Origin of the sequence: Mesorhizobium newzealandense (assembly GCF_042682145.1) — a bacterium.
In the GTDB taxonomy this organism is placed as follows: domain Bacteria; phylum Pseudomonadota; class Alphaproteobacteria; order Rhizobiales; family Rhizobiaceae; genus Mesorhizobium; species Mesorhizobium newzealandense.
Genome location: NZ_JBHUGZ010000013.1, coordinates 162,338 through 212,374 on the forward strand (window position 1 = coordinate 162,338; position 50,037 = coordinate 212,374).

The following is a 50,037-nucleotide window of genomic DNA, read 5'->3' on the forward strand; positions in this document are numbered from 1 at the left end:
CACCCGCTTTCCCGAATATCTCAGCGCGCGCCTGCCGGTGCCGGAAAGCTGGGCCTATCGCTGGCTGCGCGATTTCCACAATTCGGGCCAGGGCACGCTGGTCGCCACGCAGTCGCTCGCCGACGATCTTGCGGCGCGTGGCTTCAACAAGCTGCGGCCGTGGACGCGTGGCGTCGACACCGACCATTTCCGGCCGGACAAGAAGAAGGATCTCGGCTTCCCCGGCCCGATCTTCCTCTGCGTCGGCCGCGTCGCCATCGAAAAGAACCTCTCGGCCTTCCTCGACCTCGACCTGCCCGGCAGCAAGGTGATCGTCGGCGAAGGTCCCGAGCTTGCCAGGCTCAAGGCGAAATACCCGCAAGCGCATTTCCTCGGCCACCGCCCCAATGACGAGTTGGCCGAGATCTATGCCTCGGCCGATGTCTTCGTCTTCCCCAGCCGCACCGACACGTTCGGCAATGTCATCATCGAGGCACTGGCCAGCGGCACGCCGGTCGCCGCCTATCCCGTGACCGGTCCGATCGACATCGTCGGCGATGGTTTTGGCGGCGCGGTGTCGACCGATCTGCGCGAGGCGGCGCTCGCCGCCCTCAACGTCGACCGCGCCGAGGCGCGCGAACGCGCCATGCGCTACAGTTGGAAAGCCTGCGCCGAAATGTTTCTGGATACGGTTGAAGAAGCACTGGGCAAAACGAGGAAGCTGGCTGCCTGAGAAACCTCGCGGCTTCGGATGTGTTGGGATTCAGGTCAGGCCGAGCTGAGAATGGTGGGCTCCGAGAACCGGAGCGGAGCGTACGTTTGGGTCCGTGAGCACCGGAAGCGCAGGTATCAGCCGTTAGCAAGCCGGCCTCACCTGACAATCAACGCATCCTAGAACAGCCGTCCGCCATCCGGCACCTTGCGCTCGATGGCGCCGAGCACCACGGCGCCCTCCTCGTCGGGAAAGCCGAGCGTCAGCACTTCCGACATGAACGGGCCGATCTGGCGCGGCGGGAAATTGACCACCGCGAACACCTGCCGGCCTATCAGCGTTTCCAACGCATAGTATTTGGTGATCTGCGCCGACGATTTTTTGATGCCGATGTCGGCGCCGAAATCGATCTTCAGCTTGAACGCTGGCTTGCGCGCCTCGGGAAACGGCTCTGCCTCGACGATCGTGCCGGCGCGGATGTCGACACGATCGAAGTCGGCGAAACTGATCTCGGGCTTGCGCTCGCTGCTCGAACTCATCTCGGTCTTGTCTGCCTTGGCTCAGGCGTTGCCGTAGGTCTCGAACAGCACGCCGGCCAGCGCGTCCTTGGCCGAGGTCCCCGACCAGACGACGAACTGGAAGGCCTGGAAATAGCATTCGCAAGCTTCCAGCGCCGACGACAGCAACACCTCGACCTGCTGGCTCGACGGCTCGACCCCGCCGGCCAGGAGCAGCGACTGGCGGAACATGATCGCGCCTTCCTGCTCCCAGAGGTCGAAATGACCGAACAGCATCTGCTCGTTGATCAGAGACAGCAGCCGCATCACTTCGAGCGCGCGAGCCTCCGGCACCTTGATGTCGAAGGCGCAAGCCAGGTGCAGCGCCTCGAAATCCTCCATCCACGAGAAGGAGACGTGATAGTCGGTCCAGCTGCCGGCAACCGAGATCGAAATCTCGTCGTCACCGGCCCGCTCAAAGGACCAGTCGTTGTTGTGGGCCACCTGCTCGATAACATCCACCGGATGGATTTCGCGGGAGAATTCGAGTTCGAGAAGTTCCATGGAATGCTTCCTGTCGTTCTGAGGAGCGCCGCCACACGCTCCGCGGGAGGGCACACACAACGAACAATCTTGTCTAGAACTCGGACGGCCAGGACTTCTCGACGCAAAGACCCCAGACCGGACCCCACCGCCCGGCCACATGACCCGGCTCCGAATCATGCAACAAATTCAGTCTATTGATCGGGAGTCGCGTGAACAGCCCAATTTTTCGCACTGCGTCATTCGCATGTGGAAAGCCGCTGTCACAAAGATTCACCCAATGCCGTTAAGCGATTCACGGCAAAGCGCTTTTCAGGATCGGGCTATGTGGAAAAGTTTAATGATTATTTTTTTGCGCGGGGCTTTGCAGCCGCCGCCGGTGTGGCCTGTCCGGTCAATTCGGCAAGCTTCGCCTCGAGCACCTCGATACGCTCGGCAAGGCGGGTGTTTTCTTCCCGGGCCTTGGCAGCCATCTCGCGCGCGGCCTCGAACTCTTCGCGCTGCACCACGTCCATCGTGTTGAGGATGCGTTCCGCCTGGCCCTTGAAGGCGGTCTCGACCTCGCGGCGCACGCCTTGAGCGGCGCCGGCGGCATCGGTCATCAGCTTGGCGAATTCATCGAGAATGCGGTTCGGTCCGGTCGACATGGCAAATCCTCGCTTACCGCAATTGAGTTAGTAGCGCGGCACTTGGAATGCAAGCATGTTGCGCCCTGGTGCGGCATCAAGTCGAGAGCGTCCGGCTTGCCTTGACCCTGCCAAAAGCCTGCCGCATGGTCCGCGCCCAAACGCGATCGCAACCGAGAGTTCCCCGTTGAACGACTATTTCCTGCTGCCGCTGGCCTCCCTGTCCTTTCCCAACATCAACCCGATACTCATCCAGATCGGGCCGCTGGCGGTGCACTGGTACGGCATTGGCTACATCGTCGGCATCCTGTTTGCCTGGTGGTACGCCAAGCGGCTCGCCGCCAATGCGAAGCTGTGGCCGAACGGCGTCCTGCCGATGAAGCCGGAGGATCTTGATGATTTCATCGTCTGGGCCGCCATCGGCGTGGTGCTGGGTGGCCGCACCGGCTATGTGCTGTTCTACGATCTGCCACGCTACATCGCCCACCCGCTCGATATCTTCGCGGTCTGGCAAGGCGGCATGTCGTTCCATGGCGGCCTGCTCGGCGTCATCCTCGCCATGACGCTGTTTTCCATCAAGCGCGGCATCCGCACCTGGTCGCTGTTCGATGTCGTGGCCGCCGGCGTGCCGGTCGGCCTCGGCCTGGTGCGCGTCGCCAACTTCATCAATTCCGAACTCTGGGGCCGGCCCACCGACGTGCCGTGGGCGATCGAATTCCCCAATGGCGGGCCGTTTGCCCGCCATCCGAGCCAGCTCTACGAGGCCCTGCTCGAAGGTCTGGTGCTGTTCCTCGTCCTGCGCATCCTCACCCATTCGCGCCTCAAGCTGAAGACGCCGCGCTTCGTCAGCGGCGCCTTCATCTGCGGCTATGGCCTGTCGCGCATCTTCGTCGAGTTCTTCCGCGAACCCGACCAGCAGCTGGGCTATCTCCTTGGCACCAACTGGCTGACCATGGGCATGATCCTGTCGTCGCCGATGGTGCTGGTCGGCATCTGGGCGATGGTGACCGCCAAACCGGTGACGCAGACGCAGCCGGCATGACACGGCTGAAAACCCGCATCGTCGACCTGATCGAGGCGTTGGGGCCGCTTCCCGTCAACGAATACATGGTGCTGTGCCTGTTCGATCCCGAGGATGGCTACTACACGACGCGCGAGCCCTTCGGCGCGGCCGGCGACTTCATCACCGCGCCCGAGATCAGCCAGATGTTCGGCGAACTCGTCGCCGTCTGGCTCTACCAGGCCTGGCAGGCCAGCGGCCGGCCGCTCCCTGTGACCATCGCCGAGATCGGTCCTGGCCGCGGCACACTGATGAAGGACATGCTGCGCACCCTGTCGCGGCTCGATCCGGCCCTCACCAACGGCGGCGCCTTTGCCATGATCGAGACCAGCCCGCGCCTGACAGAGGTGCAGAAACAGACGCTTGGCGCGACACCCTTCGCGATCGGCTGGCACGAGACCATCGACACGTTGCCACGGCAGCCGCTTTTCATTGTCGGCAACGAATTGTTCGACGCCGTGCCGATCCGCCAGTTCGTCCGCGCCGGCACCGGCTGGCGCGAGCGCATGGTTGGCCTCGACGGAACCAACGAGCTGCGCTTCTTCGCCGGCGCCGGCTCGGTCGACCCGACGCTGCTGCCTGACGACGCCGCTGACGCACCACAAGGCGCGATCGCCGAGGTGGCGCCGGCCCGCGCAGCCCTGATGGCGGCGATTGCCGAGCGCATATCCAGGCACGGCGGCGCCGGCCTGTTCCTCGACTATGGCCACCTCCAGCCAGGTCTCGGCGACACACTGCAGGCCCTGCACAGGCATAATCACGAAGATGTGCTGGCCAATCCTGGCGAGGCCGACCTGACGACCCATGTCGATTTCGCCGCCCTTGCCGCAATCGTCCGCGCGCATGGCCTCGACGCCCATCTGTCGACGCAGGGCGGCTTCCTGCTCGGCATGGGCATTCTCGAGCGTGCCGGCCGGCTCGGCGCCGATGCCGACCAGGCGGCGCGCGACAAGATCGCCGACGATGTCGAGCGGCTCGCCGGCCCGCAGGCCATGGGCGAGCTGTTCAAGGTGCTTGCCGTCCTGCCGCGCGACGTGGCCGTCCGGCCCTTTGCCACGGCGGATTGACTTTTCACTGCTGCCCCTCCCAATCTCCCGTCCGGCAAAGAACGATCGAACCGCCGGCCAAGCTCTGCCCCCGCCTTCTTTCGACGAAGCACTTTTTCTTGACGAAACCGCCCACACGGACAACAACGCCCGCATGCTGAATCAGACCAAACCGGATCCCGTTCGGTCGCCCCTGCTGGACAAGGCACAGGCGCAAGGCATCCGCCACGGCTATTTCACCCGCGTCGGCGGTGTTTCCAGCGGCATCTACCAGGGCCTCAACATCGGCACCGGATCGAATGACGACCAGGCGCTGGTCGCCGAGAACCGCAGCCGCGTTGCCGCCTGGATGGGCGTGCCGGCAAGCCATCTGCTGACCGCCTGGCAGATCCATTCGCCCGACGTCATCATCGTCAGCGAGCCCTTTGCCGGCGAACGGCCCAAGGCCGACGCCATCGTCACCGACCGGCCGGGCATCGCCATCGGCGCCTCGACCGCCGATTGCGGCCCGGTGCTGTTCGCGGATGCCGAGGCGCGCATCATCGGCGCGGCACATGCCGGCTGGAAAGGCGCCTTCACCGGCGTTCTCGAAAACACCATCCTGGCCATGGAAAGCCTCGGCGCCCGCCGCGAAAACATCGTTGCCGTGCTCGGCCCCTCGATCGGCCCCGAGAACTATGAGGTCGGGCCGGAATTCGTCGCCCGCTTCGTCGAGGCCGACGCTGGAAATGACAACTATTTCGCGCCTTCGGCAAATCCCGGCCATGCGATGTTCGACCTCAACCGCTACACGGTCGACCGGCTGGCCAGGGCCGGCGTGACCGCTGAAGGCCTCGGCCGCTGCACCTATGCCGAGGAGGAGCTGTTTTACTCCTACCGGCGCACCACGCACCGCAAGGAGCCTGATTATGGCCGGCAGGTTTCGGCAATCGTTTTGGAGGGGGAATAATGGCGCTGCATTTTGAACGATCGGAATTTGACGCGCGGCGCGACCGGCTGATGATCGAGATGGCCGAGAAGAAGCTCGACGCCATCCTGCTGTTCGCGCAGGAAAGCATGTACTGGCTGACCGGCTACGACACTTTTGGCTTCTGCTTCTTCCAGTGCCTGGTGGTGAAGGCCGACGGTTCGATGGTGCTTTTGACCCGCTCGGCCGACCTGCGCCAGGCGCGCCAGACCTCGATCATCGACAACATCGTTCTGTGGACCGACCGCAATGGCGCCAATCCGGCGGTCGACCTGCGCAATCTGCTCAACGAGCTCGACCTGCTCGGCGCCCGCATCGGCGTCGAATACGACACCCATGGGCTGACCGCCTACAATGGCCGCCGGTTGGACGAGCAGTTGCAGACCTTCGGCCAGATCGCCGACGCGTCCGGCATTGTCAGCCGGCTGCGCCTGTTCAAGAGCCCGGCCGAGATCGCCAAGGCCGAGAAGGCCGCCAACCTCTCCGACGACGCGCTGGACGCCGCGCTGCCGCTGATCAAGCAGGGCGGCGACGAAGCGCTGATCCTGGCCGCCATGCAGGGCGCGATCTTTGCCGGCGGCGGCGACTATCCGGCCAACGAGTTCATCATCGGCTCCGGCATCGACGCGCTGCTCTGCCGCTACAAGTCCGGCCGCCGCAAGCTCACCAAGAACGACCAGCTGACGCTCGAATGGGCCGGCGTCTTCAACCACTACCATGCACCGATGATGCGCACGGTGCTGACCGGCAAGGTCTCGAAGCGCCATCAGGAGCTGTTCGACGCCGCCCGCGCAGCCCTTCTGGCCGTCGAGAAGGCGATGACGCCGGGCAACAGCTTCGGCGACGTGTTCGACGCCCATGCCCGCACCATGGAGGCGCACGGCCTGACCAAGCACAGGCTGAACGCCTGCGGCTATTCGGTCGGCGCCCGCTTCACGCCGTCCTGGATGGACATGCCGATGTTCTATCAGGGCAACCCCGAGCCGATCGCGCCGCACATGACGCTGTTCGCCCATATGATCATCATGGATTCCGACACCGAGACGGCAATGACGCTAGGCCGCACCTACCTGACCACCGAATCCCAGCCGAAGCCGCTCTCCCGCCATGATCTCGACTTGATCGTACAGTGAATCCATAATGGGAGGCGTTCTTCGCCAAGGAGTTAGAAGGCAAATGAGACGATCGCATGTGACGACCGTGTCATTGCTTGTGGCATTGGCTCTTGGCGCCTGCACCAACGCAAAGGACGTTCTCGAACCCTCCGCCATCACCCCGCCGGCGACCTCGACGCCAGCCCCCCAGGGCAGCGCCGCCGCCGTCCCTGCCCCGTCGCCCGCCGACCCTGCCACGACCACCTCGGGCGCTCCTGCAACCGCCCCCACACCGGTCACGCCAGCCCAAAGCGCTGCCGTCCTGTCGAAGACCCGCCTGCAGATCGCGCCGATCGTCGGCGCGTCGGTGGAAGCCGCGACGCCGCTGACGGCGGAGCTGCAGACACGTGCCAGGCAGCGCGGCATTACGCTGGCCGGCAGCACCGACCAGACCGCGACCCATGTGCTCAAAGGTTATTTCTCGGCGATTTCGGAAGGCAAGGACACCACCGTCATTTATGTCTGGGACGTCTACGACCCGGCCGGCAACCGCCTGCACCGCATCAACGGCCAGATGAAGGCGCCTTCGGTCAATGGCGCTGACAGCTGGAAGGCGGTCTCGCCGGCCACCATGCAGGCGATCGCCGACCAGACCATCGACCAGTTCGCGGCGTTTCTTGGCGGCAAGGCGGGCTGAGGTGTTGCCGGCCCGCGATGGCGCGAAGCTTTCTTAGGATTAGCCGGCGGATTCCCGATCTCGGCGCTTGCAATACCGGCGCGGGCCGCTAAAAGCCCGGTTAAAGGGCGCAGGCGAGTCCGTCAGGTCTCGCCATCCTCCACCAGGAACCGTGCATGAAACTCTTCGCGGGCAATTCCAACAGGGTGCTGGCCGAAGCGGTCGCCCGCTATCTCAACATCCCGTTGGGCAAGGCCAGTGTCAGGCGCTTCGCCGACCAGGAAATCTTCGTCGAAATCCAGGAAAACGTGCGTGGCGAGGATGTCTTCATCCTGCAGTCGACCTCGTTCCCCACCAACGATCACCTGATGGAACTGCTCATCATGATCGATGCCTTCATGCGCTCGTCGGCCAAGCGCATCACGGCGGTGATTCCCTATTTCGGCTACGCCAGGCAGGACCGCCGAGCCTCCGGCCGTACGCCGATCTCGGCCAAGCTGGTCGCCAACATGATCACCCGCGCCGGCGTCGACCGCGTTTTGACGCTCGACCTGCATGCCGGCCAGATCCAGGGCTTTTTCGACATCCCTACCGACAATCTGTTCTCGGTGCCGGTGATGGCCCGCGACGTTAAGGCGAAATACAAGCAGCTCGGCAATGTCGTGGTGGTATCGCCCGACATCGGCGGCGTGGTGCGCGCCCGTGCGCTGGCCAAGCGCTTCGACGCCCAGCTGGCCATCGTCGACAAGCGCCGCGAGCGTCCGGGCGAATCTGAAGTCATGAACATCATCGGCGCCGTCGCCGGCAAGGATTGCCTGCTGATCGACGACATCGTCGATTCCGGCGGCACGCTGTGCAATGCCGCCGATGCGCTGCTGGCCAACGGCGCCACCAGCGTCACCGCCTATATCACCCACGGTGTGTTGTCGGGTGGCGCCGTCGCCCGCATCAGCGGCTCGAAGCTGCAGGAACTGGTGATCACCGATTCCATCCAGCCGACGCAAGGCGTGCTCGACGCGCCGAACATCCGCGTCATCTCGATCGCCGACCTGATGGGCGAAGCCATCTCGCGCACGGCGACCGAGGAATCGGTGTCGAGCCTGTTCGACTAACCGCCGCTCCGAGCCGAAAGTTCAACCTTCGAAATAGCTGGGACGATCAAGGTCGGCAATCAGCCCAGGCTGCTTCGGCTGCCATCCCAGCACGTTGCGGGTCTGCTCGCTGGACGCAGGCCAATCCATGCCGAAGAAGTGGCCGAGGAAGCCGAAATGGCCGGCTGCTTCCTCGCGGGTTTTGGACACCACCGGCAGGTTCAGGCGGCGGCCGATGATCTCGGCGATCTCCCGTGTCGGCACGCCCTGGTCGGCGACGCCGTGATACCGGGCTCCGCCGGCCCCCTTCTCGAGCGCCAGCCTGAAGAGCGTGGCGGCGTCGAGTCGGTGCACCGCCGGCCAGCGGTTCATTCCGTCGCCGATATAGGCCGAAACACCCTTTTGACGCGCGATGCCGATCAGCATCGGAACGAAGCCGTGATCGCCGTCACCGTGGACCGAGGGTGACAAGCGCACCGCCGAGGCGCGCACACCGCGCGCCGCCAGTGCTTCGGCCGTCACTTCCGAAGCGCGGGGATAGGAGGCGGACGGAGGAACAGGCGCGTCGTTCTCGCTCGCCATGCGGCCGGCCGGCGTCAGCAGCGCCAGCCCGGAGGTGACGAGCAAGGGCCGCTCGGAGCCTTCGAACTCCGCCCCGAGCGTCTCGATGGCGCGCCGGTCCGCCTCGCAGTTTGCCGCGAATTTCGAGAAGTCATGATTGAAGGCGGTATGGATGACACCATCCGATTGGGCTGCCCCGCTGCGCAGGCTTTCCAGATCCTCGATGTCGCCGCGATGCGCCTCGGCGCCAGCGGCAACGATCGACCTGGCACCGGCATCCGAACGGGCAAGACCGAGCACCTGATGGCCCGCTCCAACGAGCTCCCGCACAACCGCGGAACCGACAAAACCGGTGGCACCAGTCACAAATACACGCATCGCGATTTCTCCTTTGTTTTGGTCAAGGGGGCCGTATGGGCAGCCCGTTGCCGAAGGAGATACGGGATTGAGGAAATACGATCTATGCTATAAAGTCCGTATTATCTTCGCAATCGTCCGGAACGCCCATGGATCCGCTCTCAGACGTGCTGTCGCTGCTGAAGCCGCGCAATTATTTGTCCGCCGGCCTGGAGGCCGGTGGCGACTGGTCGATTCAGTTCCCAGACCAGCAGGCGGCCATCAAATGCGGTGCCGTGGTGTCGGGCCAATGCTGGCTGTCCGTGGAGGGCGTCTCCGATGCAGTCCGGCTGGAGACGGGTGACTGCTTCCTGCTGCCGCGCGGCCGGCCCTTCCGCCTTGCCAGCGATATGCACCTGCCGGCGGTCGACGCCCGCACCATCTTTTCCCCGGCCCGCACCGGTGGCGTCACCTCGCACAATGGCGGTGGCGATTTCCTTCTGGTCAGCAGCCGCTTCGCCCTGTCCGGCGACCATGCGGGCGTCCTGTTGCGGATGCTGCCGCCCATCGTCCACATCCGCAGCGACTCCGACCACTCGGCGCTGCGCTGGCCGGTGGAGCGGATGATGCAGGAATTGCGCGAGCGGCGGCCCGGTGGCTTTCTCATCGTCGAGCATCTCGCCCACATGATCCTGATCGAGGCCTTGCGCCTGCACATGGCGGAGGGCTTGCGAGGCGGCGTTGGCTGGCTGTTTGCTTTGGCCGACAGGCAGATCGGCGCGGCGATCGGCGCCATGCACGACGATCCCGCACATGGCTGGACCTTGCAGGCGCTGGCCGAGCGGTCCGGCATGTCGCGATCGACCTTTGCGCTGAAATTCAAGGCCATGGTCGGCGCCTCGCCGATGGACTACCTGACGCGTTGGCGCATGCTGCTGGCCGGCGACAGGCTGGCGAGTTCCAGCGATCCCGTTTCCGTCATTGCAGTGTCGCTCGGCTATGAATCCGAAAGCGCCTTCAGCACCGCCTTCAAGCGGGTCATGGGCTGTTCGCCGCGCCAACATGGCCGTCGCCGGGCACCGGCTTCCGCCTCACATGGCGGGGAGGCCGTCCGCACCAGCCTGCCTGAGCCGGTCGCGGGTTGAACCGCCGGGCACTACGCCGAAATCATGGGCTTTCCAGTCGAAGCGAACCGCTTGGCCGACGCATACCTTCGCCGCTGTCGCGTGCGCCGCGCATATAGCCACGCGGCGCGGCGCCGAGCATGCGCTTGAACATGGTGATGAAGGCCGGCACGCTGTCATAGCCGAGATCGAGCGCCACCCTGGTGATCGGCTCGCCATCGGCCAGCCGCGGCAGCGCCGCGAACAGGCAGGCCTGCTGGCGCCATGTCGACAGCGACAGGCCGGTCTGGCGTTGGAAGGCGCGGGTGAAGGAGCGGCGGCTCATGCCGGCGGCATCGGCCCACTCGTCGATCGTCGCATGCGGCGAAGGTGCCGCCACGAAGCGCCGGCAGAGCGCCGCCAGCCTGGGATCGGACGGGAACGGCAGGCCGAGCGGCCGTTCCGGCAGGGTCGGGATTTCGTGCAGCAGGAGGTTCATGATCAGCCCGCCACGTCCTTCCAGCACGCCGCCTTGCGGCAGCTTCTCGGATTCCACGATCAGGCTGTGCATCAGGTCGGTGACGCCGACGACTCGCAAGCCCTCCGGCAGCCCGGGGATAGCCCGCGGCATGACATAGACCGAACGCATCGAGACATCGCCCAGCATCTCGACGGAATGTTCGGTGCCGGCCGGAATCCACATCGCGTGGTCGGGCGGCACCATCCAGCGACCATGCCGCGTCGTCACCAGCACGACGCCGACCAGCGCATGCAGCAGCTGGCTGCGGCTGTGGCGGTGTTGCGGCACATGGTAGCCGTCGGGATATTCGGTCGGCAGCGCCACCGCCGGTCCGACCACTTGCTCCAGCCACTGCCAGCGACTTTCGTGCAATTGACCGAGATCGGCATTGCCGGCGTGAAAGATTTCCCTGCCATGAGGCATTGGGTATGGCCCACTTGCGAAACTATTGGACCAAACCACGAAAGAAGTCGTCCCGCAAGCAGCTTATAAGGCAACCGTCCTCCAAGGCGGCCGCAAGAGCGTCCGCCAAGTTGCCCTGCGGGCGTGCCCGCCAAAAAGACCACGGAGCCTGCCTTGACCGATACGACAGCCGCCAGCGTCGCGCCACCCGCGAGCGCCAGTCACGCTTCAGCCCAGGCGACGGCCTTCACCGTCATCCTGGCGGTGAGCTTCTGCCATTGCATCAACGACATCATGCAGTCGCTGCTATCGGCCATCTATCCCTTGCTGAAAGAGAATTACGGCCTCGACTTCTGGCAGATCGGCCTCCTGACCTTCACCTTCCAGGTGACAGCGTCGCTGCTGCAGCCGGTGATCGGCATGATCACCGACAAGCGGCCGATGCCCTATTCGCTGCCCTATGGCATGGCGTCGTCGCTGATCGGCCTGGTCGTGCTGGCCTATGCCGGGCATTATTCGCTGCTTCTGATCGGCGCCTCGCTGATCGGCATCGGCTCGGCAATCTTCCATCCGGAATCCTCGCGCATCGCTCGCTTCGCCTCTGGCGGCCGGTTTGGCCTGGCGCAATCGCTGTTCCAGGTCGGCGGCAATTTCGGCCAGTCCATGGGGCCGCTGCTGGCGGCATTCATCGTCGTGCCCTTCGGCCAGGAAAGCATCGCCTGGTTTGCCGTCGGCTCGCTGATCGGCATCGTCGTGCTGTGGCAGGTCGGCGGCTGGTACAGCCGTCTGCGCGCCGCGCAAGGCAACCGCAAGGCTGCAAGCTTCGTCTCGCCCTTCCCGCGCAGCAAGGTGATGTGGGCATTGGCCGTGCTGACGCTATTGGTGCTGAGCAAGAACGCCTACATCGCCAGCCTTGCCAGCTACTACACCTTTTATTCCATCCATAAGTTCGGCGTTTCGGTGCAGATGTCGCAGGTCATGCTGTTCCTGTTCCTCGGCGCCTCGGCGCTGGGCATCCTGCTCGGTGGTCCGTTTGGCGACCGCTATGGGCAGAAGGCGATGATCTGGTTCTCGATCGTCGGTGTGCTGCCCTTCACGCTGGCCCTGCCCTACGCCAACCTCGAATGGACGATGGTGCTGACGGTGCTGATCGGCCTGATCCTGTCGTCGGCCTTCTCCAACATCGTCGTCTTTGCGCAGGAGCTGGTGCCGGGACGTGTCGGCATGATCGCCGGCATCTTCTTCGGCTTCGCCTTCGGCATGGGCGGCATCGCCGCCGCCGTGCTCGGCGTCGTCGCCGACATGAAGGGCATCGAGTTCGTCTTCCAGATCTGCTCGTATTTGCCGTTTCTTGGACTTCTGACCGTTTTCCTGCCGAACATGAAGGAAGCCAGGAAGCTGGAGACGGCGAACAGCTAAAATCAGCGGGTGTTCAGGACTTTGACATGAGGGCGTGGCAGCTGCCATGTCCTCAATTGTTCTTTCGTCATGCGCCGGGTGAAAAGCCTGCTAGTGTTCGAAACGTACAAATGGCGCTGACGGCAAGGCCAGCGAACGCCTTCGAGTTGAACATAAGGTACCGGGCTCAGCGCGACTGATGCGCAGCGCTCCGAGTCAGGAAAGGCATCTGTTATGTCCAGACTCAAAGGCAAGGCCGCGCTGATTACCGGCGGCACCAGCGGCATCGGCCTGGTGACGGCGCGACGTTTCATCGAGGAAGGCGCGCGCGTCGCCATCACCGGCACCAATGCGGGCCGTCTCGAGGAGGCGCGCAACATCTTGGGCGGCGATGTGCTTGTCATCGCCGCCGACGCCGGAGATGCCGCCGCCCAAAGCGACATTGCAGGGCGGATCGGGGAAACCTTCGGCAAGCTCGACGCTCTCTTCCTCAACGCCGGCATCGCCGATCTGCGCCCGCTTGGCGACTGGACCGAGGCAGCGTTCGACAGGAGCATCGATGTCGACCTCAAGGGGCCGTACTTCCTGGTCAAGGCGCTCCTTCCGCTGTTTTCGAACCCGTCGTCGATCATCCTCAGCGGCTCGGTCAACGCGCATATGGGAATGGCAGGAACGCATGTCTATTCGCTGGCCAAAGCCGGCATGATTTCGCTGGCGCGAACGCTGTCAGGCGAACTGATAGGGCGCGGTATCCGCGCCAATGTGATCAGCCCGGGCCCGATCGACACACCGCTCAACGACAAACTTGGGCTGGATCCGGCAGCGGCGAAGGCCCGCGCGAAAGCGGTGGTCGGCCTGGTGCCCGCGGGCCGTTTTGGAACCGCCGAGGAAATTGCCAATGCGGTGGTGTTTCTGGCCTCGGACGAATGCCCGTTCATGGTCGGCGCGGAAATGCTGATCGACGGCGGCCTGAGCATTGCCTGAAATCGGCAGGGCCTTACACGGATGCACCCGCCAGATGGCGGGTGCATCTTTCTGTCTAGCGAAATCCTAGGCCTTGAAGAAGGCCAGCAGGTCGGCGTTGATGATGTCGGCATGGGTCGTGGCCATGCCATGCGGGAAACCCTTGTAGACCTTGAGTTCGCCCTTCTTGAGCAGCTTGATCGCCAGCAGCGCGGAATCGGCGATGGGGACGATCTGGTCGTCGTCACCGTGCATGACCAGCACCGGCACGTCGATTGCCTTCAGGTCCTCGGTGAAGTCGGTCTCCGAGAAGGCCTTGATGCAATCATAGTGTGCCTTGGTGCCGCCCATCATGCCCTGGCGCCACCAATTGTCGATGATCCCCTGCGAAACTTGCGCGCCGGGGCGGTTGAAACCGTAGAACGGACCGGCCGGAACATCGCGAAAGAACTGCGCGCGGTTGGCGGCCTGGGCGGCACGGAATCCGTCGAAAACCTCGATCGGCAGGCCGCCGGGATTGGCCGGGGTCTTGAGCATGATCGGCGGCACCGCGCCGATCAGCACCGCCTTGGCGACACGACCACCGGCGCCATACTGGGCGACATAGCGCGCCACCTCACCACCGCCGGTCGAATGGCCGACATGGATGGCGTCCTTCAGGTCCAGATGCGCCGCCAGTGCCGCGACATCGGCGGCATAGGTGTCCATCTCGTTGCCGATATCCGTCTGGGTTGAGCGGCCGTGGCCGCGGCGATCGTGGGCAATGACGCGGTAGCCCTTGGACAGGAAGAACAGCATCTGGGCATCCCAGTCGTCGCTGCTCAATGGCCAGCCATGATGGAAGACGATCGGCTGACCGGTCCCCCAGTCCTTGTAGTAGATCTGCGTTCCGTCCTTGGTGGTGATCGTGCCGCTGCCGGAGCCGGGCTTGGATTGCGAGGTCATCTCAATCTCCCTTCGATTGCTGTCGCGATAAACAGTATCGCGATATCTATATGACTAGCGCAACTCACCCCCCTTGTCCATGGGAAATATGTATCGCGATATCATTTTTCGTGGTATACACTTGACGCCTGTATCGGCAAGAAGGAATGCGCCGTGCCTCTCCCGTTGGACAATCAGCTCTGTTTCACGCTCTACGCCACCAGCATGGCGATCAATCGCACCTACAAGCCGATGCTGGACGAGATGGGGATCACCTACCCGCAATATCTCGTGCTCAACGCGTTGGGCGAGGCCGACGGCATGTCGGTCGGCTCGATCGCCCACCGGCTCGCGTTGGAATCGAGCACGGTCACGCCGCTGGTGAAGCGGATGGAACAGGCCGGGCTGGTGACCCGCCAACGCAGCCAGGTCGACGAGCGCCAGGTGCAGGTCGACCTGACCGCAACCGGACGCGCGCTGCTGGTCCAGTGCAACTGCCTGAATGAGACCCTGATCGAGCGCTCGGGCATGACGCTGGCACAGCTCGATGCCCTGAACCGGCAGATCCAGGCGCTGCGCGACGCATTGACCGGCGGCCGATAAGCCCGGATGCTGGAAGCAGGCGCGGCCGCAATACCGCCGCCGGCGCCGCTGTCATGCGGACTTGAGGACGGTAAATGGGCGCTTGCGAATGGTCCGCTTTGCCTGGAAACTGACGGCGGGAGCGGGACGGCCGACATGAAAGCCCTGGACCTTGTCTATGCCGAATTCGCGCATAAGGGCCATCTGCTCGTCAGTTTCCACCCCTTCGACCAGGATTTTGTGGCCGCGATTTCGGACCAGGGTAATGATGTCCTGGAGCATTGCCCTGCCGTTCGGGGTGCCGCAGTCGTGAAGGAACGAGCGGTCGATCTTCACCGTATCGAAATCGATCAGACGAAGCCACGAAAGGCCCGCGAAGCCAGTTCCAAAGTCATCAAGCCATATCTTGATCCCGAGTAGCTTCAGGTCGCTGATGCAGCGAAGAATGTCCGAGTGCATCTCCATCTCCAGCCCTTCGGTGATTTCGAAGGCCAGCCTGCTGCCGGCGACGCCGGTCTCGCCCAAAATGGTCGCGACAGACGTTGCGAAGCCAGGTGTCTTGAGCTGAATTGGAGAGACATTGACACTGACGACACGGACATGGTCGTCCGCCAAAAGCTCGGCGCACACTGTCCTTATTGCCCAGCGCCCGAGTGCCAGGATCGCGCCGGTTCGTTCCGCGACGGGAATGAACAGGCTCGGCGGAACCGATGTGCCGTCCAGCATCTTGAGGCGCATCAGAGCCTCTACGGCTTCAACCCGGTCCGATTTGACATCCTGGATCGGTTGATAAACGAGCGAAACGAGATTCTGGCCAATCGCGATCTTCAGCAAAGCTGCGATATTCTCACTCTCGTCGCTGCTCTGGGGATCGGTCGGATCGAACAGCCGAGCACAATTCCGACCACCGGCTTTTGCCAGATAGAGCGCGCGATCGGCCTCGTGGATGATCTTCTCCAGCTTGGCGCCTGTCTGCGTCCTGGTGAATGCAGCGCCAACGCTCACTGTCACAATCGAGACCCCGTCTCGCCGCAACTCGTGGGTAAGCGCCAGGTTCTCCACCGTGCTGCAAATGGCTTCCGCAAGATCCATGATCTGCTCTTTTCTCTCGACGCGAGCCAGGACAATGAATTCTTCACCGCCGTAGCGGCCGATCGAGCCATGATACTGCTTGATCATCTCGCTAAGGGCATTGGCGACATGGATCAGGCAACGGTCGCCTTCCTGATGGCCGTAGCAGTCATTGAACTTCTTGAAGAAGTCCACGTCGATGAGGATCGCCCCAAAACTGGTGCCAACCCGTTGCCAGTCGCTCCAGTAATCCCGCAGCTTTTCGTCGATCGCCCGCCGATTCTCCAGACCAGTGAGTGGATCGGTCCGCGACAGTCTCAGCAGGGCCTTGCCGCGTTCGGTCGCCTCGTTGTGCTGAATTTTGGCTTCCAGGGCATTCAGGAAGACGTTGAAGCGCTCCTCATTCAGTTTCCAGTTCACGTATGAGGTAAATGTGAAGCAGGAAATGTAGAATGTCCCAAATACCATTTTGTAGGTTAGCGTAGAAGGCACAAAGTAGTTTACGATGTAAAGTATACACAATATTATAGTTGAGGTTATAATAGAAACCTTAAATCTAAATGTGAAGAATAAATTAGCACTCATCATGAAGATGGTGCCGAAGACCATATAGTAGGAGACACTTTCCTTTTCCGCCCCCATAACCGCAGGGGACAACCAGCCGACATAGCCAAAGATAATGGCCCCGGCGCAAGTCATGTCGAGCCATTCCGTCCCGACGCCCCGGCGAAGCTGCTCTTCCAGGATCAAAAGCGCAGTCAGTCCGACCGCGAAGCGCGCCGTGATCGTGTAGGCGGCCACATCTGGAATGAGCAGCAGGTCCGTTGCCGAAAACAGCACATAGATGGCAACGGCCATCCAAAGCCCAGGCCTGGCTTCCCCTCTTCGCGTCGTTTGGGCTTCCGTGCGGTAAAGGGCGCGAAGCTCGTCGGACGCCAGTTCGTAGCGCGGTTCGTACGGTTCCGCATCAACAGCGTCGGCCAATACGGATGCCACGCGTTCGTCCATCACACCAAACCCCGGTTGAAGAGGATCTTGTATTCCGAACTCATCTCTAGCTTCTGCCCCCACGCAGGCCGGCTCCTCGGGACGTGACAGCGATTGCGACGCCGGACAAACAAATGCAATCGCGCAAGACAAGTTTCCGTTAACTCGAACGCGGAATCCGACCCGGAATCTGACTAACGATCGAACATGGTTTGCGGGAAATTAATCATACCGATAAAATGCGCTCGACCCGGCATTGGCAAATGGAGCATTCTACGTAATAAGTTAACTGACTGTTAACTATGGAGTGATGGGTTGCAAACCGTGTTTGATGGCAAAAGCTTGATTACCGCCAAGATGATCGCCAACAGTCTCCGTCGAGGAACGCTCGAGCATCACGGCGAAGCATTCGAAAACGCTCGCGTCGAACTCGCGCTCATTCTCCACGCGACACACCAGCAAATCGAACAGCGAAAGGACCCCGCCGAGATCATTCGCCGTCTGATGTCGTACCTCAACGCGACGCGTTCCAAGGTTCATCCCGACGTTTGGCAAGCATTGATACCGGTGGTGCAGAACCACCCGATCCTGGAGTACTTTCTCGAGGATCCACTGACGCGCTGGTCCTTCAGCAAGCCCAGAGGTTATTCTGGCGACGCGGAGTTGCTCGACTACATCTATTGCGATCCGCACGTGGCCGAGAGCGTGGCAAACGCCTCGGAGACCGGCAAGGCGCTCTATACCCATACCCAGGACGTGCCGTCATGCGTCGCAGCCCGGGAACGACGCGATCTCTTGACCCGATACGTCGATGAGAGTGCGGCCAAGAACGGACCGCAAACCGAGGTCCTGGCGATCGCGGCCGGTCATTTGCGGGAGGCCAATCGTTCGACCGCCTTGGCGGAGGGCCGCCTCAAGCGTTGGGTTGCGCTCGATCAGGATCCTCAGAGCGTCGGATTGATCGCGCGCGACTTCCAGGGCACCGCGGTCGAGGCCATCGATGGCTCGGTGCGAACCGTGCTCACGAGGGGCCACAAGCTCGGCAAGTTCGACTTGATCTACGCCTCCGGCCTTTACGACTACCTTGCGCACAACGTCGCCGTGAAGCTCACGAAAACCTGCCTGCAGATGTTGAAGCCGAACGGGACATTCCTGTTCGCGAACTACGCGGAGGGCAATCCTGACGCCGGATACCGGGAAACGTTCATGGACTGGGTGTTGCTGCTGCGATCGGAGGTCGACATGTGGAACATCGTCAATGCCAGCGTCGACCGCAACGCCGTCAACGCGCAGGTGTTCTTTGGCGAGAACCGCAACGTGCTGTACGCCGTCATCGAAAAGCGCGGATAGCCTTTGGCTTGCACCTCCGCGCGCCTTCCGCTATAGAGCCGCCACCCGCGTAGACACCCTTGGAGGCAACGCGGCGGAAAGCCGCCTCACCCGGCGGCTTTCGACGTTTACGGCCAAGCACGTTGCCGGCCGCGAACGCTCCAGAACAAACCGAAAGGAAATGCCATGAGCCACGATACTTACGAGCTCAAGGCCGAAGCACGCGAACAGGTCGGTAAGGGGTCCGCCCGTGCAGTTCGCCGCAACGGTAAAGTGCCTGCAGTAATTTATGGTGACAAGCAGCCTCCCCTGGCTATCGCGCTCACCTACAAGGACATCTACTACAAGATCCATGGCGGCGGGTTTCTGACCACGATCGCCACGATCGATGTCGACGGCAAGAAGATCCAGGTCCTGCCGAAGGACTTTCAGCTCGACCCGGTCAAGGATTTCCCTGTCCATGTCGACTTCCTGCGCATCGGCAAGGACACCGAGGTCAATGTCGACGTGCCTGTCCACTTCATCAACGAGGACAAGTCGCCCGGCATCAAGCGCGGCGGCGTGCTCAACATCGTGCGTCACGAAGTCGAGTTCCACTGCCCGGCCAATGCGATCCCGGAATTCATCACCGTCGATCTCACCGGCGCCGACATCGGCGATTCGATCCACATCTCGGCGGTCAAGCTGCCGGCCGGTGTGAAGCCTGTCATCTCCGACCGCGACTTCACCATCGCGACCATTGCCGGTTCTTCGGCGATGAAGCCGGAGACGGAAGTCACGGCTGAAGTGGCGACCCCTGAAGCGGCTCCTGCCGCCGAAGAGAAGTAACTCTTTCACGCCCGGAGCAGGCGATGCTGCTGTTTGCAGGTCTCGGCAATCCGGGCGCGAAATACGCCAATAACAGGCACAATGTCGGTTTCATGGCGGCGGACGCAATCGCCCGCCGCCATTCCTTTTCGCCCTGGTCGAAGAAGTTCCAGGGCCTCATTTCTGAAGGCGCGCTTGGCGGCGAAAAGATCGTCCTGATCAAGCCGCAGACCTTCATGAACCTGTCCGGCCAGTCGGTCGGCGAAGCGCTGCGCTTCTACAAGCTCGAGCTTTCCGCGCTCACCGTCTTCTACGACGAGATCGACCTTGCCGACGGCAAGCTGCGCATCAAGACCGGCGGCGGCGCCGGCGGCCATAACGGCATCCGCTCGATCGACGGCCATGTCGGCAACGCCTACCGCCGCGTGCGCATCGGCGTCGGCCATCCCGGCGTCAAGGAAATGGTCCAGCATCATGTGCTCGGCGATTTCGACAAGGCCGACCGTGAATGGCTCGAGCCGCTGCTCGACGCGATTGCCGACAACGCCGCCATGATCGTCAAGGGCGACGAATCCGGCTTCATGAACAAGGCCAGCCTCGCCGTCCAGGGCAAGGCCGGCGCGGAACCGGAAAAGCCGGCGCCGAAGCAGCCGGCCCCAAAGCAACAAAGCCATGTCCGCCAGGCGCGCCCGCAGCAGCCGGCGGTCAAGCTGCCGGAAAGTGGCCCGATGGCCGCGATGCTGAAGAAACTCTTCGGCAAGGAGTGAAACGGCCGGCGGCAAAAGTCGATTGGCCATAGCCTATCGACAAGGCGTATCTTCAGACATGCTGATCTTGCCTTTGACCATCGTTGTTGCTTTTCATGCGCTCGCGCAGTCGCCACTCGCGGCAGCGCCCGAAGAGAGTGTCTGGAAAATGCAACAAGCGCGCGGCTGCACTGGGATCAAGCTCGACGTCGAGGGCACAAAGGCTGTCAGCAATCCTTACGAAGGTCAGGTAACAGCTGCTCTGGATCAGCTGACACCGGATGGCGGACCCGGATTCCTCATTTTGACAAACCGGGACGGAGACTACGCCCAGGTTGCCGGCGGCAACGGCGCATTTACGGCGGAATGGCGGCAATACGCGGATAACGCATTCAGGCATTGGGTAGCTGGACGCGCCGCTGACAAGCCAGGCGGCCAGGTTGCCATCGCAACCAACGGCTTCCAGATAACGGTGAACTCCAACGAGAAACTGATATCCGCGGAGGCCAAGTCGATCTTGCTCGCCTTCTGCCGGGCACAGGAACGCCCACCTCAATTTTCGTGGCGAGACATCACCGAGCGGTTTCAATAAGTGCCGCACCGACGCCGCAGGGCTTGACGATCATCCGCCCTATCGCCCATAGCCCTGATCAAATTTCGATTTCCCGATAGGACCGGACAAAAATGGGTTTCAAATGCGGCATTGTTGGCTTGCCCAACGTCGGCAAGTCGACGCTTTTCAACGCGTTGACCAGGACGGCGGCGGCGCAGGCCGCCAACTATCCGTTCTGCACCATCGAACCGAACACCGGCGAAGTGGCGGTGCCCGATCCGCGCCTGCAGAAGATCGCGGCCATCGCCAAGTCGAAGGAGATCATTCCGACCCGCATCTCCTTCGTCGACATTGCCGGCCTGGTGCGCGGCGCCTCGAAGGGCGAAGGGCTGGGCAACCAGTTCCTCGCCAACATCCGCGAGGTCGACGCCATCGTGCATGTGCTGCGCTGCTTCGAGGATGACGACATCACCCATGTCGAGGGCCGCATCGATCCCGTCGCCGACGCCGAGACGGTCGAGACCGAGCTGATGCTCGCCGACCTCGACAGCCTCGAACGCCGCATCGTGCAGATCCGCAAGCGCGCCGGCAGCAAGGACAAGGAAGCCACCACCGTGCTGCCGATGATGGAGGCAGCGCTCGAGTTGCTGCAGGCCGGCAAGCCGACCCGCATCCTGCTCAAGGGCATTGCCGCCGAAGACCTGCGCATCCTGCAGGGGTTGAACCTGTTGACCTCGCACCCGGTGCTCTATGTCTGCAACGTCGCCGAGGCCGACGCCGCCACCGGCAACGAGCACACCAAGGCCGTGGAAGAGATGGCCACCGCGCAAGGCGCCGGCACCGTGGTGATCTCGGCCGCGATCGAGGCCGAAGTCGCCCAGCTCTCGGACGAGGAAGAGATGGAGTTCCTCTCCTCGCTCGGCCTCGACGAGCCTGGCCTCAACAAGGTCATCCGCGCCGGCTACGATCTGTTGCATCTCATCACCTATTTCACCGCCGGGCCGAAGGAAACGCGCGCCTGGACCATCCATAAGGGCGACAAGGCGCCGCAGGCGGCCGGAGTCATCCACACCGATTTCGAGCGCGGCTTCATCCGCGCCCAGACCATCGCCTACAACGACTTCATCACGCTCGGCGGCGAAGTGGCGGCCAAGGAAGCCGGCAAGGCGCGCGACGAAGGCAAGGAATATGTCGTCCAGGACGGCGACGTCCTGCTGTTCAAGTTCAACACCTGAAGAGCCAACAGCCCGGGATCGGCCTCGTGGTCGATCGCGGTCTCGCACACGGAGCATGCGGCAAGGCTGGCATGCTGACGAAGGTTGCCGTCCCTAATTCCTTCCCACAAGAGGAAGGAAACCTTCGCCCCCGCTGCTTTTGGGCCTGCCTTGACCTTGTCACATCGCAGGTCTAATCGGCTGGGGCACGCGGTCGGCGCTTTCGGCGAAAGTGCCCGTCCGTGCAATCCGACATGACGCGTCCGTTCAGAACGCACCCTTTGGCCCCAGCAAGGGAGACCCGGCGATGATCAAGGCCTTCGTCGTGGACAATGACCGCCTGCGCGCCGTCGACGATCTCCTGGCTAACAGCGACACTGTCGTCTGGGCCGACCTGCTCACCCCGACAAAGGAAGAGGAAGCGACCATCGAGAGCTGGCTCGGCGTCGCCATTCCGACGCGCGAGGAGATGGAGGAGATCGAGATTTCCAGCCGCCTCTATGTCGAGGACGGCGCCTACTTCATGACCGCCACCCTGCCTGCCCAGACCGAGATCGACGACCCCCTGATGTCGCCGGTCACCTTCGTGCTGGCCGGCACCAGGCTGATCACCGTGCGCTACCACGAACCGAAGGCGTTCAAGACCTTTCCGCAACGCGCCGAAAAGGTGGCGACCGGCTGCACCAGCGGCGACACCATCCTGATCGGCTTGCTGGAGGCAATCGTCGATCGCCTGGCTGATATTCTGGAGCGCGCCGGCCGCGACATCGAGGCAATCTCGCGCGATATCTTCGAGGCGAGATCGACCAAGGTTTCCAAGCGCAATCGCGACTTCCAGGAGCTGCTGAAAGCCATCGGCCGCAAGGAGGACATCGCCTCCTCGATCCGCGACAGCCTGATCTCGCTGCAACGCCTCGCCGGCTTTTTCGCCCATGCCTCGACCCGGACCAAGATGAGTAAGGACACCAAGGCGCGCATCAAGACGCTGTCGCGAGACGTGCTGTCGCTCGCCGACCACGCCACCTTCCTGTCGCAGAAGATCAGCTTCCTGCTCGATGCCACGCTCGGCATGATCTCGATCGAGCAGAACGCCATCATCAAGATCTTCTCGGTCGCCGCCGTCATCTTCCTGCCGCCGACGCTGGTCGCCTCGATCTACGGCATGAATTTCGACGTCATCCCCGAGCTGAAATGGGAACTGGGCTACCCCTTCGCCATTGCCATGATGGTGCTGTCGGCGATCCTGCCCTTCTGGTATTTCCGCCGCCGCGGCTGGCTCTGATTGGCCCGCCAAAGGCCGTGCAGCCACGACGTGGCGCTATAGAAATCTCTTGACCAAACGGCGCCCTGCCTGCATCCGGAAACCCCGATCCGAAATCGTGGGTCTATGAACCGGATTCCAGACATGACCGCAAAAACCTGGGCCTATGAGGATTTCGTCGAGGGTGCCTCGTTCGACCTCGGCACGAAAGAGGTAAGCGCGGCCGAGATCATCGAATTCGCCAGCGAATTCGACGCGCAGCCGATGCATCTCGACGAGGAAGCCGGCAAGGCCAGCATCCTGGGCGGGCTGTCTGCTTCGGGCTGGCACACCTGCGCCATGTTCATGCGCATGCTGTGCGATGCCTTCCTGCTGGACTCCACCTGCCAGGGCGCGCCCGGCGTCGATCAGGTCAAATGGAAGAAGCCGGTCCTGGCCGGCGACATGCTCACCGGCAGCCTGGTGGTCGTTGCCAAGCGCCTGTCAAAATCGAAGCCGCAACTCGGTTTCGTGACCATGCGCAGCGAGTTCCTCAACCAGCGTGGCGAAAGCGTCTTCGAGCTTGAGAACTCGGTCATGTTCCTGCTGCGCGATGCCGCCGGGAGCCGTCCATGAGCCTCGACGAATTCTTCCGCATCGGCACCACCGTTACTTTGGGCTCGCACACATTCGAGCCCGAGGCGATCAAGGCGTTCGCCAGGAAATACGACCCGCAGATCTTCCATATCGACGAGGAAGCGGCGAAGAAGAGCGTGCTCGGCGGGCTCTGCGCGTCCGGCTGGCACACCGCCGCGACCTGGATGAAACTCAATCTGGAAAACCGCATAGACGCCGAGGTCGCTGCGTGGAGCGGCCCCGGCCCGGTGCCGGAATTCGGCCCCTCGCCCGGCTTCAAGGACCTGAAATGGCTGAAGCCGGTCTATGCCGGTCAGACCATCACCTTCACGCGCACGGCACTTTCCCACCGCCCGATCGCCTCGCGCCCCGGCTGGCGGCTGCTGGCGCTGCGTTCCGAGGCCTTCGATTCGGCCGGCGACAAGGTGCTGGAGTTCGAAAGCGCCGTGTTGGTGAAGGTGGGTGAGTAGCCGGTTCGCGTAGGCGAATTCATCGTGCCAGTGGCACGATGAAAGGCCGACGAACGCCGGGACGCTGCGAAGCAGCGGGGACCCGGCCGGGCGGTTGATCAATCGGCCATCTGCCCTTCGCATAGCTCAGGGCGTTCTAAGCCCAGGGGGGGGAGAAGCTAAGAAGCGCCCCTCAATGCCCTTCAAACCCGATCAGCGTCCTCACCGGCACACCGAGCGCTTCGAGCTTGGCGCGGCCGCCGAGGTCCGGCAGGTCGATGACGAAGCAGGCGGCAAGGATGTCGGCGCCGATCTGGCGCAGCAGCTTGACCGCCGCTTCCGCGGTGCCGCCGGTGGCGATCAGATCGTCGACCAGGATCACCTTCTCGCCGGGTGAGACGCCGTCCTTGTGCATCTCCATTTCGTCCAGCCCGTATTCGAGGCTGTAGGCGACGCGCACCGTCTCGAAAGGCAGCTTGCCTTTCTTGCGGATCGGCACGAAGCCGGCCGAAAGCTGATGAGCGACGGCGCCGCCAAGGATGAAGCCACGCGCTTCGATGCCGGCGATCTTGTCGATCTTCTGGCCGGCATAGGGATGCACCAGCTCGTCGATGGCGCGACGGAAGGCGCGCGCATTGCCGAGCAGCGTGGTGATGTCGCGAAACAGAATGCCGGGCTTGGGATAGTCCGGAATGGTGCGGATCGCGGCAACCAGTGTGTCTTCGAGGGAGGATTTCATGGTTCGAGATTACCTGAAACGGAGGTTCTTGCGCGACAATTGTTCGATCGAACTGCAGCCCATCAGCTTCATGCCGCGTTCGATCTCGACCCGCATCTGTTCGAGCGCCCGTTCGACGCCTGGCTGGCCGGCCGCCGCCAACGGGAACAAATAGTAGCGGCCGACGCCAACCGCCTTGGCGCCGAGCGACAGCGCCTTCAGCACATGCGTGCCGCGCTGCACGCCGCCGTCCATGATGACGTCGATCCGGTCGCCGACCGCATCGACGATCTCGGCAAGCTGGTCGAAAGCCGCCCGCGAGCCATCCAGTTGGCGGCCGCCATGGTTCGACAGCACGATGCCGCTGCAGCCGATCTCGACGGCGCGCCTGGCGTCCTCCACCGACATGATGCCCTTGAGACAGAACGGGCCCGACCACAGCCTGACCATCTCGGCGACGTCGTCCCACGTCATCGACGGATCGAGCATCTCGGTGAAATAGCGGCTGATCGACATGGTGCCGCCGCCCATATCGACATGCTCGTCGAGCTGCGGCAGCTTGAAGCCCTCATGCGTGAAATAGTTCAGCGCCCAGGCCGGCTTGAGCGCGAACTGCGTCATCCCGGCCAGGTTGAGCTTGAAGGGAATGGCAAAGCCGGTGCGTTTGTCGCGCTCACGGTTGCCGCCGGTGATGCTGTCGACGGTCAGCATCATCACTTCGACGCCAACCTCCTTTGCCCGCTGCATCATCGCCCGGTTGAGGCCGCGATCCCGGTGGAAGTAGAACTGATAGACCTGCGGGCCGCTGCTGATCCTGCGCACCTCCTCGAGGCTGATGGTGCCAAGCGAGGAGACGCCGAACATCGTCCCGTATTTGGCGGCGGCCTTGGCGACCGCCCGCTCACCCTGATGATGGAACAGCCGCTGCAAGGCGGTCGGCGAGCAATAGACCGGCATCGCCAGCTTCTGGCCCATCACCGTCACCGACATGTCGATCTCGCTGACGCCGCGCAGGACGTTGGGAACCAGGTCGCAAGTCTCGAAGCTTTCGGTGTTGCGGCGATAGGTGACCTCGTCGTCCGCCGCGCCGTCGATGTAGTTGAAGATCGGTCCCGGCAGCCGTTGCTGCGCCATGCGGCGGAAGTCGGAAAAATTGTGACAGTCGCTGAGCCGCATCATCGATTCCAAATGCCATGGTGAGGCGAGCCGTCGCCATCGTTTCCTGCGTCGAATATCAACCGGAAGTCATCGTGCCAACGGCCTAATTGCCAAGCTGCCGCCCGAGCCCTGGCCGCGAGCACAAAAAGGGGCGCCCGAAGCGCCCCTTTCGTCGAAAATCGACTGCCGGCGAAGATCACATGCCGAGATCGGAACGAAGCTCGGCCTTGGCCACGTCGTATTCGGCCTTGAAGTCGTTCCGGTTGAGCAGGACCGCGACAATGACGCTGCCCGAAATCTTGCCCATCTCGACATCGGAGGCGTAATGGATGCCGCCGACCTCACGATTGTGGGCGTATTCAGCCGCACGCGCCATGATCTCGGCGCGCTTTTCCGGAACCATGTCGGACAGGATGATGCCCATCATGGTGCCGACGGTCGCGTGGCCCGAAGGCCACGAACCGGAGCTGGACAGCTTGACTGCGGGCTTGACGAGGTCGCTGAGCTGGTGCGGACGCGGGCGCTTCCAGACATCCTTGGCCGGATCGACGACGGCGCCTTCGGTGGCCACCACGCGATCGAAGAAGGCGCTGAATTTCGGCAGCGTCTCCTTGTTGAATTTCGGCCCCATGACGTTGGCGAAGCGCCAGACATTCTCCTCGGCGTCGGCAACGGCGCTGGCCACCATCTCGGGCGTGCGCGTCACCTGCAGCGTCAGCACCTCACCGAGTTCGGCCTTGGTCTGCGCCGAATCGTTTGCCGGCGGCGGCGGCAGGATCATCGTCAGGTCGACGTCCTTGTCTGTGACGAAGGGCCGGGCGTCTTCCGCTTGCGCGGCCGAGCCGACGATGAATAGCAAGAGGCCTGCCGCGAGCGATGCGTATCTTTTCATGGGTGCGATCCTTTGATGAGAACGGCACAGGATCGCCAGATGCGGTGACGGCCATGTGACATCACCGGTCTCCGCAAATGCAAAAGGGCGCCTTTCGGCGCCCCTTTGTGATCGCATGGCTGTGTGCGGCTAGTGCGCCACGCCTTCCCATACCTTGCGCTTGGTCAGATAGACCAGCGCGCCGAACAGCAGCAGGAACACCAGCACGCGGAAACCGGTCTTCTTGCGGTCTTCCATATGCGGCTCGGCCGCCCACATCAGGAAGGCCGACACGTCACGGGAATACTGGTCGACGGTTTGCGGCGCGCCGTCGTCATAGGTCACCTGGCCGTCGGAGAGCGGCTTGGGCATTTTCAGCGACACGCCGGACATGAAGTACGGGTTGTAGTGGGTGCCTTCCGGAATGACCATGCCGGCAGGCGGCGTCTCGTCGTAGCCGGTCAGCAGCGAGTGGATGTAGTCGGGCCCGCCCGCGGCATACTGGGTGAAGATGTCGAAGACGAATTGCGGAAAGCCGCGCTCGACGCCGCGTGCCTTGGCCAGCAGCGACATGTCGGGCGGAGCGGCGCCGCCATTGGAGGCAGCGGCGGCTTCCTCGTTGGCGAAGGGCGCCGGGAAATGGTCGGACGGCTTGCCGGGACGGTCGAACATGTCGCCGGCATCGTTGGGGCCGTCATGGATCGTGTACTCGGCCGACAGCGTCTTGATCTGGGCGTCGGAGTAGCCGAGGTCCGACAGCGTGCGGAATGCCACCAAATTCATCGAATGGCAGGCCGAGCAGACTTCCTTGTAGACCTTCAGGCCGCGCTGCAGCTGCGCCTTGTCATAGGTGCCGAACGGGCCGGTAAAGCTCCAGCTCATCTCCTTCGGCTCGTCGATCGGGAAATGCGTCGGCGCGGCCGCGTTGTGTGCCTCTTCGGCGGCGATCGCCCAGGTGGCTGCGGCCCCAGTGCCGGCGGCCACAAGGCCGATCAGCGCCAGCGAGGTGAGAATCTTCTTCATGCCAAATCCCCTTAGATTCTCTACCGCTCAGCCCTTGGTCTCTGGTGCGGCCGTGGCGCCCGTCGGATGCCCGCTGCCGCCCTTGTTCTTCTCGAGCACAGCCTCGGTGATCGAGTTCGGCAGCCTTCGCGGCGTCTCGATCAGGCCGAGCACCGGCAGCGCAACCAGGAAGAAGGCGAAGTAGAACAGCGTCGCCATCTGAGCCATGAACACATAGCTGCCTTCGGCAGGCTGCGAGCCCAGCCAGCCAAGCAGGATGGCATCGGCCACGAACAGCCAGAAGAACAGCTTGTACCAGGGCCTGTAGACCGCCGAACGCACCTTGGAGGTGTCGAGCCATGGCACCAGGAACAGCATGACGATGGCCCCGAACATGCACAGCACGCCGCCGAGCTTGGAGTTGATCGGCCCGACATTGAAGGTGATGGCGCGCAGGATCGCATAGAACGGCAGGAAGTACCATTCCGGCACGATGTGGGCCGGGGTCTTCAGCGGGTTGGCGACCGTATAGTTGTCCGGGTGGCCGAGATAGTTCGGCAGGTAAAAGACGAAATAGGCGAAGAAGAACAGGAACACGATCATGCCGAACGCGTCCTTGATGGTCGCGTATGGGGTGAAGGCGACGGTGTCGGTCTTCGACTTGACCTCGATGCCGGTCGGGTTCGACTGGCCGACGACATGCAGCGCCCAGACGTGCAGCACGACGACACCGGCGATCATGAACGGCAGCAGGTAATGCAGCGCGAAGAAGCGGTTCAGCGTCGGATTGTCGACGGCAAAGCCACCGAGCAGCAGCTGCTGGATCCATTCGCCGACCAGCGGTATGGCGCTGAAGAAGCCGGTGATGACGGTGGCGCCCCAGAACGACATCTGCCCCCAAGGCAGCACGTAGCCCATGAAGCCGGTCGCCATCATCAGCAGGTAGATGATGCAGCCGAGGATCCACAGCAGCTCGCGCGGCGCCTTGTAGGAGCCGTAATAGAGGCCACGGAAGATGTGGATGTAGACGGCGATGAAGAAGAACGAGGCGCCGTTCGAATGCATGTAGCGCAGCAGCCAGCCCGAATTCACGTCGCGCATGATCTTTTCGACCGAGCCGAAGGCGAGATTGGTGTCGGCCGTGTAGTGCATGGCCAGAACGATGCCGGTCAGGATCTGCGCCACCAGCATGATCGCCAGGATGCCGCCGAAGGTCCACGCATAGTTCAGGTTGCGTGGCACCGGATAGGCGATGAAGCTGTCATAGACCATCCGCGGCAGCGGCATGCGGGCGTCGAACCAGCGTTCGATACCGGTCTTGGGCGTATAGGTCGAGTGTCCCTCGCTCATCGAAATATCCCCTGCCTCAACCGATAAGGATCTTGGTATCGGAAATGAATTTGAATACCGGCACTGCCATGTTCTCAGGCGCCGGGCCTTTGCGGATGCGGCCGGCGGTGTCGTATACCGAGCCGTGGCACGGGCAGAACCAGCCGCCGAAATCGCCTTCCTGGCCGAGCGGAATGCAGCCCAGATGGGTGCAGACCTGAACCATCACCATCCAGGCTTCCTTGCCGGGCGTGGTGCGGTTGGCGTCGGTCGCCGGCGCATCGGCTGGAAGGTTCGCGTTGCGCGCGATCGGATCCTTGAGGTCTGCCAGCTTGACCGCCTCGCCGTCCTTCATCTCCTGCTCGGTGCGGTTGCGCACCACGACAGGCTTGCCGCGCCATTTGACGATCAGCGACATGCCAGGCGTCAGCGAGGCGACGTCGACCTCGACGGAGGCCAACGCCAGCGTCGAGGCGTCGGGGCGCATCTGGTCGATGAACGGCCAAGCGAAGGCACCCGCGCCGACCACTGCGGCCATGCCGGTGGCGACGTAGAGAAAATCACGACGGTTGGGATCCTGGATGTCGGTTGCGCTCACGGGTGCCTGATCCTTTCGCCTCTTCCGCGCCGGTGGCTGAGCCTTGTTCCCCGCTCAATTGCGCCAACCCGACAGCGCATGGCGAACAGGCTTGCGAATTCCTCCGGCATTTGGACTTCGGTTTATGCGTGAAGCCCGTTTTTGTCCAGACGGGTGAAGGCACAAGGGCAGATTGTCGCGGGGACAAAATCCGCCGCCTGGCAGCGCGACGCCGAATGGCCACCGAAGATCGCTAAACAACAGGGAAACAACCGCAATTCCGGGGTTCGCCGCCACCTCGACACCAGACACGGGCCCGGTCTATCCTCGCCGCCATGGCACACGTCATAGACCGCGACACCTGGGCTGTTCGCTCCGACCGCTGGAAGGGCGAGTTGCAATGCGGCGCCTACGGTTCGAACTCCTGCCTGATCTTCAACTATCTGCCTGATGTCGGCGGCGGTCCGCGGCTGCACACGCATCCCTACGCAGAGATCTTCATCATCCGCCAGGGCACCGGCCTGTTCACGGTCGGCGACAAGGAGATCGAGGCATCCGCAGGCCAGATCGTGATCGTTCCGCCCAACACGCCGCACAAATTCACCAATCTCGGTCCGGGTCCGCTGGAAACGACCGACATTCACGAAAACGGCAGTTTCATCACCGAATGGCTGGAGTGACGATGATCCCAAAAAGTGGGAACCGGTTTTCGCTGGGGATCATGGTCAAACAGACAGACAGATAGAGCTATTTCGCGCCAAGCCTGGCCAGTACCGCCTTCGGGATGTTGTATTCGCGGATGACGGCGTCGTGCTTTCGCAAGCCGCACAGCTCGCGCTGGATGAAGTAGCCGTGCACCGCTTCGGCGGCCTCCTTGAGAAGCCGGGGACGCAACTGCTCGTCGCCATTGTCGCGCAGCCTGGCCAGCGTTTCCTCGACCCGCTGGCCAGCGCGGCCGAGTGCGGCCGCCTTCTCGGCGAGGATTTCATGGCCGAGCGCATCAAAGGCGGCTTCGGCAGCCGAGGCGCCGGCGAGATGAGATGGCGGACGCAGCGACATTTCAGCTCCCTTGCCCAAAAATCATGCGGTGTGTGACGAATTCTTCGCCCACCACCGGCAGAAAGCCAAGCCGCTCATAGAAAACGAAGGCTTCTTGCGGTGCGCGGGTGTTCAGCACAGCGAAATAGGAACGGGCCCTGTCGATGACGGTCTCGACCAGCATACGGCCAAGACCGGCGCGGCGGTGACGCGCACTGACGAACAGGTGCCGGACCCGGCCCTGGTCCCTGCCCTCGAAATAAGGATCGATGTTCAGCCCGCACACACCGGCGAGTTCCCGGCCATGCCATGCCCCGTACAGCGCCTCGCCCCGCTTCAGGAACTTGTTGCGGCCGGCTGCCCAGCCATCCGCCAGGCGCACCAGCATCCAGAAGCCTTCCAGCCGGCTTTCTTCCTTCAGCGCGTCGAAGGCCGGCGTGGTTGGCCGGAGCCGCTTGAGCACGTAGCTGACCTCCGCCGATCCAGCCATATCCTCACTCCGCCGGCCGCGTCTCTTCGAGCACGCTGTCCTCATGATAGAGGAAGCCGCCGGACTGCCGCTTCCACAGCCGCGCATAGAGCCCGTCGAGCGCAACCAGTTCGTCATGCGTGCCTTGCTCGACGATACGTCCGCCGTCGAGCACCACAAGCCGGTCGAGCGCCGCGATGGTCGACAGCCGGTGGGCGATGGCGATGACCGTCTTGTTCTCCATCAGCCGCGTCAAATTCTCCTGGATCGCCGCCTCGATGTCGGAATCCAGCGCCGACGTCGCCTCGTCGAGGATCAGGATCGGCGCGTCCTTGAGAAAGACGCGGGCGATCGCCACGCGCTGCCGCTGACCGCCCGACAGTTTCACGCCGCGCTCGCCGACAAAGGCCTCGTAGCCGGCACGGTCCCTGTTGTCGCGCAAGGTCTGGATGAACTCGTGCGCTTCGGCCTTCCTGGCCGCCGCGATGACTTCGGCGTCGGTCGCGTCAGGCATGCCGAGCTTGATGTTGTCGCGCAGCGAACGGTGGAACAGTGCCGTGTCCTGGCTGACGACGCCGATATTGGCGCGCAGCGAATTCTGCGTCACATCGGAAACGTCCTGACCATCGATGGTGATCGACCCGCTTTCCAGATCGTAGAGCCGCAGGATCAGATTGGCGAGCGTGGTCTTGCCGGCGCCGGACGGTCCGACCAGCCCGACCTTCTCGCCCGGTCGCACGACGAGGTCGATGCCGTTGAGCACGCCGAACCCCTTGCCGTAATGGAATTCGACATTTTTCACCTCGATGCGGCCACCGGCTACCACGAGTTCTTTGGCGTCTGGCGCATCGACCAGTCCAAGCGGCTGCGAGATCAGCGCCTTGGAGTTTTCCAGCACGCCGAGATTCCGCAATATGCCGTTGAGCTGCATCATCAGCCGGCCGAGCAGCATGTTGAGCCGCAGCACCAGCGACAGCGTGAAGGCGACCGCGCCCACGGTGATCGAGCTTTCGAGCCAGAGATAGACGGCAAAGCAGCCGATCGCCGTGATCATGATGCCCGACAGCGTCGTGAGCGCCATGCGCACGCCGGTCAGCCGGCGGGTGAACGGGCGCAGCGCGTCGAGATAGATATCAAAGCCGTTCTTGATGTAGCGGTCGTCGCCGTCGGCCGAGAACAGTTTCAGCGTCTGCACGTTGGAATAGGAATCGACGATGCGGCCGTTGATCATCGAGCCGGCCTCGGCGGTTTCCTCGGCATGCTTGCGGATTGCCGGCACATAGAGCTTGGCCAGCCAGCCGAAGGCGGAGATCCAGATCACCACCAGCCCCGCCAGCCTGAGATCCAGGCCGGCGACCAGCGCCAGCGTCGTCACCGTATAGACGATCATGAACCAGACGACCTCGATGAAGCTTTCCATCAGGTCGCCGGTGGCCTGGCCCGCCTGCCAGACCTTGGTGGCGATGCGGCCGGCGAAATCATTCTGGAAGAAGGCGTAGGACTGGCGCGAGACATGCCGGTGCGCCTGCCAGCGCACCAGGTTGTAGAAGCCCGGCGTGATCGTCTGTTCGTCGACCAGCGCCGACAGGCCGACGACGATGGTGCGGATGACCAGCACCACGGCGATCATGAACACCAGTTCAGGACCGGCGGCGGTCCACAGCGCGTGCCAGCTGCGCTCGCCGGGAAGCTGGTCGAGAATATCGACCAGCCGCCCGACGAAGTAGAATAGGCCGGCCTCGACCAGCGGCGCGATGCCGCCGATGACCAGCATGGCGAAAAAGGCGAACTTCGCCTGGCCGACATAGTGCCAGAGAAAACCGCCGACGCTGGTCGGTGGCCGAAGATTCGCCGGCTCCCTGAACGGATAGACCCAGTTCTCGAACCAGCGATAGACGGCAATCATCATTCGGCAGCTTGGCCCTTTGCAAGTGCGTCATTGGCGGCGTCGGCCGGGCTGTCCTCGAGCAGGAAACCGCCCGACTGGCGTTGCCAGAGCTGCGCGTAGAGCCCGCCGCTGGCGACGAGCTCGTCATGAGAGCCTTCCTCGATGACCCTGCCCTTGTCCATCACCACCAGCCTGTCCATCGCCGCGATGGTCGACAGCCGGTGCGCGATGGCGATGACGGTCTTGCCTTGCATGAGCTTGTAGAGATTCTCCTGGATGGCGGCCTCAGCCTCGGAATCGAGCGCGGACGTCGCCTCGTCAAGGATAAGTATCGGTGCGTCCTTCAACATAACGCGAGCAATGGCGATGCGTTGCCGTTGGCCGCCGGACAGTTTGACGCCGCGATCGCCGACATGGGCATCGAATCCCTTGCGGTCATTGGCATCCGAAAGCCCGGCGATGAAGTCCAGCGCCTCGGCGCGCCGTGCTGCCTCGACAAGCAGTTCGTCGCTGGCATCTGGCCGGCCATAGAGGATGTTCTCGCGCACCGAACGATGCAGCAGCGAGGTGTCCTGCGTCACCATGCCGATCTGGGCGCGCAGCGAATCCTGCGTCACCGCGGCGATCTCCTGACCGTCGATCAGGATCCTGCCGCTCTCCAGGTCGTAGAAACGCAGCAGGAGGTTGACCAGCGTCGACTTGCCGGCGCCCGAGCGGCCGACGATACCGACCTTCTCGCCGGGCTTCACCGTCAGCGACAGGCTCTCGATGACACCCTTCTGCTTGCCATAGTGGAAGCGGATGTCGTCGAAGCGGATCTCACCCCTGGAGACGGTAATGTCCTTCGCCCCCGGCCGGTCCTCGACCAAGCGTGGCAGCGAGATCGAGGCGATGCCGTCCTGCACCGTGCCGATGTTCTCGAACAGGCCCGACATCTCCCACATGATCCACTGCGACATGCCCCACAGCCTGAGCACCAGCCCGATGACCACGGCGACCGCGCCGATCGTCACCGACTGGCCGAGCCACAGCCACAGCGACAGCGCGGTGACCGAAAACAGCAGCAGCGAATTCATGATGTAGAGCAGGCCGTAGAGCACCGTCACCAGCCGCATCGACCGGTAGACCGTGTCGAGGAAGCCGGCCATGCCCTCCTTGGCGAAGGACGCCTCGCGGCGAGCATGGCTGAACAGCTTGACCGTCTGAATGTTGCTGTAGCTGTCGACGACGCGGCCGGTCATGGTCGAGCGCGCATTGGCCTGTGCCTCGCCGACCTTGCCCAGCCGCGGGATGAAATAGCGCAGCAACAGGATGTAGCTGATGAGCCAGACAACAAGCGGCGTCGCCAGCCGCCAGTCGGCCGAGCCGACGATGAACAACATGCCAAGGAAATAGACGATGACGTAATTCAGCACGTCGATCAGCTTGATGACGCATTCGCGCACGGCGAGCGCCGTCTGCATCAGCTTGGTGGCGATGCGGCCGGCGAACTCGTCCTGGTAGAAGCTCATCGATTGCTTGAGCAGGTAGCGGTGCACCTGCCAGCGGATGCGCATGGGGTAGTTGCCCATCAGCGTCTGCTGGTTGAGCAGCGAATGGAGCCACACGGTGCTCGGCAGCACGAACAGCACAATGAAAGCCATGCCGGCGAGTTTCCAGGCTTCGGTCTGCAGGAAAGTCTCGCGATTCTGGCCCGACAGCCAGTCGACGATGCGGCCGAGGAAGCCGAACATCCACACTTCCGCTATGGCGATCGCCGTCACCAGCACCGCGTCGATAAGGATATAGGGCCAGGCGCCGCGTGTGTAGTGCACGCAGAAGGCTACCAGCGTCTTGGGCGGCTCGACCGGTTCCGCTGCCGGGAACGGATCGAGCCTTTTTTCAAACCAGCCGAACAACATGGATCATGCTCACAAATCTGTTTTCCGCTTACGCGGCACGCGAACGTACGATGTCCCCGGACCGCACCGCGTCGAGGGCCGACGGACCGGAATCATCCGGACCGTCGGCCTTGCTTTGCGCAATATAGGGGCTCGCAGGCTTTTCGCCGACAGCCTCTTTTGCTGATCCTGACGGTGCGGCGTCGACAAGTCGGATCTTCGCACCCGGCCGGATCAGCCGGATGATCCGTCGCACCAGCGACGGCCGGCTGTGGTCGGGAACCGCGCGCGAGAAATCGACATCCGGCAGCATGCCGCGATGCGGCCGGCGGCGAACTTCGGCATGAACCGCCGACGAATAGGTTTCGCCGATCAGCAGCGCCCAGGTCGCCATTTTCTGGTCGTGCAGGCTCCTTGAGCCAGGTATTCTGTAGGGATCGAACATCGGCCCGTCCTCCGTGTGAAAATAGAGATAAAAAGGCGAATCCATATCGTCGGCCGGCATTCGGCCGGAGGCATGGATTGCGTCGATCGAGACATGACGGCGAGCGTCGGTGGACACACGACGGTACGCGTCGGTCTGGACACGACAAGCGTCGGTCCGGACACGTTCAGGTGGGGCGATCAGCCCCTTTGACAGCTTGAAAAACATCGCAGGATTCCTTCGAGTGCCGAAAAAGCGTTTCGGGCGGGAATCGGTGCGATCAAGTCTTAGAAAGTCAGGAGAATCGTCGTACCGAAACCGCCGTGGGGCGTACAAGCCCACGAGAGGGGCGCTGGATGTGCATGGTCATCATGAATTTCCCCTCCATCGGTTCGGGTTGACAATGATCGGGATATACAAGACGTCGCAGAAAATGGCCACCCGCAGGTCCAGCAATTTCCAAAACCGCGAGCCCGCTGTGGCCGATCTGCCACTTATTAGAAGGACGCGGAAATGAACGATCGTCTCCGCATCGCGCTCTACCAGCCTGATATCGCCGGCAACACCGGAACAATCCTGCGCTTCGCCGCGTGCCTTGGACTTGGCGTCGACATCATCGAACCGGCCGGCTTCCCGCTCTCCGACCGGGCGCTCAAGCGAGCCGGCATGGATTACCTCGAAATGGCTGATCTGACCCGGCATGTCGACTGGCACGCCTTCGAGGATTGGCGCAAGGCGGGCACGCGCCGGCTGGTGCTTCTGTCGACCAAGGCCGCTATTCCCTACACGAGCTTCACCTTCGCCAGTGGCGACATCCTGCTGTTCGGCCGCGAATCCGCAGGCGTGCCGGATCCTGTCCATCAGGCGGCGGATGCGCGGCTGACCATCCCCATGCAGGGCACTACGCGCAGCATCAACGTCGCGCTTTCCGTCGCCATGGTGGCGGGCGAAGCCCTCCGGCAGCTTGGCTAGGAGTTCGCTGTCAACTCCCGTCATCTTGACCCAGGCGCACATCGCCTTCTCCTTCGTTTGCACATCCAGGCCTTCTTCGCTACAAGCTCAACTTAACTTGAGGTCAAGCGGAAAAATTGGAGCGGTAAAGCAGCGATGGCACCGGTAACGGAACTGACGGTCGGCCAGGTGGCCATGCGCAGCGGGGTGGCGGTGTCGGCGCTGCATTTCTATGAAGCCCGCGGCCTGATCCGCAGCCACCGCACATCGGGCAACCAGCGCCGCTACGGCCGCGACGTGCTGCGCCGGGTGGCGATCATCAAGGTCGCGCAGGAGGTCGGCATCTCACTGGCAGAGATCGGCGCGGCCTTGGCATCCCTGCCCGAGGGCCGCACGCCGACGCGCGACGACTGGAACCTGCTGTCGACCGCCTGGCGCGACGGGCTCGATCACAAGATCGCCCAGTTGAAGAAACTGCGCGACGGGCTGACCGACTGCATCGGCTGCGGCTGCATGTCGATCGACAAATGCCCGCTGCGGAACAAAGGCGACCGGCTGGCAAGGGAAGGCACCGGGGCGAGGCGGCTTATGGCTGGCTGAACTCCCTTTGTCGGGGAGCATGCCGCACTTCAGTCCGCCGCCGGCAACCGCCTGATGGTGAACTCGATCAGGTCGCCCGGCCGTTCGAACCAGCTTTCGATCTCGGTCCAGTAGGCCTGCTTGGGAAAGCGCTCAAACCACTCCTTGGCCTTGAGGCGCGCATCGGAACGCGGCAGGACGAAGGTCTCGCGCAGGAAACCGTCCCGCGGCATGCGCACGCGCTCAGCCCGGCTTTGATCGAGCCTCTTCTTCAGGCCATCCAGCGGTGGTCTTGCCGGGGTGCGCACGAAACAACTCCCTTGCACCTTAATGACACTTGACCCTTGCCCTTAAGAGATTAGGGATCGCGCCGGCAAAAGACGAGTCATTTGTAGAACTCGCTGCCCGCAACCGGAGACGGCACTTGGAACGACCTGAAATACCGGCAGGACTGCCCGCCGACATCGAACAGAAGAAGATGAAGGCGCGCCTGTGGTTCGAGGCGCTGCGCGAACGCATCTGCGGCGCTTTCGAGCAGATTGAGCAGGATCTTGGCGGTCCGCTGGCCTCGTGGTCGCCGGGCCGTTTCGAAAAGACGCCGTGGGAACGCGATCAAGGCAAGGGCGGCGGCGGCACCATGTCGATGATGCATGGCCGCGTCTTCGAGAAGGTCGGCGTCCACACCTCGACGGTCTTTGGTGAGTTCTCACCCGAATTCAGGAAGCAGATGCCCGGCGCCGAGGAAGACCCGAGCTTCTGGGCATCCGGCATTTCGCTGATCGCACACCCGTGGAACCCCAACGTTCCGGCTGTGCACATGAACACGCGCATGGTCGTCACGTCTAGCCAATGGTTCGGCGGCGGCGCCGATTTGACGCCGGTGCTCGACCGCCGCCGCACCCAGGAAGATCCCGATACCATCGCCTTCCATCGGGCGATGCAGTTCGCTTGCGAGAAGAACCCCGAGGTCGCCGACTATCCGAAATTCAAGGCATGGTGCGACGAGTATTTCTATCTGCCGCACCGCAACGAGCCACGTGGCACCGGCGGCATCTTCTTCGACTGGCTGCATTCGGGCGCGGACAAGGGCGGCTGGAATACCGATTTCAACTTCGTCCAGGATGTCGGCCGCTCCTTTCTCGTCGTCTACGGCCACCTCGTGCGCGCCAACTTCAACGAGAACTGGACCGACGGCGACCGTGACGAACAACTCATCCGCCGGGGCCGCTACGTTGAATTCAACCTGCTTCACGATCGCGGCACCATCTTCGGCCTGAAGACCGGCGGCAATGTCGCGTCGATCCTCTCCAGCCTGCCGCCCGAGGTCCGCTGGCCGTAACAAAATGGTGAGCGCGATGTGAGCCGTATTGATGTCCCATTTGCTCGAAATGGGCAGGGAATGTGGCACGCAGCACCCCGAAAAATTTCTTTTTCGTCTAATAGGCGATTGAAAAGACTGGCCTATTTGTTGCGCCGGGTCGGGAAGCGCCGGCGGTTCGCCTGAGCGCAATTCCAGGAAACGAAACGGGTTTCCGTCCTGAATTGCGTCAAGACGAAAGCGAACCGCGACCCGACGCGACCGGACGGCCCAAGACGATGCGGGACATCTTCCTCAAAAAGGATGCCCGCCTTCCCAGGAGTACTTCGCAATGCGCAAGATCATTGTTTCGGCTGCTGCCGCTGCCCTTCTCGCCTCCGGTTCGGTGGCATTCGCCGCCGTCAAGCACACCACCGGAACGATCAAGACATTTGACGCGACGGCCATGAGCCTGGTCCTCGATGACGGATCGTCTTTTACGCTTTCCAAGACCTTCAAGGATCCTGGCCTGCAGGTCGGTGAAAAGGTCCGCGTCTCATGGGAGATGAGCGGCAAGAACAAGGTTGCCGAGGCCGTCAAGGTCGCAAAGTGACGGCCTGACTGGCACGGCAGGACGAGACGATGTCTGGTCCTGTTCCGGGGTAGCGTAAGAGGGCGGAGCAGCGCTGCTCCGCCTTTTTGCCGTTGACCGCAACCAATACCACCCCATCTGTGTTATGGTTTTCACCCTGCTCCCGGTCCGAAGATTCAACCTTGGACCATGAGCCAAAAAAGCATCGGAGCCTCAGGCTCCACGGAGGAAAAGGAGAAATCCCATGAAGCAATTTCACTGCGGGTCGCTGGTTCCCGGCTGTGACTGGCACACACGTGCCGACGAGGAGGCCGAGGTCATGCGCCGCGCCGTCGAGCACATGCGCGAGACGCATGGCGAGGCGGTCATCCGCGAGACGATGATCGAGGCGATCCGCTCTCGCATCGAGAAGACCCGCGACGCGGCGTGATACCAGCAACTCCGGGAAAAGTGTTCAGCTGCTTTCCGTCCGGAATTGCGTTTGACAGATACTTTACCCGGCTTTCAAGGCTTCCGCGGCGCGTTCAAGCAACGCGCCGCGATCGGGCGCAAATCCCGCTTCGACCCATTCCGCCTCAAGGTTCTTGAGGATTTCGCCAAGCTTCGGCCCTGGAACTGCCCCGAGCGCGGTCAGATCGGCGCCCTTTAGCGGAAACAGCGGCTTTTCCCATTTCAGGGTGAAGGCAAGCAGGCGCGAAAAACCACCGGCTTCGAGCAGCGCGTCATTGTCCTCGACAGCGCGCACCCGCGCCGCCGCAAGCGACAGCCGCAGGCGGTCGGCAAACCCTTGCCGGTCGCCACGATAGAGCCGCTTCGCCAACTCGCCCTCGGTCGTCTTCGGCTCGACGGCAGTGGCCAGCGCCCAGTGGCGCAGGCGATCCGCTTCGACAGTCGAAAATTTGAGCCGCTCGGCGAGCACCTTCATACGCGCCGCATCCGGCGGCACGATCGCTTCCAGCCTGAGCAGCAGGTCGGGTGCCCAGCCCAGATCCTTCTCGGCCTTGGTCAGCCCATGGATCGCATCGATGCCCCATTTCTCGCTTTCCGGCAGCGCGGCGGTCAAGACGCTGGCCTGCCGCATCCAGAGCAGCGCCCTTGAGGGATCAGGCGCCGACAACAGCTTCTTCAGCTCCGACCAGATGCGCTCGGCCGAAAGCTGGGCCAACCCTTGTTTCAGCCGGGCACAGGCTTTCAGCCCCTCGGCATCCGGCCGGCCGTCGCCATACCAGGCGAAGAAACGGAAGAAGCGCAGGATGCGCAAATAATCCTCGCGGATGCGCGCTTCCGCATCGCCGATGAAACGCAGCCGGCGCGCCTCGATATCGGCGATGCCGCCGACCAGGTCGATGACAGCGCCGTCGGCCCCGGCATAGAGCGCGTTGATGGTGAAGTCGCGACGCTCGGCGTCAAGCTTCCAGTCGCGCCCGAACGACACCTTGGCGCGACGGCCATCGGTCTCGACATCGGCGCGCAAGGTGGTGATCTCATAGGGCTTGCCGCCGGCGACAACGGTGATCGTCCCGTGCTCGATGCCGGTCGGCACCGCCTTGAAGCCTTCCGCCTCGGCGCGGCGGATGGTCTCCTGCGGCAAACACGTGGTGGCGATGTCGATGTCGGCGACCGGCTGGCCCATCAGCGTGTTGCGCACGGCGCCGCCCGCGATACGCGCTTCTTCCCCGCCGTCCGCCAGCGCGGCCAAAAGGCGCTGCAGATGCTTGTCGCCGAGCCAGTTGGCCCTGCCCGCGATCGAGACACTCACGCATAGAGCCTTTCGTAAAGCGTACGGATGATGCCGGCGGTGACGCCCCAGATGCGCCGGTCGCCATAAGGCATGTCGTAGAAGAACCATTCGAGATCGTTCCACATGCGGCTGTCGCGCTTGTGGTTGGCCGGGTCCATCAGGAAATGCAGCGGCACTTCGAAGGCGGCATCGACCTCGTCGGCATTCAGGGCGAGCTGGAAACCGGGCCGCACGATGCCCAGCACCGGCGCGATGCGGTAGCCGCTGCCGGCGACATAATCGGGCATGCGGCCGATGACCTCGATGCGATCCGGGACAAGGCCGATCTCCTCGAAGGTCTCGCGCAGCGCCGCCGCTTCCGGACTGGCATCGGTCGGATCGATGGTGCCGCCGGGAAAAGCCACCTGCCCCGAATGGTCGCGCAGCCTTTCGGCCCGTTTGGTCAAGAGAACCGTCGCCTCGCCCTCATGGTCGACCACCGGGATCAGCACCGCGGCATTGCGAAGCGCCTTCCCCTGGTTGAGGCGCGGATGGCCGGGATTGAAACGATGATCGCCATAGTCGTCGCCAGCATGCGCATCCGGCTGCGCGGCAAAGCGCGCGCGAAAATCCGCTGACGAAAACGGCGCTGGCGGCACCTGGTCCATCACGTGCTCAGCCGCTTCAACTGGTCCGCCGGCATGATCGGAAAGACCGCGCCTTTCGAGCGCACGGCAAACATGGTCTTGCCGCCGATTTCGATCTCCTCGCCATGCCCGACCAGCTCGTACATCACCGGCCGCGCCACCAGCGCCTCCAGCCGGCCGCGCACCAGCACATAGGGCTTCAGGCCGCCGGTCTCGTTCTCGTCGACGAAGCGCAGCGGCCGCTCCGGTCCGGCCTCGACGACGTCGCCGACATTGGTGCGGAAGGTGATGATCTGTGCCTCGCCGCTGCCCGAAACATCCATCTCGACGGCGATGAACGGCGCATCGGCGACGCGGATGCCGACCCGCTCCACTGGCGTCACCAGATAGGTCCTGCCGTCCGCATCCTTGCGCAGCACCGAGGAGAAAAGCTGCACCAGCGGCATGCGCCCGATCGGCGTGCCCAGGTAGAACCAGGTGCCGTCGGCCTTGATCTCCATGTCGAGATCGCCGCAGAAGTCGGGATTCCAGCGCTCGACCGGCGCCGCGCCCTTGCCGGCGCGGGCCGCGCGCGAGATCAGTGCCTCGAGACCGCGCGCCTCGGTGGCGGTCGTAAGGCCTTGTTCGCGATGTTCGGAGTGTTCCGTCATGGTCACGAAATAGTCACTGTTGTTCCGCTTGTCAGCCTAAGACTGTGATTTAAGTTCGAACACAGGCGCCACGCGAGGCCGAATCGCGGCAAGCTGTGCTATGGTGCGGGCCGGTATTTCCAACCACAAGGATCGATGCTGCATGAGCGTGATGGTCAAGGAAAGCCCGATCAGCGAAAAGGACATGGTCGCCGAGGCCGAGAAGGCGCTGGCCGACATCTCCAGGATCCGCGACGGGGTCGGCCGGGTCATCTTCGGCCAGGAAAGTGTCGTCGAGCGCACACTGGTGGCGCTGCTGGCCGGCGGCCATGCGCTGCTGGTCGGCGTACCGGGCCTCGCCAAGACCAAGCTGGTCGAGACGCTCGGCGTCGTGCTCGGCCTCGATTCGCGCCGCATCCAGTTCACGCCCGACCTGATGCCGTCCGATATCCTCGGCTCCGAGGTGATGGAGCAGGACGAATTCGGCAAGCGTTCCTTCCGTTTCATCTCCGGGCCGATCTTCGCCCAGCTTCTGATGGCTGACGAGATCAACCGCGCCTCGCCGCGCACCCAGTCGGCGCTGCTGCAGGCGATGCAGGAATACCACGTCACCATTGCCGGCGCCCGCCACGACCTGCCGGCGCCCTTCCATGTGCTGGCGACGCAGAATCCGCTGGAGCAGGAAGGCACCTATCCGCTGCCCGAGGCCCAGCTCGACCGCTTCCTGATGCAGGTCGACATCCTCTATCCCGAAATCGAGGCGGAGCGCCGCATCCTTCTGGAAACCACCGGCATCGAGGACGCGAAGGCGCAGAACGTGCTGCAGTCGGTTCGGTTGAAGGAAATCCAGACGTTGATCCGCCGCATGCCTGTGCCCGAAAGCGTCGTCGAGGCGATCCTGACGCTGGTGCGCTCGGCACGTCCCGGCCAGGGCAATGCCGAGACCGATAAGCATGTTGCCTGGGGCCCCGGCCCGCGCGCTAGCCAGGCGCTGATGCTATGCACAAGGGCGCGCGCGCTCTACGATGGACGGCTGGCGCCCTCGATCGACGATGTCCGTGCGCTGGCCGAGCCGGTGCTGCAGCACCGCATGGCGCTGACCTTCGCCGCCCGCGCCGAAGGCACCAGCGTTCGCGACGTGGTGGCGAAGCTCGTGAAAGGGATTTGATGGCGCGCATCGGCGAGGTCCAGGCTCCGGCAGCGACGCGCGACGCGCTCGCCCGTGGCCGGTTGCGGGCCTCGCTTGTGCCCGACCTGCTGGTCGAGGCGCGCCGCATCGTCAACACCGTGATCGCCGGCTGGCATGGCCGCCGCAAGCGCGGCATCGGCGAGAATTTCTGGCAGTTCCGGCCCTATGTCGAAGGCGACTCCTCGCGCATCGACTGGCGCCGCTCGGCGCGCGACGACCACACCTACGTGCGCGACCGCGAATGGGAGGCCGCTCATACGGTCTGGCTGTGGGCCGACCCCTCGCCGTCGATGCTCTACAAGTCGACCGGCGCCAGCGTCTCCAAGCAATCGCGCGCGCTGGTGCTGACATTGGCCATGGCCGAGTTGCTGTCGCGCAGCGGCGAGCGCATCGCCTGGCCGGGCCTCACCGATCCGTTCACCGCCCGCAACGGCGCCGAGCGCATCGCCGCCCAGCTCATGCATGCCGGCGAGTTGCCGGCAAAACCCGATTTGTCCGACATCCGCCGCTTCTGCGACATCGTCATCGCCAGCGACTTCCTCGACCCGGTCGAGGAAACGATGGCCTGGCTTGACGTGCTCGCCCGCCACGGCGTGCGCGCCCATCTGATCGAGGTCGCCGATCCGGCCGAGGAAACCTTTCCCTATGCCGGCCGCACCGAGTTCACCGATCCCGAGACCGGCGACAAGCTGACCGCCGGCCGTGCCGAGATGCTTGGCGATGAATACCGCTTGCTCTATACCGCCCGCCGTCACGAACTGGCCGCTTGGTGCAAGCGGCTCGGCTGGAGCTTTACCGTCAACCACACCGATCGGCTGGCTTCCGAGGCGCTGGTGCGCCTGCACATGGCAATGACCGCCGATGGCGGTCATGCCGGGCTGACCTCTGGTCATGCCGGGTTGACCGGTGGCGGTCATGCCGGGCTGACCGCCGGTGGCGGTCATGCCGGGCTGACCGCCGGTGGCGGTCATGCCGGAAAGGCCGTCGCATGAGCTGGCTGCCGCTCTCCTTTGGCGCCCCCATGGTGCTGTGGGGCCTGCTGGCGCTGCCGGTGATCTGGTGGCTGTTGCGGCTGACGCCGCCCAAGCCGCAGATGGAAATCTTCCCGCCGCTGAAGATCCTGGCGCGCGTGCTGAAGCGCGAGGAGACACCGCAGCAAAGTCCGTGGTGGCTGACGCTGCTCAGGCTCCTGATGGCCGCCCTCATCGTCGCAGCACTTGCCGAACCGGTATTCAACCCGCGCGAGAAACTGCCGGCCGAGGGCGCGGCCCTGGCGCTGGTCATCGACAATGACTGGGCAAGTGCCGCCGACTGGAACAAGCGCGTCGCCACCGCCGAACGGCTGATCAACGACGCCGGTTCGAACGGCGTGCCTGTCATCATCGCCTTCACCGCCGAAAAGCCCAATTCGGAAATCGGACCGTTCGATGCCGCCGCCGCCCTTGACCGGCTGCGTGCCGCCAAGCCGCGACCGATCCCGACCGACCGGCCCGCCGTCTATGCCCGCGTCGTCGGCGTGCTGGACAGTTTGCCCGGCGCCAGCGTCGCCGTGCTTGCCGACGGGCTGGCGGCAAAAGGCGACGAGGCGGCCTTCAACACGCTGTTGTCGAAAAATGCCGCCCGCGTCGTCTGGGCCAGTTCCGACCGGTTGTCGCTGACCGGCCTGACCACCGCCGACAATCAGGTCGATGGCTTTGCCTTGACCGCCATCCGCGCGCCGGGCGACCCGGCCCCGGCGCAAGTCACCGCCGGTGCCTTCGACGACAAGGGCCGCCGCATCGCCGATGCGACGCTGACCTTTTCGCCTGGCGAAACCACCGCCACCGGCACCATGGCGGTGCCGTTCGAGCTGCGCAACGATTTTGCTTCGATCGCGCTCGACGGTGAACGCCAGGCCGGCGCCGTGCGCGTCCTCGACGAAAGCTCCAAGCGCCGCCGCGTCGGACTGTTGTCGCAGGCCGAGGCCGACCAGGCGCAGCCGCTATTGTCGCCGCTCTACTACATCAGGCGCGCGCTGCAGCCCTTCGCCGATCTTGTCGAACCCTCCAGCGCCGACCTCGCCGACGCCATCCCGCAGATTCTCGACCAGAAGCCGGCGATGATCATCATGGCCGACATCGGCACAATTCCGGCACAGGTCCGGCAAAGGCTGGTCGACTGGGTCGACAATGGCGGCACGCTGGTGCGTTTTGCGGGTTCGCGGCTGGCCGCCGCCGGCAATGACGACGACCTGCTGCCGGTCCGCCTGCGCACCGGCGAGCGTTCGCTCGGCGGCGCCTTGTCATGGACGTCGCCGCAGCCGGTCACCGAATTCCCCAAGGCCGGCCCGTTCGCCGACCTGGCGCCGCCGACCGAGGTCACCGTCAGCAGGCAGGTGCTGGCCGAACCGACGCCCGACATTGTCGAGCGCACCTGGGCGGCGCTCGCCGATGGCACGCCGCTGGTCACCGGACTGAAGAAAGGCAAGGGCACGCTGGTGCTGTTCCACGTCACGCCCGAGGCGACCTGGTCGAACCTGCCGATCTCGGGCAGCTTCGTCGAGATGCTGCGCCGCATCGTGCAGCTGTCGCGCAACCAGGGTGCGGCGATCGCCAATGCCGAAGCCGCCGCCACCTCGCTGGCGCCCTACCGCATGATCTCAGCCGACGGATCGCTGGTGCCGCCGACACCGGACGCACGGCCGCTGGTGCCGGGTCCCGCGCTGGCGGTGACCTTCGAGAACCCGCCCGGCCTCTACGGCTCCGAGACCGGCGTCTTCGCCCACAATTTGCTCGATGCCGCAAGCACGTTCGCGCCGCTGGCGCGCCCGCAAATCACTGTCCCCGTCACATCGATCCAGTATGCTTTTGATGAATCACGCAACCTGAAGGGCGCGCTGGTCGCGGCCGCTCTGGTGCTGATGCTGCTCGACACGCTGGCGGTGTTCTGGATCGGCGGCCTGTTTACCCGCCGGCCGCGCCGTGCCGGTGCCGTGGCCACCACCGCCGCGGTCCTGATTGTGCTCGGCGCACTTTTTGGCCATGCCGACCTTGCCCGCGCCGACGACGCCAAGCCGGGCGACGAGGTTGCCATCGAGGCCATTTCCAAGACCCGCATCGCCTATGTGCTGACCGGCGTGCCGGGCGACGATTCGATCAGCCGCGCCGGGCTCGAAGGCCTGACCCGCTTCCTGGTCGAGAAGACGGCACTGGAACCGGGCGCGCCGGCCGGCATCGACATCGCGAAGGACGAGCTGTCGTTCTACCCGCTGATCTACTGGCCGATCGATCCGGCCGCACCCATGCCGAGCCAGGCCGCGATCGCCCGCATCGACGCCTATATGCAGCAGGGCGGCACGGTGCTGTTCGACACGCGCGACCAGTTCGCCAACGGCATCGGCGCCGATTCGACCAGCCCGGCGACGGAGCGGCTGCGCGACATCCTCGGCAATCTCAACGTGCCGCCACTGGAACCGGTGCCATCCGACCACGTGCTGACCAAATCCTTCTTCATCCTGCCCGAATTTCCCGGCCGCTTCAGTGGCAGCCCGCTCTGGGTCGAGGCCTCGCTCGACGCCAGCAATGCCGAGAACCGGCCGGTGCGCACCGGCGACGGCGTCTCGCCGATCATGATCACCGCCAATGATTTCGCCGGTGCCTGGGCGGTCGACGAGAATGGCGATCCGTTGCTGCCGACCGTGCCGGCGGACCCGATGCAGCGCATCTACGCGCTACGCGCCGGCGTCAACATCATGATGTACATGCTGACCGGCAACTACAAATCCGACCAGGTGCACGTGCCCATACTGCTCGAACGGCTGGGGCAGTAGGATGACGTTCCTCGTTGCGCTCCCTATGCGGATCGACCCTCCCCACACAGGCGAGGGTAAGGCATGAACTGGTCGATCTCGCTCGAACCGCTGATCTCCTGGCCATTGCTGGCCGTGGTGCTGGTGCCGCTGGCGCTGCTGGCGCTCGTCGGCCTGTGGTTTCGCCAGCGTGGCGCCATCTTCCGCTTCGTAGCCCTGCTCGCGCTCGCCGCCGCCCTGTTCAACCCGGTGTTCCTCAACGAGGAGCGCGAGCCGCTGAAAAGCGTTGTCGCCCTCATCGTCGACCGCAGCCAGAGCCAGGATATCGGCGACCGCACCAAACAGACCGACGAGGCGCTGGCCGGGCTGCAGCAGCGTCTTGGCCGCTTCAAGCAGTTCGACGTGCGTGTTGTCGAGGCCGGCAAATCGCAAGCCGCCGAGGAGCGCACCGAGACACGGCTGTTCGGCGCGCTCGAAGGCGCCTTCCGCGACGTGCCGCCGTCACGCATTGGCGGCGCCATCATGATCACCGATGGCGAGGTGCATGATGCGCCCGCGGGCGCACCCGATTTCAACGCCCCGCTGCATGCCCTGATCACCGGCAACGACCACGAAAAGGACCGCCGCATCCGCTTCGAGAACGCGCCGCGCTTCGGCCTTGTCGGCAAGCCGCTCGACATGACCTACCGCGTCATCTCAACCGAAAACGAAACCAGCCCGGTCGACGTGCGCGTCTCGGTCAATGGCGAGCAGGTCGCGGTTGAGCATGCCACCGTCGGCCAGGCCATGCCGCTGCAGGTGACCATTCCGGGCGCCGGCCGCAACATCGTCGAGCTCGCCATCGACCGCCAACCGGGCGAACTGACCGACACCAACAACCGCGCCATCGCGCTGATCGACGGCATTCGCGAAAACCTGCGCGTCCTCCTCGTCTCTGGCGAACCGCATGCCGGTGAGCGCACCTGGCGCAATCTGTTGAAATCCGACGCCTCGGTCGACCTCGTCCATTTCACCATTCTGCGGCCGCCGGAAAAGCAGGACGGCACGCCGATCAACGAATTGTCGCTGATCGCCTTCCCGACCCGCGAGCTGTTCGTCGAGAAGATCAAGGATTTCGACCTCATCATCTTTGACCGCTACCAGCACCGCGACGTGCTGCCGATCCTCTATTACGACTACATCTCCGAATATGTCGAAAAGGGCGGCGCCCTGCTGATCGCGGCCGGCCCCGAATATGCCGGCGAAAGCTCGATCGCGCGCACGCCGCTGATGTCGGCCTTGCCGGCAATGCCGACCGGCGAGGTGGTCGACAAGGCCTTTTATCCGCGCCTCACCGATCTCGGCCAGCGCCACCCGGTGACGCGCGGGCTCGATGGTTCGGCCACCGAGCCCCCGCACTGGAGCCGCTGGTTCCGCACCATCGGCGTGCAGAATCCCGAAGGCGAGATCGTGATGAAGGGCGCCGACAACCGGCCGCTGCTGCTGCTCGACCGCAAGGGAGAAGGCCGCGTCGGCATGCTTCTGTCCGACCAGGGCTGGCTGTGGGCGCGCGGCTTCGAGGGCGGCGGCCCGCATGTCCAGCTCTACCGGCGCATCGCCCACTGGCTGATGAAGGAGCCTGAACTCGAGGAAGAGCGGCTGACCGCCGACGGCCGCGGCATGGTGCTGGAAATCCGCCGCCAGACGATGGCCGATGATCCAGGCCCTGCCCAGATCATCACCCCCTCCGGCAAGACACTGACCGTCAAGCTCGAGAAATCCGAACCCGGCGTCTTCCTCGGCAGCGCCGAGACCAGCGAGATCGGCCTCTACCAGGTGGCCAATGGCGATCTCACCGCGCTCGCCCATGTCGGGCCGGTCAACGCGCCTGAATTCGCCGACGTCATTTCCACCGAAAACCGGCTGAAGGCGCCGGCGGAAGCCACCGGCGGCAGCGTGCGGCGGCTGGCGTCGTCCTCGGCCCTTGGCAGCGACGTGACGCTGCCTTCGATCGTGCCGGTGCGCTCGGCCGGTGATGCATCCGGCAGCGACTGGATCGGCCTGCGCACGACGGACGACAGCGTACTCAAGGCCGTCTCGCGCGTGCCACTGTTCGGCGGCTTCCTCGGCCTCGGTCTGCTGCTTCTGGCAATGGGTTCGATGTGGTACCGCGAGGGGCGGTAGGACTACTCTTCCGGCTCGGTCGTGAACAGCAGCGGATAGCCCTTGGCCTTGCCGGCATCGGTGGCCCGCGTCGCCTTGGTCTCGGCCACATCCTTGGTGAAGACGGCAACGACGCAGACGCCACGCCGATGCGCCGTGATCATCACCCGGTGTGCCTGGTCCTCGCTCAGCTTGAACTCGCCCTTCAGCACCGTCACCACGAATTCTCGCGGCGTGAAATCGTCATTGATCAGGATGACCTTGTAGAGCTTTGGCCGCTCGGTCTGCGGCTTGACCTGGGTACGCGGTTTTGTGGTGATTTCAGGCATCGGAACCGACGATTTGCGCAAGCGACCATGCTCGCATTCTGGCACCAGCGAAAGCGGCCGTCTATTTTGATTGGCGCGCAAAAACCCGCCACTCACAACTATGTGGGAAAGTGTCGGTTGCCGTTCAACGGTCCTGACGGCCGAACATGCGGCGGCCCGGAATCTGCCGCGCGGCTGTGACGGACGGGATATCGGACCGAAGACGGTTTCCGCCCGCATCCGCCCGGCGTTCCAGCCATGCCGCGATCGGCCAAGCGGCCACGCAGATCAGCGTTGTGCCGGTGAGCACGATCAGCAGCCAGGTCTGTGCCGGCGTGATGTAGTCCCAGTTGGTGGAAATCGCCGGCGCGAACAGCGAAGGCTCGGTGCGTCCGCTGGCCGGATCCGGCACCGGGCTGGCAGTGAACAGGATCACCACCCTGGCGGCGCCCGTGGCAACCAGGCCGCCGAACACAATCGAACGCAGAATGGACGAAAGCCGCTTCTTCATGCGGACTGCCCTACACGGCCGGCATTGCAAACGGGTTAAAGTCGGTCAAGGCGGAAGGTGCCGGCGCCGGGCTTCAGCCATACATTTGTGGGGCCTATCCGTCCGCTTCATCGCCGATATTTGGGCTTTCAACGGTTCGGACAGGAAGAAGGCCGCTCCAGCCGAAATCAGCTGGAGCGGCCTTGTCATTAGGCAGGCATGTTATGCCGGACCTGGATC

The 50,037-nt window shown here is 63.6% G+C and carries 53 protein-coding genes (1 of these 53 running past the window's edge); 29 read left to right on the forward strand and 24 right to left on the reverse strand.

Going from position 1 to position 50,037, the window contains the following annotated elements; translation table 11 throughout:
- Positions 1 to 712, forward strand: partial view of a glycosyltransferase family 4 protein gene (locus tag ACFSOZ_RS20440; protein ID WP_379100872.1) — the 3' portion only. It extends 311 nt beyond the left edge of the window; 712 of the gene's 1,023 nt are visible here — the last part of the coding sequence; its start codon lies off the left edge, out of view; it ends in the stop codon at positions 710 to 712.
- Between the two features lie 158 nt (positions 713 to 870).
- Here ACFSOZ_RS20440 and ACFSOZ_RS20445 read toward each other — a convergent pair whose 3' ends face one another.
- The 3 genes from ACFSOZ_RS20445 to ACFSOZ_RS20455 form a co-directional block, all read right to left on the reverse strand.
- Positions 871 to 1,230: a tRNA-binding protein gene (locus tag ACFSOZ_RS20445; RefSeq protein ID WP_379100874.1), complete on the reverse strand. Its 360-nt coding sequence runs from the start codon at positions 1,228 to 1,230 to the stop codon at positions 871 to 873.
- Between the two features lie 21 nt (positions 1,231 to 1,251).
- Complete coding sequence (locus tag ACFSOZ_RS20450) at positions 1,252 to 1,752, reverse strand: type III secretion system chaperone family protein (RefSeq protein ID WP_006202532.1); 501 nt, start codon at positions 1,750 to 1,752, stop codon at positions 1,252 to 1,254.
- Positions 1,753 to 2,075: 323 nt separating this feature from the next.
- Entirely contained in the window at positions 2,076 to 2,378 is a 303-nt protein-coding gene (locus tag ACFSOZ_RS20455) for an accessory factor UbiK family protein (RefSeq protein WP_379100876.1), read from the reverse strand.
- Positions 2,379 to 2,544: 166 nt separating this feature from the next.
- On the opposite strand from ACFSOZ_RS20455, the gene lgt reads away from it, so the two are divergent.
- The 6 genes from lgt to ACFSOZ_RS20485 all read left to right on the forward strand — a co-directional run bounded on the left by lgt (position 2,545) and on the right by ACFSOZ_RS20485 (position 8,312).
- Positions 2,545 to 3,399, forward strand: coding sequence for a prolipoprotein diacylglyceryl transferase (gene lgt, locus ACFSOZ_RS20460; RefSeq protein WP_379100879.1), 855 nt, complete (start codon positions 2,545 to 2,547; stop codon positions 3,397 to 3,399).
- Entirely contained in the window at positions 3,396 to 4,484 is a 1,089-nt protein-coding gene (locus tag ACFSOZ_RS20465; RefSeq protein WP_379100882.1) for a class I SAM-dependent methyltransferase, read from the forward strand. Before lgt ends, ACFSOZ_RS20465 begins: the two co-directional genes overlap by 4 nt.
- 133 nt (positions 4,485 to 4,617) lie before the next feature.
- On the forward strand, positions 4,618 to 5,412 hold the full coding sequence (gene pgeF / locus ACFSOZ_RS20470; RefSeq protein WP_379100885.1) for a peptidoglycan editing factor PgeF: 795 nt from the start codon (positions 4,618 to 4,620) through the stop codon (positions 5,410 to 5,412).
- Positions 5,412 to 6,563, forward strand: a complete 1,152-nt coding sequence (locus tag ACFSOZ_RS20475) for a M24 family metallopeptidase (protein ID WP_379100888.1) — start codon at positions 5,412 to 5,414, stop codon at positions 6,561 to 6,563. The genes pgeF and ACFSOZ_RS20475 overlap by 1 nt, the downstream gene beginning before the upstream one ends.
- A 43-nt stretch (positions 6,564 to 6,606) precedes the next feature.
- Entirely contained in the window at positions 6,607 to 7,221 is a 615-nt protein-coding gene (locus tag ACFSOZ_RS20480) for a hypothetical protein (RefSeq protein ID WP_379100891.1), read from the forward strand.
- 155 nt (positions 7,222 to 7,376) lie between these two features.
- On the forward strand, positions 7,377 to 8,312 hold the full coding sequence (locus tag ACFSOZ_RS20485; protein WP_019860650.1) for a ribose-phosphate pyrophosphokinase: 936 nt from the start codon (positions 7,377 to 7,379) through the stop codon (positions 8,310 to 8,312).
- Positions 8,313 to 8,333: 21 nt separating this feature from the next.
- On the opposite strand, the gene ACFSOZ_RS20490 is transcribed toward ACFSOZ_RS20485, so the two are convergent.
- Positions 8,334 to 9,230 (reverse strand): SDR family oxidoreductase, encoded by an 897-nt coding sequence (locus ACFSOZ_RS20490; protein WP_379100893.1) that lies wholly within the window; start codon positions 9,228 to 9,230, stop codon positions 8,334 to 8,336.
- A 128-nt stretch (positions 9,231 to 9,358) separates the two neighbouring features.
- On the opposite strand from ACFSOZ_RS20490, the gene ACFSOZ_RS20495 reads away from it, so the two are divergent.
- The gene (locus tag ACFSOZ_RS20495; RefSeq protein WP_379100895.1) at positions 9,359 to 10,333 is read left to right on the forward strand and encodes an AraC family transcriptional regulator; all 975 of its coding nucleotides are present in this window, start codon (positions 9,359 to 9,361) and stop codon (positions 10,331 to 10,333) included.
- Positions 10,334 to 10,355: 22 nt separating this feature from the next.
- On the opposite strand, the gene ACFSOZ_RS20500 is transcribed toward ACFSOZ_RS20495, so the two are convergent.
- On the reverse strand, positions 10,356 to 11,234 hold the full coding sequence (locus ACFSOZ_RS20500) for an AraC family transcriptional regulator (protein WP_379100898.1): 879 nt from the start codon (positions 11,232 to 11,234) through the stop codon (positions 10,356 to 10,358).
- A gap of 153 nt (positions 11,235 to 11,387) precedes the next feature.
- On the opposite strand from ACFSOZ_RS20500, the gene ACFSOZ_RS20505 reads away from it, so the two are divergent.
- Together ACFSOZ_RS20505 and ACFSOZ_RS20510 are read left to right on the forward strand one after the other, a co-directional pair.
- Entirely contained in the window at positions 11,388 to 12,632 is a 1,245-nt protein-coding gene (locus tag ACFSOZ_RS20505; protein WP_379100901.1) for an MFS transporter, read from the forward strand.
- A 213-nt stretch (positions 12,633 to 12,845) separates the two neighbouring features.
- Positions 12,846 to 13,595 (forward strand): SDR family oxidoreductase, encoded by a 750-nt coding sequence (locus tag ACFSOZ_RS20510; protein ID WP_379100904.1) that lies wholly within the window; start codon positions 12,846 to 12,848, stop codon positions 13,593 to 13,595.
- A 66-nt stretch (positions 13,596 to 13,661) separates the two neighbouring features.
- Here the strand turns inward: ACFSOZ_RS20510 and ACFSOZ_RS20515 are convergent, their stop codons facing one another.
- Entirely contained in the window at positions 13,662 to 14,519 is an 858-nt protein-coding gene (locus ACFSOZ_RS20515) for an alpha/beta fold hydrolase (RefSeq protein ID WP_379100907.1), read from the reverse strand.
- A 153-nt stretch (positions 14,520 to 14,672) separates the two neighbouring features.
- On the opposite strand from ACFSOZ_RS20515, the gene ACFSOZ_RS20520 reads away from it, so the two are divergent.
- Positions 14,673 to 15,101 (forward strand): MarR family winged helix-turn-helix transcriptional regulator, encoded by a 429-nt coding sequence (locus ACFSOZ_RS20520; RefSeq protein WP_379100910.1) that lies wholly within the window; start codon positions 14,673 to 14,675, stop codon positions 15,099 to 15,101.
- 51 nt (positions 15,102 to 15,152) lie between these two features.
- On the opposite strand, the gene ACFSOZ_RS20525 is transcribed toward ACFSOZ_RS20520, so the two are convergent.
- Positions 15,153 to 17,159: a putative bifunctional diguanylate cyclase/phosphodiesterase gene (locus ACFSOZ_RS20525; RefSeq protein WP_379100913.1), complete on the reverse strand. Its 2,007-nt coding sequence runs from the start codon at positions 17,157 to 17,159 to the stop codon at positions 15,153 to 15,155.
- A gap of 294 nt (positions 17,160 to 17,453) precedes the next feature.
- Between ACFSOZ_RS20525 and ACFSOZ_RS20530 the strand changes: the two genes are divergently transcribed.
- From ACFSOZ_RS20530 to ACFSOZ_RS20565, 8 genes are all read left to right on the forward strand, one after another.
- Positions 17,454 to 18,488 (forward strand): class I SAM-dependent methyltransferase, encoded by a 1,035-nt coding sequence (locus ACFSOZ_RS20530; RefSeq protein WP_379100915.1) that lies wholly within the window; start codon positions 17,454 to 17,456, stop codon positions 18,486 to 18,488.
- A 165-nt stretch (positions 18,489 to 18,653) separates the two neighbouring features.
- On the forward strand, positions 18,654 to 19,295 hold the full coding sequence (locus ACFSOZ_RS20535; protein WP_184874668.1) for a 50S ribosomal protein L25/general stress protein Ctc: 642 nt from the start codon (positions 18,654 to 18,656) through the stop codon (positions 19,293 to 19,295).
- 23 nt (positions 19,296 to 19,318) lie between these two features.
- Positions 19,319 to 20,041 (forward strand): aminoacyl-tRNA hydrolase, encoded by a 723-nt coding sequence (gene pth / locus ACFSOZ_RS20540; protein ID WP_379100919.1) that lies wholly within the window; start codon positions 19,319 to 19,321, stop codon positions 20,039 to 20,041.
- A 58-nt stretch (positions 20,042 to 20,099) separates the two neighbouring features.
- Positions 20,100 to 20,612, forward strand: a complete 513-nt coding sequence (locus ACFSOZ_RS20545) for a hypothetical protein (RefSeq protein WP_379100922.1) — start codon at positions 20,100 to 20,102, stop codon at positions 20,610 to 20,612.
- A 92-nt stretch (positions 20,613 to 20,704) separates the two neighbouring features.
- Positions 20,705 to 21,808 carry a redox-regulated ATPase YchF gene (gene ychF / locus ACFSOZ_RS20550; protein ID WP_379100925.1) on the forward strand — a complete coding sequence of 368 codons (1,104 nt, stop codon included), beginning with the start codon at positions 20,705 to 20,707 and terminating at the stop codon, positions 21,806 to 21,808.
- Between the two features lie 286 nt (positions 21,809 to 22,094).
- A complete protein-coding gene (corA, locus tag ACFSOZ_RS20555) occupies positions 22,095 to 23,069 on the forward strand; it encodes a magnesium/cobalt transporter CorA (protein WP_379100927.1) in 975 nt (324 codons plus the stop codon).
- A 123-nt stretch (positions 23,070 to 23,192) separates the two neighbouring features.
- Positions 23,193 to 23,663 (forward strand): MaoC family dehydratase, encoded by a 471-nt coding sequence (locus ACFSOZ_RS20560; RefSeq protein WP_379100930.1) that lies wholly within the window; start codon positions 23,193 to 23,195, stop codon positions 23,661 to 23,663.
- On the forward strand, positions 23,660 to 24,133 hold the full coding sequence (locus ACFSOZ_RS20565) for a MaoC family dehydratase (RefSeq protein WP_379100933.1): 474 nt from the start codon (positions 23,660 to 23,662) through the stop codon (positions 24,131 to 24,133). The genes ACFSOZ_RS20560 and ACFSOZ_RS20565 overlap by 4 nt, the downstream gene beginning before the upstream one ends.
- Before the next feature lie 172 nt (positions 24,134 to 24,305).
- On the opposite strand, the gene ACFSOZ_RS20570 is transcribed toward ACFSOZ_RS20565, so the two are convergent.
- The 6 genes from ACFSOZ_RS20570 to petA all read right to left on the reverse strand — a co-directional run bounded on the left by ACFSOZ_RS20570 (position 24,306) and on the right by petA (position 29,788).
- Entirely contained in the window at positions 24,306 to 24,851 is a 546-nt protein-coding gene (locus ACFSOZ_RS20570; protein ID WP_379100935.1) for an adenine phosphoribosyltransferase, read from the reverse strand.
- A gap of 9 nt (positions 24,852 to 24,860) precedes the next feature.
- A complete protein-coding gene (locus tag ACFSOZ_RS20575) occupies positions 24,861 to 26,006 on the reverse strand; it encodes an alpha-hydroxy acid oxidase (RefSeq protein ID WP_379100937.1) in 1,146 nt (381 codons plus the stop codon).
- Positions 26,007 to 26,184: 178 nt separating this feature from the next.
- Positions 26,185 to 26,880: an acid phosphatase gene (locus ACFSOZ_RS20580; RefSeq protein WP_379100940.1), complete on the reverse strand. Its 696-nt coding sequence runs from the start codon at positions 26,878 to 26,880 to the stop codon at positions 26,185 to 26,187.
- Between the two features lie 129 nt (positions 26,881 to 27,009).
- Complete coding sequence (locus ACFSOZ_RS20585) at positions 27,010 to 27,882, reverse strand: cytochrome c1 (RefSeq protein ID WP_379100942.1); 873 nt, start codon at positions 27,880 to 27,882, stop codon at positions 27,010 to 27,012.
- A 27-nt stretch (positions 27,883 to 27,909) separates the two neighbouring features.
- Positions 27,910 to 29,211 (reverse strand): cytochrome b, encoded by a 1,302-nt coding sequence (locus ACFSOZ_RS20590; protein WP_379100945.1) that lies wholly within the window; start codon positions 29,209 to 29,211, stop codon positions 27,910 to 27,912.
- A 16-nt stretch (positions 29,212 to 29,227) separates the two neighbouring features.
- On the reverse strand, positions 29,228 to 29,788 hold the full coding sequence (gene petA / locus ACFSOZ_RS20595) for a ubiquinol-cytochrome c reductase iron-sulfur subunit (RefSeq protein ID WP_379100948.1): 561 nt from the start codon (positions 29,786 to 29,788) through the stop codon (positions 29,228 to 29,230).
- Between the two features lie 314 nt (positions 29,789 to 30,102).
- Here petA and ACFSOZ_RS20600 point away from each other — a divergent pair, with 314 nt between their 5' ends.
- Positions 30,103 to 30,447: a cupin domain-containing protein gene (locus tag ACFSOZ_RS20600; protein ID WP_379100951.1), complete on the forward strand. Its 345-nt coding sequence runs from the start codon at positions 30,103 to 30,105 to the stop codon at positions 30,445 to 30,447.
- A 67-nt stretch (positions 30,448 to 30,514) separates the two neighbouring features.
- Here the strand turns inward: ACFSOZ_RS20600 and ACFSOZ_RS20605 are convergent, their stop codons facing one another.
- Genes ACFSOZ_RS20605 through ACFSOZ_RS20625 form a run of 5 tightly spaced genes read right to left on the reverse strand, consistent with a single transcriptional unit; the run spans position 30,515 to position 35,694 of the window.
- On the reverse strand, positions 30,515 to 30,826 hold the full coding sequence (locus ACFSOZ_RS20605; RefSeq protein ID WP_111542862.1) for a DUF6665 family protein: 312 nt from the start codon (positions 30,824 to 30,826) through the stop codon (positions 30,515 to 30,517).
- Between the two features lies 1 nt (position 30,827).
- On the reverse strand, positions 30,828 to 31,295 hold the full coding sequence (locus tag ACFSOZ_RS20610) for a GNAT family N-acetyltransferase (RefSeq protein ID WP_379100954.1): 468 nt from the start codon (positions 31,293 to 31,295) through the stop codon (positions 30,828 to 30,830).
- Between the two features lie 4 nt (positions 31,296 to 31,299).
- Positions 31,300 to 33,183, reverse strand: a complete 1,884-nt coding sequence (locus ACFSOZ_RS20615) for an ABC transporter ATP-binding protein (protein ID WP_379100957.1) — start codon at positions 33,181 to 33,183, stop codon at positions 31,300 to 31,302.
- Positions 33,180 to 35,063, reverse strand: a complete 1,884-nt coding sequence (locus tag ACFSOZ_RS20620; protein ID WP_379100960.1) for an ABC transporter ATP-binding protein — start codon at positions 35,061 to 35,063, stop codon at positions 33,180 to 33,182. The genes ACFSOZ_RS20615 and ACFSOZ_RS20620 overlap by 4 nt, the downstream gene beginning before the upstream one ends.
- Positions 35,064 to 35,091: 28 nt before the next feature.
- Positions 35,092 to 35,694: a hypothetical protein gene (locus ACFSOZ_RS20625; protein WP_379100962.1), complete on the reverse strand. Its 603-nt coding sequence runs from the start codon at positions 35,692 to 35,694 to the stop codon at positions 35,092 to 35,094.
- Positions 35,695 to 35,979: 285 nt separating this feature from the next.
- Here ACFSOZ_RS20625 and ACFSOZ_RS20630 point away from each other — a divergent pair, with 285 nt between their 5' ends.
- Positions 35,980 to 36,438 carry a tRNA (cytidine(34)-2'-O)-methyltransferase gene (locus tag ACFSOZ_RS20630; RefSeq protein ID WP_379100965.1) on the forward strand — a complete coding sequence of 153 codons (459 nt, stop codon included), beginning with the start codon at positions 35,980 to 35,982 and terminating at the stop codon, positions 36,436 to 36,438.
- A gap of 135 nt (positions 36,439 to 36,573) precedes the next feature.
- Positions 36,574 to 37,017 (forward strand): redox-sensitive transcriptional activator SoxR, encoded by a 444-nt coding sequence (gene soxR / locus ACFSOZ_RS20635; protein WP_379100967.1) that lies wholly within the window; start codon positions 36,574 to 36,576, stop codon positions 37,015 to 37,017.
- A 29-nt stretch (positions 37,018 to 37,046) separates the two neighbouring features.
- Here the strand turns inward: soxR and ACFSOZ_RS20640 are convergent, their stop codons facing one another.
- Positions 37,047 to 37,304, reverse strand: a complete 258-nt coding sequence (locus ACFSOZ_RS20640; RefSeq protein WP_013529975.1) for a hypothetical protein — start codon at positions 37,302 to 37,304, stop codon at positions 37,047 to 37,049.
- A gap of 116 nt (positions 37,305 to 37,420) precedes the next feature.
- Here ACFSOZ_RS20640 and hemF point away from each other — a divergent pair, with 116 nt between their 5' ends.
- The 3 genes from hemF (at position 37,421) to ACFSOZ_RS20655 (ending at position 39,315) form a co-directional block, all read left to right on the forward strand.
- Positions 37,421 to 38,335 carry an oxygen-dependent coproporphyrinogen oxidase gene (gene hemF, locus ACFSOZ_RS20645; protein ID WP_379100970.1) on the forward strand — a complete coding sequence of 305 codons (915 nt, stop codon included), beginning with the start codon at positions 37,421 to 37,423 and terminating at the stop codon, positions 38,333 to 38,335.
- 310 nt (positions 38,336 to 38,645) lie between these two features.
- Positions 38,646 to 38,906, forward strand: a complete 261-nt coding sequence (locus ACFSOZ_RS20650) for a DUF1344 domain-containing protein (RefSeq protein WP_379100973.1) — start codon at positions 38,646 to 38,648, stop codon at positions 38,904 to 38,906.
- Between the two features lie 223 nt (positions 38,907 to 39,129).
- Positions 39,130 to 39,315 carry a DUF1059 domain-containing protein gene (locus ACFSOZ_RS20655; protein WP_095090837.1) on the forward strand — a complete coding sequence of 62 codons (186 nt, stop codon included), beginning with the start codon at positions 39,130 to 39,132 and terminating at the stop codon, positions 39,313 to 39,315.
- A 63-nt stretch (positions 39,316 to 39,378) separates the two neighbouring features.
- Here the strand turns inward: ACFSOZ_RS20655 and ACFSOZ_RS20660 are convergent, their stop codons facing one another.
- Genes ACFSOZ_RS20660 through ACFSOZ_RS20670 form a run of 3 tightly spaced genes read right to left on the reverse strand, consistent with a single transcriptional unit; the run spans position 39,379 to position 41,902 of the window.
- A complete protein-coding gene (locus ACFSOZ_RS20660; RefSeq protein WP_379100976.1) occupies positions 39,379 to 40,644 on the reverse strand; it encodes a CCA tRNA nucleotidyltransferase in 1,266 nt (421 codons plus the stop codon).
- Positions 40,641 to 41,273, reverse strand: a complete 633-nt coding sequence (locus tag ACFSOZ_RS20665) for a CoA pyrophosphatase (RefSeq protein WP_379100978.1) — start codon at positions 41,271 to 41,273, stop codon at positions 40,641 to 40,643. Before ACFSOZ_RS20665 ends, ACFSOZ_RS20660 begins: the two co-directional genes overlap by 4 nt.
- Positions 41,273 to 41,902 carry a DUF1285 domain-containing protein gene (locus ACFSOZ_RS20670; protein WP_379101013.1) on the reverse strand — a complete coding sequence of 210 codons (630 nt, stop codon included), beginning with the start codon at positions 41,900 to 41,902 and terminating at the stop codon, positions 41,273 to 41,275. Before ACFSOZ_RS20670 ends, ACFSOZ_RS20665 begins: the two co-directional genes overlap by 1 nt.
- Before the next feature lie 142 nt (positions 41,903 to 42,044).
- On the opposite strand from ACFSOZ_RS20670, the gene ACFSOZ_RS20675 reads away from it, so the two are divergent.
- The 4 genes from ACFSOZ_RS20675 (at position 42,045) to ACFSOZ_RS20690 (ending at position 49,020) form a co-directional block, all read left to right on the forward strand.
- Positions 42,045 to 43,049 (forward strand): AAA family ATPase, encoded by a 1,005-nt coding sequence (locus tag ACFSOZ_RS20675; RefSeq protein WP_379100981.1) that lies wholly within the window; start codon positions 42,045 to 42,047, stop codon positions 43,047 to 43,049.
- Positions 43,049 to 44,062: a DUF58 domain-containing protein gene (locus tag ACFSOZ_RS20680; RefSeq protein WP_379100984.1), complete on the forward strand. Its 1,014-nt coding sequence runs from the start codon at positions 43,049 to 43,051 to the stop codon at positions 44,060 to 44,062. Before ACFSOZ_RS20675 ends, ACFSOZ_RS20680 begins: the two co-directional genes overlap by 1 nt.
- A complete protein-coding gene (locus ACFSOZ_RS20685) occupies positions 44,059 to 46,878 on the forward strand; it encodes a DUF4159 domain-containing protein (RefSeq protein ID WP_379100986.1) in 2,820 nt (939 codons plus the stop codon). Before ACFSOZ_RS20680 ends, ACFSOZ_RS20685 begins: the two co-directional genes overlap by 4 nt.
- Before the next feature lie 63 nt (positions 46,879 to 46,941).
- A complete protein-coding gene (locus ACFSOZ_RS20690) occupies positions 46,942 to 49,020 on the forward strand; it encodes a hypothetical protein (RefSeq protein ID WP_379100989.1) in 2,079 nt (692 codons plus the stop codon).
- A 2-nt stretch (positions 49,021 to 49,022) separates the two neighbouring features.
- Here the strand turns inward: ACFSOZ_RS20690 and clpS are convergent, their stop codons facing one another.
- Both clpS and ACFSOZ_RS20700 read right to left on the reverse strand, forming a co-directional pair.
- On the reverse strand, positions 49,023 to 49,328 hold the full coding sequence (gene clpS / locus ACFSOZ_RS20695) for an ATP-dependent Clp protease adapter ClpS (protein WP_111542847.1): 306 nt from the start codon (positions 49,326 to 49,328) through the stop codon (positions 49,023 to 49,025).
- 124 nt (positions 49,329 to 49,452) lie between these two features.
- Positions 49,453 to 49,818: a hypothetical protein gene (locus ACFSOZ_RS20700; RefSeq protein WP_379100991.1), complete on the reverse strand. Its 366-nt coding sequence runs from the start codon at positions 49,816 to 49,818 to the stop codon at positions 49,453 to 49,455.
- Positions 49,819 to 50,037: the final 219 nt, after the last annotated feature.

What these genes read in the sequence shown, in the direction of transcription:
- ACFSOZ_RS20445 (WP_379100874.1), bottom strand. Translation starts at nt 1,230, where the DNA reads ATGAGTTCGAGCAGCGAGCGCAAGCCCGAGATCAGTTTCGCCGACTTC.
- ACFSOZ_RS20450 (WP_006202532.1), bottom strand. Translation starts at nt 1,752, where the DNA reads ATGGAACTTCTCGAACTCGAATTCTCCCGCGAAATCCATCCGGTGGAT.
- ACFSOZ_RS20455 (WP_379100876.1), bottom strand. Translation starts at nt 2,378, where the DNA reads ATGTCGACCGGACCGAACCGCATTCTCGATGAATTCGCCAAGCTGATG.
- ACFSOZ_RS20465 (WP_379100882.1), top strand. Translation starts at nt 3,396, where the DNA reads ATGACACGGCTGAAAACCCGCATCGTCGACCTGATCGAGGCGTTGGGG.
- pgeF (WP_379100885.1), top strand. Translation starts at nt 4,618, where the DNA reads ATGCTGAATCAGACCAAACCGGATCCCGTTCGGTCGCCCCTGCTGGAC.
- ACFSOZ_RS20475 (WP_379100888.1), top strand. Translation starts at nt 5,412, where the DNA reads ATGGCGCTGCATTTTGAACGATCGGAATTTGACGCGCGGCGCGACCGG.
- ACFSOZ_RS20480 (WP_379100891.1), top strand. Translation starts at nt 6,607, where the DNA reads ATGAGACGATCGCATGTGACGACCGTGTCATTGCTTGTGGCATTGGCT.
- ACFSOZ_RS20485 (WP_019860650.1), top strand. Translation starts at nt 7,377, where the DNA reads ATGAAACTCTTCGCGGGCAATTCCAACAGGGTGCTGGCCGAAGCGGTC.
- ACFSOZ_RS20490 (WP_379100893.1), bottom strand. Translation starts at nt 9,230, where the DNA reads ATGCGTGTATTTGTGACTGGTGCCACCGGTTTTGTCGGTTCCGCGGTT.
- ACFSOZ_RS20495 (WP_379100895.1), top strand. Translation starts at nt 9,359, where the DNA reads ATGGATCCGCTCTCAGACGTGCTGTCGCTGCTGAAGCCGCGCAATTAT.
- ACFSOZ_RS20500 (WP_379100898.1), bottom strand. Translation starts at nt 11,234, where the DNA reads ATGCCTCATGGCAGGGAAATCTTTCACGCCGGCAATGCCGATCTCGGT.
- ACFSOZ_RS20510 (WP_379100904.1), top strand. Translation starts at nt 12,846, where the DNA reads ATGTCCAGACTCAAAGGCAAGGCCGCGCTGATTACCGGCGGCACCAGC.
- ACFSOZ_RS20515 (WP_379100907.1), bottom strand. Translation starts at nt 14,519, where the DNA reads ATGACCTCGCAATCCAAGCCCGGCTCCGGCAGCGGCACGATCACCACC.
- ACFSOZ_RS20525 (WP_379100913.1), bottom strand. Translation starts at nt 17,159, where the DNA reads ATGGACGAACGCGTGGCATCCGTATTGGCCGACGCTGTTGATGCGGAA.
- ACFSOZ_RS20535 (WP_184874668.1), top strand. Translation starts at nt 18,654, where the DNA reads ATGAGCCACGATACTTACGAGCTCAAGGCCGAAGCACGCGAACAGGTC.
- pth (WP_379100919.1), top strand. Translation starts at nt 19,319, where the DNA reads ATGCTGCTGTTTGCAGGTCTCGGCAATCCGGGCGCGAAATACGCCAAT.
- ACFSOZ_RS20545 (WP_379100922.1), top strand. Translation starts at nt 20,100, where the DNA reads ATGCTGATCTTGCCTTTGACCATCGTTGTTGCTTTTCATGCGCTCGCG.
- ychF (WP_379100925.1), top strand. Translation starts at nt 20,705, where the DNA reads ATGGGTTTCAAATGCGGCATTGTTGGCTTGCCCAACGTCGGCAAGTCG.
- corA (WP_379100927.1), top strand. Translation starts at nt 22,095, where the DNA reads ATGATCAAGGCCTTCGTCGTGGACAATGACCGCCTGCGCGCCGTCGAC.
- ACFSOZ_RS20560 (WP_379100930.1), top strand. Translation starts at nt 23,193, where the DNA reads ATGACCGCAAAAACCTGGGCCTATGAGGATTTCGTCGAGGGTGCCTCG.
- ACFSOZ_RS20565 (WP_379100933.1), top strand. Translation starts at nt 23,660, where the DNA reads ATGAGCCTCGACGAATTCTTCCGCATCGGCACCACCGTTACTTTGGGC.
- ACFSOZ_RS20570 (WP_379100935.1), bottom strand. Translation starts at nt 24,851, where the DNA reads ATGAAATCCTCCCTCGAAGACACACTGGTTGCCGCGATCCGCACCATT.
- ACFSOZ_RS20575 (WP_379100937.1), bottom strand. Translation starts at nt 26,006, where the DNA reads ATGCGGCTCAGCGACTGTCACAATTTTTCCGACTTCCGCCGCATGGCG.
- ACFSOZ_RS20580 (WP_379100940.1), bottom strand. Translation starts at nt 26,880, where the DNA reads ATGAAAAGATACGCATCGCTCGCGGCAGGCCTCTTGCTATTCATCGTC.
- ACFSOZ_RS20585 (WP_379100942.1), bottom strand. Translation starts at nt 27,882, where the DNA reads ATGAAGAAGATTCTCACCTCGCTGGCGCTGATCGGCCTTGTGGCCGCC.
- ACFSOZ_RS20590 (WP_379100945.1), bottom strand. Translation starts at nt 29,211, where the DNA reads ATGAGCGAGGGACACTCGACCTATACGCCCAAGACCGGTATCGAACGC.
- ACFSOZ_RS20600 (WP_379100951.1), top strand. Translation starts at nt 30,103, where the DNA reads ATGGCACACGTCATAGACCGCGACACCTGGGCTGTTCGCTCCGACCGC.
- ACFSOZ_RS20605 (WP_111542862.1), bottom strand. Translation starts at nt 30,826, where the DNA reads ATGTCGCTGCGTCCGCCATCTCATCTCGCCGGCGCCTCGGCTGCCGAA.
- ACFSOZ_RS20610 (WP_379100954.1), bottom strand. Translation starts at nt 31,295, where the DNA reads ATGGCTGGATCGGCGGAGGTCAGCTACGTGCTCAAGCGGCTCCGGCCA.
- ACFSOZ_RS20615 (WP_379100957.1), bottom strand. Translation starts at nt 33,183, where the DNA reads ATGATGATTGCCGTCTATCGCTGGTTCGAGAACTGGGTCTATCCGTTC.
- ACFSOZ_RS20620 (WP_379100960.1), bottom strand. Translation starts at nt 35,063, where the DNA reads ATGTTGTTCGGCTGGTTTGAAAAAAGGCTCGATCCGTTCCCGGCAGCG.
- ACFSOZ_RS20625 (WP_379100962.1), bottom strand. Translation starts at nt 35,694, where the DNA reads ATGTTTTTCAAGCTGTCAAAGGGGCTGATCGCCCCACCTGAACGTGTC.
- ACFSOZ_RS20630 (WP_379100965.1), top strand. Translation starts at nt 35,980, where the DNA reads ATGAACGATCGTCTCCGCATCGCGCTCTACCAGCCTGATATCGCCGGC.
- soxR (WP_379100967.1), top strand. Translation starts at nt 36,574, where the DNA reads ATGGCACCGGTAACGGAACTGACGGTCGGCCAGGTGGCCATGCGCAGC.
- ACFSOZ_RS20650 (WP_379100973.1), top strand. Translation starts at nt 38,646, where the DNA reads ATGCGCAAGATCATTGTTTCGGCTGCTGCCGCTGCCCTTCTCGCCTCC.
- ACFSOZ_RS20655 (WP_095090837.1), top strand. Translation starts at nt 39,130, where the DNA reads ATGAAGCAATTTCACTGCGGGTCGCTGGTTCCCGGCTGTGACTGGCAC.
- ACFSOZ_RS20665 (WP_379100978.1), bottom strand. Translation starts at nt 41,273, where the DNA reads ATGGACCAGGTGCCGCCAGCGCCGTTTTCGTCAGCGGATTTTCGCGCG.
- ACFSOZ_RS20670 (WP_379101013.1), bottom strand. Translation starts at nt 41,902, where the DNA reads ATGACGGAACACTCCGAACATCGCGAACAAGGCCTTACGACCGCCACC.
- ACFSOZ_RS20675 (WP_379100981.1), top strand. Translation starts at nt 42,045, where the DNA reads ATGAGCGTGATGGTCAAGGAAAGCCCGATCAGCGAAAAGGACATGGTC.
- ACFSOZ_RS20680 (WP_379100984.1), top strand. Translation starts at nt 43,049, where the DNA reads ATGGCGCGCATCGGCGAGGTCCAGGCTCCGGCAGCGACGCGCGACGCG.
- ACFSOZ_RS20685 (WP_379100986.1), top strand. Translation starts at nt 44,059, where the DNA reads ATGAGCTGGCTGCCGCTCTCCTTTGGCGCCCCCATGGTGCTGTGGGGC.
- ACFSOZ_RS20690 (WP_379100989.1), top strand. Translation starts at nt 46,942, where the DNA reads ATGAACTGGTCGATCTCGCTCGAACCGCTGATCTCCTGGCCATTGCTG.
- clpS (WP_111542847.1), bottom strand. Translation starts at nt 49,328, where the DNA reads ATGCCTGAAATCACCACAAAACCGCGTACCCAGGTCAAGCCGCAGACC.
- ACFSOZ_RS20700 (WP_379100991.1), bottom strand. Translation starts at nt 49,818, where the DNA reads ATGAAGAAGCGGCTTTCGTCCATTCTGCGTTCGATTGTGTTCGGCGGC.